Source organism: Leifsonia sp. Y862, assembly GCF_057669585.1.
In genome coordinates this window covers 453,718-511,388 of the sequence record NZ_JBYHFR010000002.1, presented here as the reverse complement: position 1 = coordinate 511,388, position 57,671 = coordinate 453,718, and the positions used below count along the sequence as shown (strand labels likewise).

Below are 57,671 nucleotides of genomic sequence, written 5' to 3'. Positions count from 1 at the left end.
GTCGAGCCACGCGCTCGGCCCGGCGAGCACGCCCTTCACGATACGGGTCGGCGTGGTCGCGCCGCGCGGGTACCAGCGTTGGTCAGGCACCAGGTAGCTGAACGTCGGGTCGTAGAAGTACAGCTCCTGGGCGCTGAACACGTCGGAGAAGGTGTTGAAGTCGATGATCGTGCCGTTCGGTGCCTGGCTGATGCGCCACTGCCCGTCGACCTGCTCGAACTGGTAGCGCAGCGGCACCGGGGTGACCGTGTCGCCCTCGGTGAACTCACCGCTGGCGTCGACATCCGCTAGGGGGATGATCGACAGCATGATCGATTGCGCGTCGATGGCGACGGCCTCGCGGTCGCCCTCGTCGACGGTGACGCCGGCGTCCGGTTCCCAGGCCTCGTTGAAGGCTGGCGTGAGGAATTCGCGCGCGATCGCGTACTTGTTCTCAGGGCTGGAGGCCGCGTCGATGAAGCCGCGCAGGATCTCCTCCTGCGTGGCGTCCTTCTGCGGTCGCTGCGGCAGGAAGACGGGGGCTGGGCTGTCGCCGGCCTCGATCACCTGGCCCTGGTGCACGCCACCATCGCGCGGAATGCCCGTGCAGGCGGTGAGCAGCACCGCGATCATGCCGATGCCGGCGATAACGGCAGCGGATGCCGATTTTCTAGACAATGGGATTACCTCCGAGCCGCGTGTCGGCGTCCTCAGGTGGAAGCGGTAGTGGGGATTTCGCGATGATTCCGTGGGCCACCCTGGGCACCGTGAGCCGGAAACAGGAGCCGACGCCCGGCTTCGACCAGACGTCCAGTCGGCCGGAGTGGGCTATCGCGTCGCCGCGTGAAATGGCCAGGCCGAGACCTGTGCCGCCGATGGTGCGCTGCCTGGAGGGGTCTGCGCGCCAGAACCTGTCGAAGACGTGAGAGACGTCGGACTCGTCCATGCCGAGCCCGTAGTCACGCACCGACAGCGCGACAGCACTCTGGTTGCTGTCGACAGACACCACGATCGGCCGTCCTTCCCCGTGCTCGATGGCGTTGCCGATCAGGTTCAGCAGGATGCGACGGATGCGACGCGGGTCGACTTCTGCGTTCAGGTGCCCGCCAGGAGCCACGAAGCGCAGGTCGCTGCCCTTCGACTCTGCCAGGGTGCGCATGCTGTCGATGGCGTCTTCCGCGAGGTGGACCAGGTTGGTCGGCTCTGTCTCCAGCTGCACAGATCCGGCGTCGTAGCGGCTGATCTCCAGTAGGTCACCGAGGAGCCCCTCGAAGCGTTGCACCTGGGTGTGCAGCAACTCTGTGGTTCTCCGGGTGGCCGGGGGGAACGTCATCCGCTGGTCGTACAACACGTCACCGGCCAGACGAATCGTGGTCAGCGGCGTGCGCAGCTCGTGTGACACGTCGGAGACGAAGCGTTGTTGCACCTCGGAGAGTTCTGCAAGCTCCTTGATCTGGCTTTGCAGGCTGTCGGCCATCCCGTTGAACGAGCGCGCCAGCGTGGCGATGACGTCTTCGCCCTTTTCAGGGATCCGCACCTCCAGGTCACCGGAGGCCAGTTTCTGGCTGGTCTCCGCCGCAACCCTGATCGGTGTGACGACGAACCTGACCACGATCCAGGTGACGGCGCCGATGAGGAGGATGAGCACGATGTCGGCGATCACGAGCGTGCGCTGCACGAACGCCAGGGTGTTCTCCGCGTCGGCCATGCTGTACCCGATGTACAGCTCGTAGCTGCCGGCGACGGGCACCGTGAGCTGGGAGCCGACCACGATGCCGGGGATCGTCGTCCCGTCGGCTGTCGTCAGCGTCACCGACTGCCAGAACTGCTCGCCAGGGTTCTCCTGAACGGATGTCCGCAGCTCCTCCGAAATCACGCTGCGGGATTCCCCGAAGGTGGAGAAGTCCTGCGGGGTTGCCACTGACGGCTCCTGGCCTGGCACGCGGAACACCGCCATCAGGCTCGACGACGACGCGGCGGTGATGGTGGTTTGCGTGGTGCGGAGCAGCGACTGCACCTGCACCTTGTCGGCGGCATCCGATGAATCGAGCAGGCCCTGTGCCGCGGTGGTCGCCCGGTGTGAATCGGCGAGCACCTGGTTGAGGCGCGACTGGAACAGGTCGTTGCCGATACTGATCGACATGTAGACGCCAACCAGCACGATGGCAACGCCAGACAGCACGAGGGTGACGGAGACGGTACGGAAGTGCAGCGACGACCGCCAGGTCGCCCTGAACATGGCCGGCCAGGAGCGCCACGAACGCCAGAAGGTCGACCGGGTAAAGGGGAATCCGCTCGATTCGTGCTGCAGAGTCACAAGGTCCTAGACGACAGCGCCGGCCCGATAGCCAACGCCGCGCACCGTCATCACGATTCGGGGACTGTCCGGATCGTCTTCGACCTTCGCCCTGAGGCGCTGTACGTGCACGTTGACCAGTCTGGTGTCGGCTTTGTAGTGGTAGCCCCAGACCTGCTCGAGGAGCATTTCCCTGGTGAAAACCTGTTGCGGCTTCGACGCCAGCGCGAGCAGCAGGTCGAACTCGAGCGGCGTCAGGTTGATGCGCTGGTCACCACGCGTCACCTCGTGGCCGGCAGGGTCGACGACGAGGTCGCCGATCTGCAGGTTGACGGATGTCTCGACAGCGGCCGGTCGCAGCCTGGTCCTGATCCTGGCGACGAGTTCTTTGGGGTTGAACGGCTTGACAATGTAGTCGTCTGCACCCGATTCGAGGCCTTTGACGACGTCTGTGGTGTCTGACCTTGCCGTCAGCATGATGATGGGAGTGCCGGACTCTGCGCGGATCAGGCGGCACACTTCGATGCCGTCGAGGCCGGGGAGCATCAGGTCAAGCAGCACGAGATCGGGCTTGGCCGCACGGAATGCCTCGAGGGCGCTGCCGCCGTCTGCGCAGAAGAGCGTGTCGAAACCTTCACTCTGCAGGACGATGCCAATCATCTCTGCCAGAGCGGTGTCGTCATCGACTACCAAAATACGAGCGTTCATAGATCCGTTTCCCTGAGCCGCACGCGACAAGCGCGTGGTCGGCGACCATTCTTGGCATAAGAGTAGTCGAGTAGGCAGAGCCTAGCCGCGTCCACCGGATTCTGCGCCACGAATATGCCAGCATGAGTACGTGACAGACGCACAGAACTGGCAACCACCGACGGATGGCCAGCCCGCAGATGCTGCGGGCGTTCCCCCCGTCGTTCCACCGACCGTGCCGGCAGCCCCCCAGTACGGGGAGTATCTGCCGCCTGCGGGCGCGCCGCAGCCCGCGTCGTATCCCCCGGCGTCGCCATACGTCCCGCAATATGGGCAGCAGTACGGCCAGCAGCAGCCAGGGTGGACCCCGCCGCCGAAGCCAGGACTGATTCCGCTGCGCCCACTCGGGTTCGGCACGCTGCTGTGGGCGCCATTCCAGGTGCTGAAGCGCAACCCGAAGGCCACCTTCGGTAGCGCACTGCTCGTGCAGGGCATCATCACCCTGGTGTCGCTCATCGTGATCGGGCTGGCCACCTTCTTTGCCGTCAGTCGCATTGACGCCGCTCCACTCGACGAGCGTGACGCCGTCGAAGCCGGATCCATGGCCATGATCGTGGTGTCGGCCATCATTCCCGTCCTCCTCTCTGTCATTGCCTCCGCCCTGCTCCAGGGCGTCATCGTGATGGAGGTCGCCAGGGCGACGCTTGGGGAGAAGCTGAAGCTCGGTCCCCTGTGGCGGGCCGCTGGCAAGCGGCTGTGGCCGTTGGTCGGCTGGACGCTGATCCTGTCATTCGCGCTGTTGATCGCCATCGGCATCCTGGCTGGCGGCATCGCGCTGCTCGCCATGGCCGGCGGCATCGGTGTTGCCATTGCCGTGGTCGTCGGCATCCTCGGCGGGCTCGGACTCATCGCCCTGGCGGCCTGGCTCTACACCCGCACTTCCCTGGTGCCGAGCCTCATTGTGTTGGAGCGTCTCAGCATCCGCTCGGCGATTCGCCGGTCGTGGGCGCTGACGATCGGCTATTTCTGGCGCACGCTCGGCGTGCAGTTTCTGGTGGCGGCGATCGTCAACGTCGTCAGCCAGGTCGTGAGCACGCCGCTGTCGCTGTTGTTCTCTGTCGCGATGTCGCTCGTCGACCCCAATGCCTCGTTCGACGCGTACATCCCGTCCATCGTTCTCTACGTGCTGATCCTGTTCGTGGCGCTCGTGCTGGGGGCCGTCGCCGCCGTGGTGCAGTCGGCGACGACCGCGCTCATTTATATTGACCTTCGGATGCGCAAGGAGGGCCTCGACCTCGACCTGCAGCGGTTCGTCGAGCAGCGGGCAGCCGGGGCCAATCCGGCCGACCCGTACACGTCGCCGGCCGGCTACGTCTCGCCCACCGCTGTTGCCCCTGGTTCGCCCTGGGCATGATTGGTGTCCTGGCAATACCCGTCGACCCGAACGCCCCTGACGCCAGGGAGCTTCTGCGGGAAGAGCTGGCCAAACCCGAGTATGCGGCGGCGAGGCCGACCTGGTTCGACACGCTCTCCCAGGGCTTCTTCGACTGGTTGCAGTCGCTGACGCTGCCGAGCGGGGAGGGTCTCGGCGCCTGGATCCCCGTGATCCTCACGGTGCTGTTCGCCAGCATCCTGGTCGTGGCCTTTCTGATCTTCGGCCTGCCGCGCCTTCGCCGACGCAGCCAGCTCGCCGCTGAACTGTTCGGCGACGACGATCGGCGCTCTGCCGCAGACATGCGTCGCGCCGCGCAGGCCGCGGCGGCCGCCGGCGACTGGAGCCTGGCGTGCGCAGAGATGTTCCGCGCCATCGCGCGCGGACTGCAGGCGCGCACCATCGTTGTCGTCTCCCCCGGCACGACGGCGCACGATTTCGCCCTGACCGCCGCCGCTGCCTTCCCCGCAGAGCATCACGAGTTGCAGGGCGCTGCCGCGGTCTTCGACGGCGTTCGCTACCTCGGGCGTGATGGCACGGAACCCGAGTTCCGATCGCTGGTTGCCCTGGACGAGCGCCTGCGTGCGGCCCAGCCGACGTTTGTGGACGCCACGGCATCCGCTGCATCGTCCGCATCCACCGCATCCACCGCATCCACCGCATCCTCCGCATCCTCCGCATCCTCCGACGAGCGTTCCTCCACGGATTCGGCGGCGCACTCGTGACGGCGGGCCCTCTCGTGACGACCGCGCCGTCGGCGACTGCCGCCCCGTCGACCACGCTCACCGTGCGTGCGTTCAGCCGCAAAGCCGGCTTCTGGGTACTCGCCGGCATCGTGGCCATCGTGGTCTCCATCGTCGCCGCGCTCATTGCCGGCGGGAGCGGGTCCACCGGCGTGCCGCTCGGCGCCACAAATCCGGCACCGGCTGGCAGCAAGGCGCTGGTCGAGGTGCTGCGAAACCAGGGCGTCACGGTCACGGTCGTCGACACCCTCGAGCAGGCGACGGATGCCGTCTCCTCCGAATCGAGCACCATTTTCTTCTCCGACCCGGCCGCCTACCTCACGGCGGAGCAGCTCACAGAGCTCGGCACCCTGGCGCCCCGGCTGGTCATCGCCGCGCCGGATTTCACCATGCTGCAGACCCTGGCGTCCGGCGTCGGCTTCGGCGGGGTATCCGACGCAGACACGCTGGCGGCAGAGTGCGACGTGCCTGCGGCCGAGCGGGCAGGCAGCATCACCCCCGGCGGCAGCACGTTGTCGCTAGCCGGCGTTGAGGCCGGCGCAACGGCGAACGGGGCCGCCGACGCGGCATCCGCTTTCGTCGGCTGTTTCCCGAGCTCCGCTGATCGCTACTCGGTGGTGCAGGGGCCCGTCGTGCTGGCCGGCGTCGCACAGGATGGCAATGCCGCCCCGGAGCGCTCCCTCACCCTGGTCGCAACGACAGAGGTCTTCGACAACGAACACATCGTCGAGTACGGGAACGCCGCCCTCGCCCTCGGCCTGCTCGGCGAGAGCGATTCGCTGGTCTGGTACCTCCCGACTCTGGCCGATGTGCCCGCGACCGGCCCGCCATCGCTCGGCGAGCTCACCCCTGGCTGGGTCACCCCCGTGCTGGTGCTCCTGGTGGTCACCGCTCTCGCTGCCTTCATCTGGCGTGGGCGCCGCTTCGGTGCGCTCGTGGCGGAGAACCTGCCCGTCATCGTCACCGCGAGCGAAACGATGGAAGGTCGCGCGCGGTTGTACGCCCGCAACTCTGCGCGGCTGCGGGCCGCCGACTCCCTGCGCGTTGGCACGGTGCGACGGCTGGCCTCCCTCGTCGGGCTGCCCAGAACGGCCACGCTCGACAACGTGATCGGGGCCGTTTCCGCCCTCACGGGCCGCGCTCCTGCCGACGTCGGCACCATTCTCGTTGGAGCCACACCGGCCTCCGACCGCGAGCTCGTCAGCCTGTCTGACCAGCTGGAGGAACTCGAACGCCTCACCAGACGACTGACCGACCCCGGCCAGATATCCGACCCCGGCCAGGCATCCGTCACGCCGCAGCAACCAACAGACCGATGACCGCCTAGACCTACGACAGACAGACCCGCGACCAACCAGACCAGCGCATCCGCTCGCCCAACCGGAAGAATGGACACATGACCTCTCCAGCACCGACCTCCGCAGCATCTCACGCCGCACCGTCCAACGCCGCGGCGAGCTCCGACGATCTGCGCCAGGCCCTCGCCCAGGTGCGTACAGAAGTGGGGAAAGCCGTCGTCGGCCAGGATGGCGCCGTCACCGGCCTGATCATCGCGCTGCTGGCTCGCGGGCACGTGCTGCTTGAGGGCGTGCCTGGGGTGGCCAAGACACTGCTGGTGCGCTCGCTCAGCCACGCGCTCAGCCTCGACACCAAGCGTGTGCAGTTCACGCCTGACCTGATGCCGGGCGACGTCACCGGCTCGCTCGTCTACGACGCCAAGGTCGGCGAGTTTGAGTTTCGCCGCGGGCCGGTGTTCACCAACATCCTGCTGGCCGACGAGATCAACCGCACTCCCCCGAAGACGCAGTCCGCGCTGCTCGAAGCGATGGAGGAGCGCCAGGTGAGCGTCGACGGGCTATCGCTGCCGCTGCCCGATCCGTTCATCGTTGCCGCGACGATGAACCCCATCGAGTACGAGGGCACGTATACGCTGCCGGAGGCCCAGCTCGACCGCTTCCTGCTGAAGCTCGTACTCGACGTGCCGGAGCGTGACCTCGAAGTCGAGGTGCTGCGCCGGCATGCTGCCGGGTTCAACCCGCGCGATCTCTCGGCGGCCGGCGTCACGCCGGTGCTCGGTGCCGCGCAACTGACCGCGGCCCAGGCGGCCGTGGCATCCGTTGCCGCCAGCGCCGATGTGCTCGCCTACCTCGTCGACCTGGCTCGGGCGACCAGGCGCAGCCCGTCGGTCAAGCTCGGCGTGAGTCCCCGCGGCACGACGGCGCTGTTGGCCGCGGCCAAGGCGTGGGCCTGGCTCGGTGGCTACGACGCCATCACGCCCGACCACATCCAGGCCATGGTGCTGCCGGTCTGGCGGCACCGCATCCAGCTGCGCCCTGAGGCTGAGCTGGAGGGCGTGGCCAGCGACACGATCCTGCGCTCGATTATGCAGCAGGTCCAGGTTCCGCTCTAGTGCCGGTGCGCCGCCTCTCATGACCGTAACCGGCCGTTTCGCCCTGCTCCTCGCCCTCGGCGTGGTGCCGATCGTGCTGCTCGGGGGCACGAGCGCGCAGGCATTCACGGTGCTCTGGCTATGGCTGCTGCTGGTGGTCGCCGCCGGCTGCATCGACCTCGCCCTCGCCGCCTCACCCCGTGCGCTTGCGCTTGCGCGTCGGCTTCCGGCCCGCGTCAGGCTCGGCGAGAGCGTCACCAGTGAGCTGTACATCACGAACAACGGCAAGCGGATGCTGCACGCCAGCATCCGCGACGCCTGGCAGCCCTCGGCCGGCGCCGGCAACAACCGCACCCGGCTGGACATCCCCGCCGGCGAACGCCGCCTCGTCTCGCTCACGCTCACGCCCTTCCGGCGGGGTGAGCGGCGGGTGGGCCAGGTCACCGTCCGCTCGTTCGGCCCGCTCGGCCTCTGGGCAAGGCAGGCGACCCTGGTGGCGCCAGGGCGCATCCGCGTGCTGCCGCCGTTCAACGCGCGCAAGCACCTGCCGTCCCGCCTGGCCAGGCTGCGCGAGCTCGACGGGCGCACGAGCGTGATGATCCGTGGCCAGGGCACCGAGTTCGATTCGCTGCGCGAGTACGTGCGGGGCGACGATGTGCGCTCCATCGACTGGCGTGCAACCGCGCGGCGGGGCGACGTCGTGGTGCGCACCTGGCGCCCGGAGCGCGATCGCCGGGTCGTCATCGTCGTCGACACCGGACGCGTCTCCGCCGCCAGGGTCGGCGACGAACCGCGGCTCGACACGGCATTCGAGGCTGCGCTGCTGCTCGCTGCCCTCGCCACGCGCGCCGGCGACCGGGTTGATTTCGTGGCCTATGACCGCCGCGTGCGGGCGCGGGTCCAGGGCGCGCAGGGTGCAGAGCTGCTCTCACGCATGGTGGATGCCATGGCGCTCGTCGAACCGGAGCTGATCGAGATGGACTGGTCAGCGGTGCCTGGCCAGGTGCGCAGCATCACCAACCAGCACGCCTTCGTGGTGCTGGTCACCCCCGTCGACGCTGCGGGCGCGTCGACGAGCCTGCTTGCCGTGCTCCCCCAGTTGACGCGCTCGCACACCGTTGTGGTGGCATCCGTCACCGATCCCCTCATTGTGCAGGCCAGTCGCGAACGCGGCAACCGCGAAGAGGTGTACCGGGCGGCGGCGGCCGAACGCTCGATGCTGGACATCACGCGGGTGTCGGCGGCGATCAGGCAACAGGGCGCAGAGGTGGTCTCCGGAACACCGGATGCCTTGCCGCCCGCGCTGGCCGACCACTACATCGCGTTGAAGGCGGCTGGCCGGCTGTAGCCGCTCTGCCGGTCGAGGAGCGAGCGCTAGCGAGCGTCTCGAGACCCGCCGCCGGTCGAGGAGCTCGCGCCGCGACCCCGCCGGTCGAGGAGCGAGCGCTAGCGAGCGTCTCGAGACCTCGCCTGCCGTCCCCAGAACTCGCCCACGCGCATCCGTTCGGTCGGCCATCTGAGGCGGCAGTCCGGCATGTAGCGAAAACAGGATGAATCGGCCATGTGTCATCGAAAACAGGACGGATCGGCCTGTTTCAGGTCGCGCATCCTGTTTTCGCGACACCCGCCGTCGCCCGAAATCCGGTGCGGGTTCGGCCCATCGTGTGGCGGCTACGCCTCTACGTCGCCGAACAGTTCGCCCATCACTTTGTGGCGGATGACCTGCCACCCCTTCGGCGCCGACGTGCGCTCGCTGTGCCTGGCGCACAGGTCGTACCCGTGCGGCTCTGGCATGGCGGAGAGCGGGCCGAGCACGGCCATCGAATCTGCGTAGACGAACGTCATCGTCGCCACTGCGGGGGCAGCGCAGGCGATACGGGAACATGGCCGGGTAGACATCGTCATTCAGAGTACTCCGGCAGGGCACCGAAGTAGGATGGCGACATGCAAAGGTCGAGCGGTTCTGTCTTTCCTGAGCCGCAGCCTCGGGCTCGCGGGCTCGACAGGCACGGGCGTGGTTTGCGCAGTTCAGCGACGGGCCCGTACCTTCCACCGCTCCGCACACGCACCGATTTGTTCGATCTGACGGTGGCATCAACGGTCGACTACCTGCGTGGTGTGTGGCCGGCTGAACTCTCCACCGCACGCTTCGAGGTGGCTGCCGGACCGGCATCCGTCGTTCCCGGCGTCGGCGTTGAGCGCTGGGCGGTGTTCCCCTCTGAACGCCGCGTCGTGTTCTACCGGCTGCCGATCCAGCGCCTGAGCCACCTGCACCGCAACGACGAACTCCACCAGCGGATGGCCATCGAGAGTTGCGTCTTCCGCGGTATCGCCGAGTTGCTCGGCAAGGATCCGTGGGACCTGGCGCCGGAGCGGTTCCGCCACTTCTAGGTCGCGCGCGGCATCCGCTCACTTCATTTGTCTCGGCTCGCATTTCACACAGCGGATGCCACTCCAAGCGGAGATTTTGCGACTCGCCGAGGCGCGGCGCCACTTTCACGCGGCGTGTCGCATTTTCTCCGCCTGAACGCGCGGAATTCGTGACGCGTGCTCCTGAACGCTGAACGCTAACGCGCAGATTTCGAGACGCGTGCTCCTGCGTCGCGCGCTCCTCAATCAGCGGGGAGGGACAGCGGGAGCGCCAGCGCAGACGGCTAGTGGGCGAAGACGCGGATCTCCGAGGCGAGCGAGCCGGGCGGACGAAGGCTGAACGCCGAGATCTGCCCATCGCCGAGGTAGCTCACCGAGGCGGAGATTCCCTCGCCGCCCGTCACCGCATAGGTGCCGGATGCCTGCACGGCGGCCACCGCAGAGCCGCTGGCGGGAACCGTGACCGTGGTCGCATCCCCACCGGCGTTCGGGGTGATCGTGATGGCGGCATCCGCTGTGTCTGAATTGAAGAGGTGCAGCGTCGGCGATGGGCCGGGGGCGACGGCGACCAGGAAGTCAGCGGCCAGCGCCTCTGAAGCGACGAACCAGGCGAAGTCCTGCGCGGTGGTACCGGCCGCCTGCGTCTGGGCCGCGGCAACGATGGGCTCGTCGGAGTCGATGGTAACCGTGAAGCTGCCGGGCGACAGCGATTCAAGCGGAACCTCGGTGGCGACACCGGGCTGCAGGTCAACCTGCAGCGACGTGCCCGTGGCAGAACCGTCTTCGCTGGCGAGTCCGATCTGCACGGTGGAGCCCTCGTCACCCGGCACCAAAAGGCGGATGCTCGGGGCAGCCGTTCCCCCGCTGTCGGTCGAGCTGGCGCCGGCCGCTGCGGCAGACACCGTCATCCCGGTGATGACCTGGCTCGTCGCCGGTCCTGACGTCGCGCCGATCATCTCGACGCCGCGCGGCACGATGCCGTGAATGACGCTCTGCTCGAGCGTTGCGGTAACCTGGCCGCCACGTGAGGACACCTGCACGACGGGCGACTTGACGTTGGGGGCGAGACCGGCGAGCGAGATGATCCGCTGCGTTCCCGGCTGAACCAGGATGCCAGTCGCGCCCGGCGCACTCACGACGCCGGTCTCCGAGTACACGACGAGGTCGACGGTGGCGGCGACTTCCGTTGGGTTACTGAGCAGCAGCAGGCTAGTGTTTCCGATGTCGGTGGAGCCGCCGACCAGCCACGCGTCAGCCGACGCCTCTGTGCATGCGGCAGCAGCGAAGCCGCCGATCGTCTCGCTGGCTGCGGTCTGCGACTGGCTGCCAGCGACGAGCGGCACCGTCATGTCGCCGTCCTCCGCAGGCACGGTGACCAGCACGGGCGCGCCATTCTCGGCGCCCTTGGCGTTGTCGACCGCGTCGATATCAGCAGCGGATGCCTCGATCACCTCACCGAGATCGGCGCTGTCGGTCACGGCTCGCGCGGCGTACACGCTGGTGGCGGCGCCAACGGAGGTGGCAGCATCCGCTTGGCTGGAATCCTCAGCCAGGGTCAGCAGGGGACCTGGACACACCCGCTGCAGCTCAGCGGGTTGCGGCACCACGAGAGCGGATGGCGGCGAGGCCGCGACGCTTGGCCAGGTGATGAGGGTCGATGCGCTCACGGCAACGACGGCGATACCAATACCGATGACTCCGGCGACCGCTCGAGCGCCCGCCAGGGCAACTCCGCGCTTACTTGGCATCGTGGTTCTCCTCGTGCTGAATATGCGGGTAGGCGCCGGTGGGTGGCGCCGAATCGGCTGCACCTGGGTCGGCAGCGTCTGAATAGGCAGAATCTGAATAGGCAGCGTCTGAATGGGCAGAGTCTGAATAGGCAGAGGCAGGCGCAGTGCCAGCAGCATCGACGGATGCCACCTCGACCGAACGCGTATCAACGTCGCCCTGGTCGCGACTTCCGGTCTCAATCGCCCCGGTGTCGATTTCTCCGGTGTCGACGGGCCCTGTGTCGATTGGCCCAGTGCCGTTCGCACCGTTCCGCGCGCCCCTGCCGGTGCCGGTGCCAACGCCACGCGAGCGCTCGGCGCGCTTCAGCTTGGCCGTCGCCCGCGCGTTCTGGCGGATGGCATCGCGGTTGGCCTGGCGAACAGCCTCGCGGCCTGCCCCGGTGGGAATGGAGAGCAAGATGGTCGCACCGATGACCACGAGAGCAATGATCGTGAAGATGAGGCCGATGACGCCGCCGGCATTCACCGGGATCGCTCCGGCGTCCGGGTCGACTGCACCGTCGTTCCGCCACAGCTGGCCGAATGCGGTCTCGCCGACCTGGGCAAGGGCTGCGTTGGCGTTCAGCGCGGTGTTCGCCCTGAGCTCGGTCGCTGCAGCATTGCTCGTGGGCTTCACCGTGGTGCCCAGCACGCCGGGCTCGACCGCCGGCGGCCGAAGCAGCACGAAGCGGATCCCGAACTCGGCAAGCCCCTCAGAGGCATCCAGACCGCTGCGTGAGACGAGGTTGCCGGCCAGCACAGCCAGCTCCTCCTGCTCGATACTCAGCGCTGATTCCGTGCTGGCGAGCGTTGACTGGGCATCGAGGGTGTCACCATTGCCGCGGATGACATTGGCCAGGATGCCGCCGTCGGGCTGCGGCACGATTTCGAGCGTGCCGAGGCGTGGGTCGGTCTGCGCCTCAGCGCTGACGAAGGCGGGGAGGGTGCGCTCAGACCCTGCGCTGACCACCGAGGTGCCGAGCTGGAGGGAAGCGGCCAGCGGCGCGGCGACGACGGCGACCGTGAGCGCGACGACGAGCGCGGGCACCAGGGCGAACCGCCTGATGTTGCGGAGCGTGTAGATGACGGCACCGATGATGCCGAGCCAGTAGAGGCTGAGGCCTGAGCCCGTCCAGACGCCGACCGACTCTGAGCCCGCGGTGGCGACCGCGATGTGGCTGGCGGCAACGGCCGTGCCGAAGCCCAGCAGCGCGGCGACGAGCGAGAACGTTGCGGCCCGGGAGCCGGGGAGGAAGAGCGCGGCCAGGGCGAGCAGTGCCAGCGGGGCCAGCAGCGCTGGGATCACGATCTGGGCTGTCGCCAGGGGCACGCCGGCCGCAACCAGCAGCGTCGCCCAGCCCCCCAGGTCGCCGGTCGGGAAGCCCATCAGCAGTTGCCACACCGAGACATCCGCTGAGGGAATCGGCACGCCGGGGTCTGCGATGAGGGCGAGCCAGTTGCCGCGGAGCGTCTGGTCCCAGATGAGGGGCAGCGCCAGGGCCAGGGCCGGCAGCGGGATGCCGATGAAGCGCATGATGGAGCGGCCGCTCGTCACGACGCAGATGAGCCAGCCGATGAGCAGTGCGGGGGCGAGCGACGGCGCACAGGCCACGATCACGGCGAAGAGCAGTGCGGCAGAGGCAGAGGCCGACCAGGAACGGGCGGCGGCCAGCCCGGCGAAGAACAGCCACGGCAGCACGAGGTGCACGATGATGTCGGCGGGGCGCCCGGTGGCCAGCGCTGTCAGGAACGGCGGTGACAACACCCACAGCGCTGCGGCGATGGCGCGGAGGCTGCCGCGCTGGGTGAGCCGGGTGGCGGCCATCCAGGCACCGAAGGCCGCGAGCGGAAGGGCCAGCAGGTACAGCAGCACGAGGGCGAACGACGTGTCCCAGAAGGTCAGTGAGCCGAGAATGGCCACGACGGCCGCGAACGGGTCGGCCGCGCCGACGAATCCGAGCCCAATGTCGCGCCAGCCATAGAGCGCGTTCTGCCACAGCGTGGTGAGCTCAGCACTGAGAGGCAGCAGTCCGCCGCCGGTCAGTGAGCCTGCGCCGAGCAGCGGTGCGAGCAGGATGACGCCGGCAAGTGCGGCGACGATGATGGTCCAGGCCCCGCCGGTGGCGAAGAAGTGGATTTCTGGACGCAGGCCCCGAAGCGTGGTGGCGCTGGCCTCGCGGCGCAGGGCGTTGCGGCGGCGCACCTCGGCAGACGGCACCCGCAGTGGCGCGAGCGCTGCCCAGCCGACCTTCTTCGTTGCCGCGAGCTTCTTGCGTGCGTTGCGCACCCGCATCCCGTTGAATGCGGCCCCGAACGCGGCAGCGAACTCACCGAGAATGGCGCCTGGCTCCTTGCGCAGCAGCTGCCACACCGAGCGGATGATGGCGAGCGGCACCAGGGACAGCCAGTGGAAGATGAGCGCTCCGACGGGCGCGTAGACGAGCCTGCGGTGCAGTTGGGCCGAGCGTTCTGCCCGAATGCGCTTGCGACGTTGACGGCCGCTCGATGAGCCGTTCGGACCCGCGACACCGTCGCCGGCTGAGGCGACCCTGGCGGCGGGAACAACCGAGACACGGTGGCCTGCGAGGCGAACGCGGATGCAGAAATCAAGGGAATCGTCGACAACGGGCAGTCCGGGGTCGAAGCCACCGAGCTGGTCCCAGACGATGTGGCGCACGAGCATTCCGCCGGCGGCCACGGCCATCACGTCGCTCAGTCCGTCGTGCTGCGCCTGGTCGAGTTCGTTCTCCACCAGGGTGACAGTCGCACCGAGTGGCGTGACGGATTCGCCGAATTCGTGGATGTAGTCTGCCGCATCCCATTCCATGACCTTCGGACCGGCCACGGCAACGGATGGCGCAATCTCGAGTCCGCCGAGAAGCTGCGCGAGGGCATCCGCTTCTGGGGCGCTGTCCTGGGCCAGCAGCCACAACATCTCGTGATCTGACTCTGGGTGCCCGGTCATCCGCACGGCGACGGCGATGGCCTGCCCGAACGTGAGGTCGGCATCCGCGCTCAGGAAATGCGTGGGACCGAAATCAGCGAGCAGCGTGCTGGTGGAGTCGGTCGACCCGCAGTCGACGACGATGACCGTGTCTGGCTGGCGCGTTTGAATGCTGAGCGCCTCGAGAGTTCGCTCAAGGTGCTTCGCGCCATTTCGCGCGACAAGGATGGCGGTGACTCTCGGTTGCATAACGGGGACAGCCTAGATCGGAGAGTGCCTGGCATCGATGATGCGGGTGGGCGCGCCACAAATCGACCCGCGAATGGGTGTGAAAAGTGGGCTAAACAGCGCGCTTCCGCAGTTTGCGACGCTCGCGCTCCGACAGGCCGCCCCAAATTCCGAAGCGCTCGTCGTTGGCGAGGGCGTACTGCAGGCACTGGTTGCGAACCTCGCACGAGGCACAGATCTTCTTGGCGTCCCTGGTCGAGCCACCCTTTTCAGGGAAGAAGGCTTCAGGGTCGGTCTGCGCGCAGAGCGAATCAGACTGCCAAGCGAGGGAGTTGTCATCCCCAGTGTTCGGTCGTACCCCGGGTACTCCCAGACGAACAGGATCGATGAACCAGTCATCGGGTACCCCGGGACGATATTCTGATGCCGACATATCGTCTCCCCCCTCATGCCATCGTCCACGAATTGAACGACACGACTAATTACACCCGTGTAGTTCATGTTTCGTCAAGTCGCAGATGCTAAACCCTCAATAATGAATAGAAGGTTTAGGCGCGCCGGGAATGGTCGGGGAGTTTAGTTTCAGACGGCGGCACCAGCGGATGCGGCCTGCCGGGATTCCCACGCGCTCTGCACCATCTCTTCCAGGGTGTGCCGCATGGCCCAATCCAGGTCGCGGGCGGCCAGCTCCCCAGATGCCACGATGCGGTCGGGGTCGCCGGCGCGACGCGGTGCGATCTCCGGCGTGAAGTCGATGCCGGTGACCGCTGCAACGGTGCTCATGATCTGGCCGACGGATACGCCGTCGCCGCTGCCGAGGTTGTAGACGGCCTCGATCGAGTCGCCGGCATCCAGTCGACGGGCGGCAGCCACGTGGGAGATGGCGAGGTCGGCGACGTGGATGTAGTCGCGCACGCACGTGCCATCCGCCGTGTTGTAGTCGTTGCCGTTGATGCGCGGGGTGCGGCCGGCCAGCAGCGCCTCGAAGACCAGCGGGAAGAGGTTGTGCGGGCTAGTGTCGCGGAGTTCACGGGCTCCGGAACCGACAACGTTGAAGTAGCGCAGCGAGGTGTGGGCGAGGCCGGCAGCGACGCCCTGGTCGCGCAACAGCCATTCGCCGATGAGCTTGGACTCGCCGTAGGGCGATTCGGGGCTCTTCGGGGTGGCCTCGGTGACGAGGTCGGTGTGCGGCGTGCCGTAGACGGCGGCGCTGGAGGAGAAGACGATGCGGGAGACATCCGCTTCAGCCATGGCGGCCAGCAGCACGGCTGTCGCGGTGACGTTCTGCTCGTACGTGTGCAGCGGGCGCTGCACTGACACTCCGGCGTACTTGTATCCGGCCACGTGCACAACGCCTGAGATGTCGTATTCGGCGAAGGTGCGGCGCAGGAGGTCGGCGTCGAGGATGGTGCCCTGCACGAAGGGAACACCGGCAGGTACGAACTCGGCGTGGCCGCTCGACAGGTCGTCTACGACAACGACATCGATTCCATCAGCGAGGAACGCACGAACCACGTGCGACCCGATGTAGCCTGCTCCGCCGGTGACCAACCATGCCATGTGTGCCTACTCGCATTCCGTCGGCGCCCAGTGCGATCGACGTCACCACCCTATCGGGGGGTGCAGCACTCTCCCGTGATTGAGGAACGAGCGCCAGAGAGTGTCTCGACATTTCGTTGATTGAGGAGCGCCCGAGGAACGAGGCCGCGAGTCGAAATCATCGTGGGCGTCGTTGGTTGAGGAGCGCCCGAGGAACGAGGCCGCGTCTCGAAACCATCGCCGGCCGACCTCTGAACTGTGGCCGGGTTTCGAAATCTGCTCACGAGGTTTCGAGGCGGCCGCGACCGGCCTTCCTCAACCAGCGGAGTGGTGCATGCCGCTGTTGCGTTCTCGCAGTTCCGGCGTGCCATAGCCATCGCCACGCAGCCGACGCACGCTCTCGATCACTCCCCACAACCCAATGGCCCCGAGGGCCAGCATCAGAATTATCATGGCAGAAACGCTACGCATTGCGATTAACTGCCGCGAGTGGCAGGATTGCCAGTAATCGACATATTCCTGCCATCTGCGTGACCGCTGACGGCATCCGTTCTCCCGGTCAGATTCGCCAATCAAGGAGCGAGACAATGCTCAACAAGATCGTCTGCGTTGCACTGCCAGGCATGGCGCCATTCGAGTTCGGTGTAATCTGCGAGGTCTTCGGCATCGACCGGAGCGACCAGGGCGGCCCCGTCTTCGATTTCCACGTCGGCGCCGCAGAGCCAGGCCCCATCCGCACCAAGCTCGGCTTCGACATCGTGGTGCATGAAGACCTCTCAGGGGCAGCGGATGCCGACCTCGTCGCCATCCCCGCGTACCAATACGGCACAGAGGTTCACCCAGAGATCCTGCGGGTCGTCCGCGAGGCAGAGGCACGCGGCGCCTGGGTGCTCAGCGTCTGCAGCGGGGCGTTCGTGCTGGGCGAAGCCGGCATCCTTGACGGGCGCCGCAGCACTACGCACTGGATGTACACCGACCAGCTTGCCCTCGAATACCCGCAGACGATCGTCGACCCCGACGTATTGTTCGTCGAGGACGGCAAAGTCGTCACCGGCGCTGGCACGGCAGCCGGCATCGACGCCGCGCTGCATATCGTGCGCAAAGACCTCGGCGCCGCAGCCGCCAACATCATCGCCAGGCGCATGGTGGTGCCTCCCCAGCGCGACGGCGGGCAGTCGCAATTCATCCAGACGCCGGTCGTCGAATGCCAGAGCGACTCGTTCGCGGCCATCACAGAGTGGATGCTCGGCAACCTCGACCAGGACCTGACGGTCGACCAGTTGGCGCGCAAGTCGCTGATGTCGTCGCGCACGTTCGCCCGTCGGTTCAGGGCCGAGCTCGGCACGACCCCGACGGCGTGGCTCAACCGACAGCGCCTGCTGCGCGCACAACAGCTGCTGGAGGAGACCACCAGAAGTCTGGAGTCCATCGCCGCCGACACCGGCTTCGGCGGGGCTGCGGTCATGCGCCATCACTTCGTGAAGGTGCTGCAGACCACACCGACGGCGTACCGCCGCACGTTCGGGGCGCGCGTTCTCGCCAGCTGACGGGTCTCGAGACGGCCATGGCGGACCTCCTCGACCACCGGCATCCGCTGATTGAGGAGCGACCGAGGAACGAGCACGCGTCTCGAAATCCGCTCCCGCCGCATCCTGGCGCGCGAAAACGCGCTGGGCGCGCGTTTAACCGCGCGCCCAGCGGAAAAGCGCGCGCCCAGATGAAATCAGCACGCGAGGCCGCGTCTCGACATCGGCGCGCCGAAGGGTCTCGAGACGGCCTGGCGGCCTCCTCGACCACCGGGGGCGCGTCCGCTACTGCGGCATCGCCAGGAAGACCTCGCCGACGCCGGCGAACGTCACGGTGCCCTCGTCGGGCGTGATGAAGACGGCCTCGCCGCGCTTCAGCGCCATCGACGACGACTCCCCCGCCACCAGGAACCCGCCCGTGAGGCACAGAGCGATCGCCGGGCCGGCCAGCTCCACCTGGCGCATGGGAGGGAGGGCGCCGGCGGCAGCCGCATCCGCTTCAATGTGCACGAGCTGGAATTCGGGCACAGGGGGCGTGAAGACGCTCACGCCGGGCGAAACCTCACGCGGCGCCAGGTACGGAACCGGCAGCGGTGCGAAGTCGAGCACGTCGAGCAGTTCGTCGACGTCGATGTGCTTGGCGGTGAGGCCGCCGCGCAGCACGTTGTCGGAGGCCGCCATCAGCTCAACGCCGAACCCGAACAGGTAGGCGTGGATGTTGCCGGCTGGCAGGTACAGCGCCTCGCCGCGCTTGAGGGACACGCGGTTGAGCAGCAGCGAGAGCACGATCCCCGGGTCGCCGGGGTACGCGACAGAGAGCGAGCGTACGGTCTCAAGCTCGCGGAGGAAGCTGATGTGGGCGCCGCCGTCGGCCAGGAACAGTGCCTGCTCGGCGAGCGCCACGACCCGTTCGACCAGCCAGACGACTTCACCGCTGTCTTCGCCGCGTCCGTCGCGCAGCAGCCACTCGACCACGTCGTGCAGGGCGTCGTCGCCCACCAGTCGGCGCTCGAGGGTATCGAGGGCTTCGGCCTGCGGGGCATCCGTTGTGGCGTCGATGGCGCGCAGTTCGTCGAAGATCCGGTGGATCTCTGCGATGGTGCGGAACCCGCAAAGCGCCTCGAAGGTCTCACTCAGCGCGTAGATGAGTTCTGGCTTGGGGAACGGATCCTTGTAGTTGCGGTCGAAGCCGTCGATCGGCATCCCGGCGGCGTTCTCCAGCGCGAAACCGAGGCGCGCCCGTTCTGCTGAGGGGTGCGCTTGCAGTGAGAGGGGCTTGGCCGCCGCCAGGAGCTTCAGCAGGAACGGCAGTTGCGGCGTCTCTCCGGTGGTCGTCGTTCCGTGCTTCTCGCCCAGGGTGTCAACGGGGGCCGCGGCGATCCACTCCTTGAGGTCGCGGGCGCCACCGACCTGCACCGGCTCAGCAATGATCGAGGGCGACCCGATGTGGGCGCCCAACCATAGTTCGGCTTCCGGGGCGCCCGACGGCGCGCGCCCCAGGGCTGCGGCGATGGCATCCGTCGCGCCCCACGCATACCCGCGCGGTGTATTGGTGATGCCCACAAACATGGTTGGCTCCTGACCTACTCCGTTTAGACCAAACTACCAATCGCTTTGAGCGGACATGCCCGGACTTCTAGGCTGACCTCGGACGGGGGTCACCCCTCGGCTACGACCGCACGAGGCGGCCGCATACTATGCAACGGAGCGCAGGCATGACATTTGAGCTACTCGACAGCGATTTCTACAGCTACGAAAGCCTCTTGACCGAACGGGAGCAGTCGGCGCTGGCCGACATCCGCGCCTACCTCGACACCGACGTCAGGCCCATCGTGAACGGATGCTGGGATCGTGCCGAGTTCCCCTCCCAGATCATCAAGCCCCTCGCCAACCTCGGAATCTTCAGCTTCGCGTGGCCGGAGACCGCCCCGTTTGAGTCGTCGGCTGTGTTCCGTGGTTTCGTGGCCATGGAACTGGCGCGCGTTGACGCATCCGTTGCCACCTTCGTCGGCGTGCAGAACGGCCTGGCCATGGGCTCGATCTCGGTGACCGGGTCGCAGGAACAGCGCGACGAGTGGCTGCCGAAGATGGCGTCCGGCGAGATTGTCGGAGCGTTCGCACTGACCGAACCACTGTCGGGCTCCGACTCGGCACAGGGGCTCACCACCATCGCCACGCGCGACGGCGACAGCTGGATCCTCAACGGCCAAAAGCGCTGGATCGGCAACGCCACGTTCTCCGACATCACCATCATTTGGGCGAAGAATGCCGAAGACGGGCGGGTGTTGGGGTTCATCGTCCCGACCGACACCGAGGGCTATTCCGCCACGAAGATCGAGGGCAAGATCAGCCTGCGCAGCGTGCAGAACGCTGACATCACGCTTGAGAACGTGATCGTGCCTGAGCACAACCGCCTGCAGAACGCGAACTCGTTCAAGGACACCGCCAAGGTGCTGCGCCTCACCCGCGCCGAGGTTTCCTGGGCCGCTGTGGGCAATGCCATCGGAGCATATGAGGCGGCCGTTGCATATTCCAAGGAGCGCATCCAGTTCGGCAAGGCCATCGGCGGGCATCAGCTGGTGCAGGACCTGCTGGTCAAGAGCCTCGGCAACATCACCGCGAGCCTTGGCATGGTGGTGCGCGTCTCGGAGATGCTCGACGCCGGCACCCAGCGCGATGAGCACTCCGCGCTGGCCAAGGCATATACGACGTCACGCATGCGCGAGACGGTGGCCTGGTGCCGCGAGCTGTTCGGCGGCAACGGCATCACGCTCGACTACGACGTGGCACGCCACTTCGCCGACGCAGAAGCGATCTATTCCTACGAGGGCACCCAGGAGATGAACACCCTGATTGTGGGCCGCACCATCACGGGCAAGGCCGCGTTCGTCTAACCCGTCGTAGCCATCTCCCCCGCTGATTGAGGAGCGACCGAGGAACGAGGCCGCGTCTCGAAATCGGATCACGGTGGTCTCGAGACGGCCGCGAGCGGCCTCCTCGACCAACGAAGGAGGGCCCGGTTCCACTGGAACCGGGCCCTCATCGTGTCTGCTGCTCTATCGAGCGGATCGTGCCGAACGCCAGCGGACGATGAACCAGGCAGCCGTGCCTGCCAGCAGCAGGGCGAGCACCAGCACGATGGCGGGTGCGGCGCGTCCGGCGGTCACGCTTTCTGCACCGTCCTTGAGCTGAACGGTGCCGGCAGCAACCTGGCTATTGCCATCCTGGAGCTTCACGGTGCCGACGGCGAGTTCTGATGCGCCTGCCGAGAGTTCACCGGCCCCGGCGGAGAGCTTGCCGGTACCAGCGGCCAGTGTCGAAGAGCCGACCGCCAGTGCCTTCGTGCCGTCCGCGAGGGTGGTTGCACCGGCGGAGAGCGTCTGCGCCCCGCTCTGCAGGGTGCCTGCACCCGTTGCGAGCTTGTCTGCCCCTGTGGAGAGTGCACTGGCTCCGACAGCAACGGTGTCGATGCCGGTTGCCAACGAGGAGGCGCCGACGGCGAGTTTGCTTGTTCCCTCGTTGAGCGACTGCGCCCCGGCGGAGACAGACCCGGTCCCTGTTGCGAGAGTTGCAGCTCCCGCGGACAGTGAGCCGGTACCTGCGGCCAGGTCTGTGAGACCAGAATTGAGGTTCTGGGAGCCGGTGGTGACCAGTCCTGCACCTGCACTGAGCTGCTGGAGTGCGCCGTTCAGGTCGCTGGCACCCGTGCTGACCTTGGCCGCGCCGGCGTTGACCTGCTTCGCTCCCCCTGACAGCTCTGCAGACTTGACCGCGAGCGCCTGCAAGTTGGCGGTGACGGTCGCGGCGTCGATTACGCCTGCTTGTGCACCTGCGGCCAGATTGGCGATCGCGGTGGCGAGACCTTCCGCACCGACAGCTACGACGTTCGCACCGGCAGCCACGTTGGCCGCACCGACGGCGAGGCCCAAATTAGGGTGCGCTGTGGCACCGGTTGCCTGGGCGAGACCTGACGAAACTTGGCTCGCACCAGCAACGAGGCTGGCCGAACCGTCACGCAGTTGTACCGCGCCCGCGTCGACAGCGCCAGCACCGGCAGCGAGTGCGGCAGCACCGGCAGCGGCCTGACCGGCGCCCGCAGCCAGCGCGGCAGCGCCGTTCGCTGCCGACGATGCGCCTGAGGCGACAGACTGCGCTCCTGCGTTGGCGGTTCCTGCGCCGATGGCGAGCCGGTTGGCGCCGTCGAGGCTGGTGAGCGAGCCGTTGAGCAGGTCATCGGCGCCGGCGGCTGCCTTCGCAGCCCCGGCAGCAACGCTTTGGGCGCCGACATCGGCCCGGGTTGCGCCCGCTGCCAATTCAGCCGCGCCGCTCTCGGCCGTGGCGGCTCCGTCACTCAGGGTCGACGCTCCGGCCGCGAGCTCTGTCGCACCGTCAGCGACCTGGGTAGACCCGTCCTGGGCCTTGCTGGCGCCCGAGGTGAGTTCGGCGGCGCCGCTGGCCAGCTTCCCCGTTGTGAGGAAGAAGAACACCAGCATGGCGACCAATAAGAGGCTCACCGCGATGGCGGCGATGCGAAGGCCGACGCCGCTGCGGCTGGCGGTGGGAAATGCTGCAGAACTCATCATTGAGTACTCCTGATAGTGGGTTCGCGAAGCGCGCACGAAGGCGCGCGCACGCTCTTATGCGGAGAGGGTGCAGGAAACGAAAATCAGCGCTGGTCGGGTGAAAAAGTGGTCCGGGTCGAGGGTCAGGCACTGAAGTGTGATGACCGTAGCAGCACACATCACACCCCGTCTGGCAGTAGCAAATTTTCTGCGATCCGCTCCAACGCAAGCGGATGCCGGTGCGTTCACGTTGTCGAGTTCCTACAAGGAAAAAGTCAAACTGTGATCTTTGCCCACCGGACACTGCGAGCGGTCGCCCAAGGGAGCGGCTCGACCGCACTACCCTAGGAACATGCCAGCCGTCCGCAGCCGCTTCGCCGTTCGTATGCTTGCGACGCTGACGTTCTTCACGCTGCTGGCCGGCCAGTTCTGGCGCAATCTGCTCGGGTGGTGGGGTTTCGGCGCCGTGGGTGTGCTCGTCCTTGTCTGGTGCATCGTGGCGCTGGTGCAGCTGAAGCCCGACTGGATGTGGCGCAGCTTTCCCAAATCACTCGTTGCCTTCGTCGCATTGTCTGCGCTGTCGATTGCCTGGTCGTTCTACCCTGGGGCAAGCGCGATCGGGGTGCTGCTGCAGCTGGTCACCACAATCGTCGCCCTGTTCCTCGCCCTGGCTCTGACCTGGGCAGAACTGCTCCGCACCCTGTCAGCGGCACTGCGCTGGATTCTCGGACTCTCCTTGTTATTCGAATTCGTCGTTGCCGTGTTCGTGCGTCACGCCGTGCTGCCGTTCTGGGTGGACTACGGCACGGAGAAGATCCCGATGGCGTTCTACTGGTCTCGCGGACTGCTGCTCAGTGGCGGACCGATCGAAGGAATCGTTGCCAACCGCAACCTGCTCGGATTTGTGGCGCTGCTGGCTGTGATCGTTTTCGCCATTCAGCTGCGGGCCCGAACGGTGAAACGCAGCTGGGGCATCGTCTGGCTGGTTCTTGCCGTCGCCATGCTGGCGCTCACCCGGTCGGCCACGGTGACGATTGCCGGTGTTGCCGTTGTCGTCGTGCTGCTCTTTGCACTGTGGACGCGTGCCGCCGGTCCGAACCATCGTCGACCTGTCTATGCGACGGCCACCGCGCTCATCGTCGTCGGTATCGCGGCCGTCGCAACGCTCAGCCCATTCGCGCTGAAGCTGCTCGGCAAGAGCGAGGACCTCACCGGACGCTTTGACATCTGGAACAGCGTGATCGCCCTGGCGAGCCAGCGCCCCGTCTTCGGCTGGGGCTGGGTGAGCTACTGGGCGCCATGGGTCGAGCCATTCAACGGTCTCGCCGTGCGGAAGGGCGTCACCTACCTGCAGGCGCACAACGCCTGGCTGGACGTGTGGTTGCAGCTCGGCATTGTCGGGTTGATCGTGTTCGCCGCTCTCGTGCTCTCGACGCTCTGGCGCTCCTGGTTCCTCGCCGTGGATGCTCCGCTGGTCGAAACCCCCTCGCTGGTCGAGGAGGCCGTCCACGGCCGTCTCGAGACCGGCTCACGCGATTTCGAGACGCTCGCTGGCACTCGCTCCTCAATCACCGGGGAGGCTCCCTCCCCAATCAACGAGGGTCGATACGTACCGGGGCCTGTCCCGGCATCCGCTCTCTTGCCGCTGCTGATCATGGCCGCGCTGGTCGCCCAGAGCGTGGCGGAGAGTCGCATTTTGATTGAGTCCGGTTGGGTGCTGCTCGTGGTGCTGGCCGTGACGACGAAACGGCAGCAGCGCACCAATGCGCCGATGCCGTAGCGGTAGCGTAGATCCCCTATGACCACGCGCCGCAAGTTCCCCGCAGTGGAGCCATTGTGGCTCTTGCTGGCTTCGCCGCGGTTTGCGTCGTCGCTCACCCAGGTCATCATTGGCGTCGCGTTCTCCACGCACCTCATTCGCAGCACGATGGGCTGGCCAGGCCTGATCGGCATTCTGGTCGCCACCGTCGTGCTGGCCGCGCTGTCGATGGTCGCTCGCCGCGACACCATTGAATGGCATGGCTTGCTCCCGGTCTCGATCCTGCTGTTCCTCGGCTGGGCGGTGGTGTCTCTCGCCTGGAGCAACTACCCCAGGTCCACTGCGGTCGGCGTCGCCTACCTGCTGGCGGTGGCCTTCCTCGGCATCTACGTCGCGCTCGTGCGCGACACCATTCAGATCACGCGTGCCGTTGGCAACGTGCTTCGCGTGCTGCTCGGCCTGTCCATCGTCCTTGAGGTGCTCTCGGGGCTGCTGCTTGATGTGCCGATCGCGTTCCTCGACATCCGCGGCAACATCTCGCACCTCGGACCCATTGAAGGCATCTTCGGTTCGCGCAACATGCTGGCACTCGTCGCCCTCATCGCCGGCGTGACCTTCGTCATCGAGTGGCGCGCCAGGTCGGTGCCGCGCAGCGTGGGGATCGGTTCCATCTGGCTGGCAGCCATCTGTCTCGTGCTCACCCGCTCCCCCGTGATGATCCTGGCTGCGCTGGCGATGCTCGTTGCTGCTGCCGCGCTGTACTGGTTGCGACGCACCCCGGCCGAAAACCGATGGATGCTGCAACTCGGCTTGCTGACGACGGCCCTCGTCGTGCTCGTCGTGGCCTGGATCAGCCGTACACGCATCCTGCAGGCCATGAACGCCGGCAGTGAGTTCGACGTGCGATACACGCTGTGGCGCGAGATGTGGCGGATGACGAAGGTGCATCCAATTGAGGGCTGGGGCTGGGCCGGTATCTGGCCGCACGAGGTGACGCCCTACGGCTGGCTGGATTTCAGCACCAACCAGACGCACGCATCCGGTCTCAATGCATACCTTGATGTCTACCTGCAGCTGGGCTTCGTCGGTTTCCTGCTTTTCCTGGCTTTGGTGATTCTCGCGTTCGTGCGCTCGTGGCTGTTGGCCTCAGACAAACGACCCGTCGTTTTTGTCTGGCCGGCACTCGTGTTGGTGATCCTGCTCACGACGAGCCTGGCCGAGAGCAACATCCTCGGGGAGTTTGGTTGGCTGCTGCTCATCATCTGCGCGGTCAAGGCTGCGCAGGGCATGAGCTGGCGCACAGCGCTGATGCGCAAGTCACAGGTCACTCCCCCGCCGGTCGAGTAGCCCCACTGCTCCGCTGATTGAGGAGCGCCCGAGCCCGCGAGGCCGCGTCTCGAAATCCCGCAGCACTCCCCGCGCGAAATCCCCGATTGCTGGGCAAATGCCTCGATCTACCGACCCACAGCCTTCGTTCAGCGAGCTTCCCGCGCCAATGCACTACGGTTCATAAAGTGACCGATTCCACTACCGGCCGCGCACGACGCGCGCGCAAGAGCAGCGACGCGCGTTCGTCGACATCCGAACCCGCTACCGCGGCGCGCCACGCCCGCAAGCACCGCGGATCGCGGAAGAAGGTGATCATCCTCGCGACCAGCGGGCTGGTCATCGTGGGTGTGCTCGTGGCCGGCGGTTGGCTCGCTTCGCGCGTGCTCACCGCGAAGTCGGCTCTCGAAGAGGCTCAGGGTCTCGTTGGCACCGTGAAAGACCAGGCCACCAGCATGGACTTCTCCGGCATTGGCGACACTTCGAAGAAGCTCTCCGAACTCACGACCACCGCTGTCGAGCAGACCGAAGACCCCACCTGGCGAGCTGCTGAGCTCCTCCCCGTCGTCGGGTCCAACCTGACAGCCGTGCGCAAGCTCGCCGTCGTCGTCGACGATATCGCCCAAGACACCGTTGCGCCGCTGGCCAGCATTGCCTCCGGCCTCAGTATGAATCTGTTGAAGCCCGTTGACGGCAAGCTCAACATCGACCCGATCGTGCAGCTGAGCAGCGCGATGGGTCCGGCAGCGACCGCGTTCCATGCATCCACCGTCAAGGCGGCTGCGATCGACTTCGACGGCACGATCGGCCAGGTCGCGGCTGCCGGCGACAAAGTGAACGGGATGCTGGCCACGGCCGACCCGCTCATCGCAAAGGTCAACGAAATCATGGCCGTCGCCCCCGACATGCTCGGCGCAAACGGCCCCCGCACCTATCTCCTCATCTTCGAGAACCTCGCCGAGACCACGGCCCTCGGCGGGACCGCGGCAGCGCTGTCAGAAGTCACCGTCGACAACGGCGGCATCAGCATCAGCCGCCAGGCATCCAGCCAGGACTTCCCGTGGCGTACCGACAACCCCGTGATTCCGATCGACCCCGCAGTATCCGCGGTCTTCAACCCCAACATGTACCTGGCTCTCAACTTGGCGACGAGCCGGCCTGATTTCCCGACGGCCGCGAACATTGCATCCGCTTTCTGGCAGCAGGACATTGGCGGCACCCCGGATGGCGTCATTTCGATCGACCCCGTTGCTCTCTCCCACATTCTCGGCGCCACCGGCCCGGTTGCGATGAGCACCGGCGATCAGCTCAGCGCTGACAATGCGGTGGCGTTGCTACTCAACGAGATCTACTTCCGATACCAGGGGCCAGATGGATACAAGCAGACAGATGCGTTCTTCGAGGAAGCAGCGAAGAACATGTTCAGCGCGCTGATGAGCTCAAACGCGGAACCCAAGGTACTCCTCGGGTCGGTGATGCAGGGCGTCACCGAGCACCGCATCATGGCATGGAGCTCGCATCCTGAAGAACAGGCGATCCTGGCCAATTCTCCGATGTCCGGCATCCTGCCGACCACCAACGACGAGGCCAGCACCACCGGAGTTTTCTTCCGCGATATGTCTGTATCAAAGATGGACTTCTACCTGCAGACCGCGGCAACCCTCACAACGGATGCTTGCACCTCACCTACACCCACATTCACTACCTCGGTGGACCTGCACTCGAACATCACCGAAGAGCTGGCCGATGCGCTGCCGGCGTACGTGGCCAGCGGCTCCGTTGAATTATGGGACAGCAATAAGTTCAAGACTCAGGTGTTCGTGTACGGCCCGCCCGGAACCACGCTGTCGGGAAACTCTGTCACCGTGGGCGGAGATGCCGAGACATTCGTCGACTATGCCGGCACCGATCTCGGCCGACCTGTCGCTACCTTCTACGTGATGCTGGCGCCAGGAGAGACCAAAACGGTCAGCGCCACGTTCACCGGGCCCGAGGGAAACTATGCGGCCCCTGCAGTCTGGACGACGCCGATGCTCAATCCAACCACAGTGACGGTACAGGCCGAAGGCTGCGCCTCCCAGTAGCGATCGTTGGCTTGCCCTGCGGCGCTTCTGGACTCGATGGCGTAGACCTGCCGATGAGACTATGCGATCGACGGGGATCGGCGCGTGTCAGGCGGCACACAGGAAAAGTAGGTCTTGCCAGCATGGGGCTGTTGCGCCACTCTACGGGTCGGCCACAGCAGCCACTCCACATTGATTGTGACGGTTAACAAGGCCTAGTGAATGAAGCGCTCACTCCAAAGCGCACGCGCAATGATCTTCTGATCGCGCTCATAAACGATTGCCCGCAGTATGACGGCGATAAGGATGCCAATCACTGCTCCGAGCGAGTTTGACGCCACATCGATGACAGTGGCAAACCGGGCACTTAGCGCGAAAGCCTGGGTCACCTCAATCGCAATAGACATCGCAGGGCAGATAATCAGCGCCAACCACCAAACCCGCGCTGGCAGCAGCAAGGCGACGAGGAACCCGAGCGGGATGAACATCAGTACGTTGGCCGAGAATTCGAGTTTGTTGTACCCAAACCATAGAGGCACCCCGTTGCGGTACATCACCGAGAAGAGTTTGTTGATTGAAGCTTCGTAACCCTGATCAAGAGGCGTGGGCCACATCGTGGCCAAGAGAACGATCGTAGCGTAACCCGACAGCGTCAGTGCGCCGACCCATACTCGAGCCCTGCTCTTGGGCGGTTCAGCGGTAATCATGCAGGCCCTCCTTTTGCACAGCGTATTGCCGTTGTCCGGTGTCCCCATCACGTTCTTGCGGCAACCGCCAACTGTGCGGGGTGCGCCAAGCTACTCGGCGGTTTTCGATCCCTGGCGCGCCCATTCAAGGAGTCCGATGACTCCATCCTGGAACGGCACCTGCGGGTCGTAGCCGAGCAGTTCCCTCGCCGGGGTGATATCGGCGAACGCGGCTCGGACATCACCCAGTCGGAAGCGATCGCTAGTCTCCGGTGCCGGGCTGCCAGCAGCAGCAGCCAGAATTGAGGCATAGTCGAGAAGGCTGCCTGCGGCTCCCGAGCCAATGTCAACGAGTCCGAACCCAATCTCCCCTGGCAGCGCGATTGCGGCCGAGAGTGCGCTAACGACGTCGTCCACGTGGACAAAGTCACGAATAATTCCCCCACCCTCGTACACGTTGATAGCCTCACCGGAGATTGCCTGGCGAGCGAAATACGTAAGCACTCCCGTGTAACTGTTTTCTAGGGCCTGGCCAGCGCCGTAGACGTTTTGTAGCCGCAAAATGCGCAGGGGAACGTTCATCGAAGCGCACCAGGACGACAACATGTGTTCTTGGGCGAGTTTGGTAGCTGCATATACATTGGTCGGGCGAGCTTCGACCGTAGTGGCGTTGTGAGCGACAGCCGTCCCCTCTTCACCACTGGGTCCGATTGGATCCCACTTGGCATCGCTCAGCTGTCGCTCGCCGCGCGGTGTCGCGTAGTAAGGCTCGCCCTGACCGGTCGTCCACTGCCCCTCACCGTAGACGGCACGAGATGAGGCAAGGACAATCGATTCCGGTCGGTGGCCACCATTTGACAGCGCATCGAGCATACGTGCGGTTCCGGTGACATTAACCGATGCATGTCGGTAGGACTCGGTGAGCGACTGCCCAGTACCCGTCTCTGCAGCAAGGTGCACGATGATATCGGGCGCATGATCTGCGATTACCGAGTCCCAGCTCGACGCCTGTGTCACGTCGCCGATTCGCTGCTCCGCCTCGACAGGGCTGTCTACAGGCCAAGAGTTTGTTGCGTGAACCTGCGGGTGCAGGTTGTCGAGCAGAATCACCTTGTACTCACCAACAAGGCGCTTAGCGAGCCTTGTGCCGATGAAGCCGGCTCCGCCTGAGATCAGTACGGTCTTGACGCGTGTCATCTGTATTTTTTTCCCCGCTGCTATCTGATTTTTTAGTGACTATCGGCCTAATTCAGACCATTGGCTGGCTACCGATGCCACACTGCCAATTCGTCTTTGACACTATCGAAAATATGGCCAGACCTATCGCGCACTCGCTGCTAGGAAAAGAGCCCGGGCTTCCTCAGCGCTGGACCGTTGGCGCACCATCGGCAGCGATTGCTGCTGCCAGATCCGCATAGGACTCTTGTATTCCCTGAGCGGTGCCACGCGCCGATAGCTGCGTGGATTTCGCGAAGACCAGCATTTTGTAGGTCATCATGAGCCAGGTCAGCGCAAATCCTTCGAATCCATCTCGATACCCGCGTTTCCATACGAAACGACGCAAGAACTCGCGGGTCACCCCTCGAACAAGCCACATTGCGCCGGGGCGTTCTCCACGCTTCAGGAGTTGTTCGGCCTCAATGGTGGTGTACCGATCCATCTTCGAAATGAAGTTGGACCAATCCGTGTAGTTGAAGTGGTAGATGCTCAAAGCGTCCGTCGGCTCAAGGTACTCGATCTTCGAGCCGGGCTGAACATTGGAAAAATTGTGGATTGTTCCGGTCAGTACCATCGCCCGTTTCCGGAAAAAGCGCAATTGTCGATCATCCGAAGGACTCCAACCCGTGTGACGTATGGCCTTGCCCACCATGTAGTTGAGCCGCGGAATCGAGACAACGTCACACTCGCCCTGAACAGCGAGGTATTTGATTCTTGACCCGAGACTCGGCGGAGCGATCTCGTCCGCATCAAGGAGGAAGACCCACTCGTGCGTTGCTGCATCAACCGCCTGTTGGCGGGCAGGGTCTGCAAATCCGTACTCCGGTACCTGAATTACTCGTGCGCCAAGCCTCTTCGCGATTTCGACTGTGTCATCGGTGCTCGCCATGTCGGCCACGAGGACTTCGTCTACGAAACCGAGGAGTGACTTGATCGCCTGCGCAATGTAAGCGCTCTCATTTCTCGTATGGATGATTCCGGTGATCTTCGAACTGGACATATCGGGCCTTCAACGTGAGTACGGACAAATGAACCATGACATGTGCCCGACGAGTCTCATCGGAACACATTCTTAAGGAGATAGCGCAGGTTCTCACGGCTGAACAGCCAAATCAAACCAATGAAAACGATAGTTGCGACGGCGCCAGCGCCGATAATAGCTACGAGGTTGGGGTCCGAAACAATCATGCGCATGGGGAAAACAACAACCGCGAAAGCAATAGTCGCATACAGCCATGGCTGCAACACCGGGCGAACCCAGGAGAAATGGACGTGCCTACGTGCTACAAAAACGAGCATTACAGAAACAACTTGCACAAGCGCGTTGGCATAGCCGTAGCCTATGACCCCAAAGCTCGAGACCATCCACGGAACCAGGGCCCATGTGGCAGCAAACCACGCGATCGCGAACCAAAGCGGGATGAGCGGCCTCCCTAGGGCGTTCAAGAGCGCCATAAGCACACTCGATGTGGGCGCAACAAGGTTGGCCAAAAGGAGGAAGTACAGCATTGGCACGGCTGGCAGCCATTGCGCGCCATATATGACTTTCGTCACGTCCGTTGCAAAGAAGGCCAGGAACATAGTTATGGGTGCGACCATTGCGTTGGCCCAGAAAAGAACCTTGGTAATCGCTCCCCCGAGTGCATCTGGGTTGTCCTTGACTCGCGACAATACGGGGAAGAGAAGCCGTGAGACGATCACCAGCGTGTAAGTTCCGACAACGGCCACCTGCTGGGCCCAGTTGACGTAGCCTGCTGCCGTCGCGCCGATAACGATGCCTATGAACATCGGGTTTACGGAATCTTTCACCGTCGAAATGACGCTGACCCCGATGTAGGGCAGACCGAAACTGAAACGGCCCGTCAGCTCCCCCTTTCCAAAGACAACGGAGGGAAACGCGCGACTCGCCTTGACTGCGGCAGGTACCACCAGAATGTTGGAAACTGCCAAAGCAACCCCAAGGGCGACCACGCCGAAATTCGAGAAAGCGAGCCACACTGCGATGAGGTTGAACGTAATGGGCTGGATGAGGAGGAGTAGCCCCAACTTGCTGAAATCGAGATTTCGTTCAAGCACCACAACTGAAATCGACGTCAGCGGCGCGGCGAGAACAGCAAGCGCCGCAAACCAGAGAGACCACATCGTGCCGGGGACGTCGAGGAGAGACTCAAAGTATGGAGCCATTAGCACGATACAAATCGCCAGGACCACGGCCATCACCATTTGCGCGGTGAACACCGCCGAACGTTCACGGTGTGTCGGTTCGTGCTTCTGCTGGATGAGACTCGCCGCCAACCCGCCATCTGTGAGGAGTTTGGTCAAGCCTGCGACAAAAACGATTAGCGCATACGCCCCAAACTCCGAAGGGGTGAGTAGACGCGCCAGAAATATGCCGCCAAAGAAAGTGACAACAAGGGTCACGATTTGCCGGCCGATCAGCGCGATGCTGCCTCGGGCCGCGCGCTTCGCAATGGACATGGAATCGATCGAGCTCATTCGCCGTCTTCCTTCTCGCTCACGAATTGAGCTCCTGCGCTGAACTGACCTCGCTGCACGGGAACACGACGCCAAATTGCACTGGATCCCCTCAAACAGTGAACCGCCACGAAGGCTTCGTCTCCCCAATGGCCACGAATACCATAATCTCAATCCGTTGTAGGCCCAGGTCCGGAAGCGCGCTCCGAGATTTACACCATTTCACGGGACTTGGCCGCCCTATCGAACCACATAAACCCACGAAAGCGTCCGGCTGCGCGGCTTCCAACAAGAATAATCCCAAGCATCAGGACGGTTTGAATGAGGGAAACATAACTGAGGGCGAAGAAGTCAGTGGAGAACTTAAAGACAGTTGCGTAAACCAGAAACGCCAATATCATCGATTCTCTTCGGATCGTCGGCGTGCCAACCGCCTTAGGAAAGCCAGATTGCACCATGGCGAAACTACGCGTTAGATATCCGACGATCAAACCGTAGGCCAATCCGACTAGGACTGCGCCAATCCAACCAAAGTTCACGAACCCCCACAGCGGCCCCGGCAGCCGGAACCCTCCGGAGTCTATGGTAGAGATGTCTACACCAGGGTAGGTAACCGACAAGCTCCACACTGATGGGTTCCACTGGAAATGACCCGGTATAAGGCCACCGATGAACGTCAACCCATGCGGGTAGTACGGGTTTGCCAGCCAGGCTTGCAAGAATTGGAACTGGTCATGGACATCCGGCGCACCAGCAGCCACGCTCGCAAGGAATCCAACTGGGGCCACATCCATTGCATCGCCAAAATTGCCGATGCCTAGGGCCGCGAAGACGAAGTAGGACGCGCTTCCAGCGAAGTAAACCGCGAGCAAGGCAAGAAAATAGAGAACCATTCCTCGCTTTCGCGCGGCGACAAGTATCCCGATGAGGAGCAAAACCCCGCTGATAGCCGGCCCGCGCTGCAGAGTCAGGATAAGGATCGCAACTGACCCCAGGAACACCACGATCCACGCTGGCTTGCGACGCAAGATCGCGTACATCGTCAACAATGGGACCAACACGGCTAGCGCAGATGTGCATGCGCGGTACAGGACGGCGACCTTCGCATAGCTTTCGGCGTAGCTGCCCTTCATGAACTTGGCAGCGAATGGGTCCGCAGCAAGTGCTGGCACAAATCCCATTACTGCGAAGGACACCACCACACCAACACAGGCGATGAGAGTCACGATCATGACTCTCCGCGGGATCGTTGAAACAATCCGATCCTTAGGGATGGTGAACTTGGAGATGCGATCTGCGTTGCTGCGGCGTAAGGCCAGCCACGAGCCGCCGACAGTTCCGACCACAGCGGCGACGTACCCGATCGCCATGATTGCAGTGTACTGGCCAAGCACATCGCTTGATACCCGGCGCCCGCCGCCCAGGAGAAGGAGAGGAATGATGTATGCAACGATCCCAAACACAAGCTGAGTGTGCGCCAGTATGTTCCAGCGATTTGGCCACACCACGTAAGAAATTACGGCAAACCCGAGCAGGCTGACGCAGAGAATAGCCGGACGGAGGTCAAATGAAACAGAGGAGCTCTGTCCGCTCGCGATATTTTCGATGAACACGAAAGCAATCGCTAGTACGAGCGACACGCCAAAAGTGAGCAAAAGCTGCACCCGCACGACGCCAACCCGTTCTACCAACCGAACAGAAGCATCCGAAAGCCAACTATTCAATGCGAGCACCTTCGGCACCTACGCTCCTTCTTCCAGCCCAAGTGAAACTAATCTAAGTGAAACTAGCGGTGAGTGTTGATGCGCGCGTTTCGCGGCGGCACGGCCCCGTGTATCCGGGTGGCATAGGCGCCTTCAGGCACTGGCTTCTTGAATTTCGCAGGGGCACCCGCGTACAGTGCATGCGTACGCTGAAGGCCCTTAACTACAACAGATCCCATTGCAACGACTGAGTACGCTGGTACAGCGGCGCCCATCACCAAGTTGCATCCCCCACCAACCATTGCGTAGTCACCAACAGTGATCGGCGCAATGTCCAAGACATTGTCGGCGACGTCAATGCCATGCGACATGAAGACTGTGCGGACGCCCGCGATCGTTACGAATTCGCCAATAATGACGCCGCCAGACGCATCGACATAGTGACGACTCGTGAACGAGGAGTGCTCACCTAAGTGAAACGTCCCCGAGTGAGCTGATTCAGTTTCGTTAGTCAGAAAGGGCGCCGAAGAGACCCAATTCAGCTGCCCGATTTCAGAGTGCTTCTCCAGGACAACCTTCGGAACGGAACGAAAGGCATTCAACGGTCCCACTCTGGCGAAGTCACCGACGGTGAGGATGGTATTCCCAGCGATGAGGATCGGGGCGATGGACGCTGACATCGACACATCGTGGCCAAGGAGATTCAACACTCTGTTCTTCAACTTGCTACTCGGCCACAGACCGACAAGCGACGATAGCGCTCGCTTCATGGTTCCCCTCTTTCATGAATCCGACCAACCCCAAGAGCCTACCGCGAGAGATAGTCGCCACTGGCCGATGCCGGCGGCGCGGCAGGTTGAGGAGACGCCGTTCTACTCGATGAAGTCCCGCACCCAGTTCTCGATGGCGTACTTCTCGAATCCTTCAGGCATTCCGACGGGCTTTGGAAGCTTCGAGAGTGCTGCAGAGAGTCGCTCGCTAGCTCCAGGGCTGTCGTAGTCCTCCATCACAATAATCCGAGAGTCGTCGTAGAATTCCGCGTCGAGAATCGACTTGTTACCTGTCACGAGGATCGCCCCGCTAGCGAGCACCTCAAAGGTCCTCATGGTGAGTCCCGTTTGCTGGCTGCGCTGGATGTCAAGCACTGCCTCCGAGGCATGGAAAATGCCCGCGACCTGAGTCTTAGATAGCTTCTCGAAGGAAACTTCCGACCACTTCACCCCCCGAGAGTCTCCGGAGATGTACTTCTTCAGGAAGAAATACCACCGCGCAGGCACATAGAAGAAACTAAACGTGCGCTCAAAATTCCCGAAAAGGCGGGAGACGAATAGGTGCCTATCCGAATGAAGGGTACCCACAAAAGCGATTTGGTTTTGCCGTTGCCCATCGATTCGGGGAGCACCGAATTCGCGTGCAAAGAATAGGGGCTTCAAGGTAAGCCGATCGTTCGCCGCAACGTCCTTGGGATCGAAGCTGTACAAATCGTCCATCGCAGGGAACAACAAAGTGCAGTTCGAGCCCGCCGGAATTGCATCAAAAGAGTAGTAGATGAACTTCGCGTTTGGTTGGCGTTTACGCAACTCGTGGACAAACCACAACGGGACGACTTCACCCTTGACAACAAGGAGGTAGTCGTAGTGACGGTCAAACACGTTGGCCAGAATCTGGCGATAGTAACGGCGCACCAGCGGCTCGGCCCGAGCACCCGCCACTCTGAAGAAAGCACGCGCCATTGTGGAGTTACTCGGACGCTCGTCGAAAAAGTCGACCTCGACCTCTTGCGCTTCAAGCGCGTCCCGGATGTCATTCTCATAGCCAAAGAAAGCGGGGCTCAGGAGGAGCATTCTCTTCTGGGTGCTCATCGCGTTGATCAAATTCCTTGGTCTCGAGCGGACGGTCACCCCGGGTCCGGAACGATTTGCCGCTGTTCCTATCGTATGTGGGCTGTCTACGTTGACTGGCCCAATGCAACGGGGGCAATCCTGGGTGTTGCCTAGTCACTAAGATCGTGAGAGGCCTGGCCGACGCGCGCTATTCGAGACCTTCGTCCAATGCCCTTCTTGCGGGTCCAGCATGAGTCCACAGTGTTTCTTCTTCCCCTGGCTTGCAGAATCGGTCCCAAGCCGCGGCGTCGTTGCACGACCCTTCTCCTGGCTGTCCCCAAGCAACGAAATGGAAAAAATGCCCGATCTGGCTCAAGTGTGTGTTGTCATCGTGAACTTCAACTCTGCTCACCACGTCGAAGCATGCGTGGCATCGCTGAGCGATCCGGAAATCGTCTCTATTACGATCGTCGACAACGGATCCCGCGCATCCGACAGACCCGTCCTTGAAGCAATTCAGTCCAGGGATCTTCGCGTCCAGATTGTCTGGAGCGATCTAAATCTCGGCTTCGCCGGCGGCGTCAACTTGGGCGTGGCGAATTCTCCGGCATCCGCGTCGAATCCATTGTGGATTCTAAATCCAGACACGGTCGTCATGGCCGAGGCCGCTGGCCGCCTAGCCCGTTTTCTCTCTGCTGACGCCGGAGACATCGTTTCGCCTCTGATTATGACTGGGCACGGCCCTGACGCTGAAGTGTGGTTCGCAGGCGGGGAGCTCGACACAAAGCGGGGTGTGTCATGGCATTGGGGTACGGGCAAACTCAGTTCCAAGATACCGAGTGAACCAACTGCGTCACCCTTTATTACAGGTGCCGCACCAATGCTACTGAAGTCGACTTGGGACCGGCTAGGTGGGATCAGCAATGACTTCTTCTTGTACTGGGAAGATGCAGACTTGTCTGTGCGCGCAGTCAAACTTGGCATGAAACTCTTCGTAGTTCCTGAGGCTGTAATTTGGCATGAGCAAGGTGGTTCCACTGGTCAGGCAGGGGGCGGGAACAGCCCGGGATACTATTACTATGGGCAGCGGAATCGCATCTTGATTTGCGCGCCGGAGACGGGAATCATCAACCTACTTTTCGGCTCTGGCATCCGCGAGACCGCCCGACTACTCGTACAGCCACTCATCGACACCCGCCCGCGCTGGGCGAAGTTCTCAGCGTCGTTCGCGGGCATAGTTGACGGTAGCCGCGGAAAGACTGGGCGAGGTCGCTACTAACTACCCGTTCTGTCCTTGAACGCAAGCGGAGTCAGCACCGATGCCATGCCGACCGGTCTACGGGAAAGCATCGATCACCAAATCCGGGCGGCTAAATTTGGCGCGGCCTATTGCTGCGACTGGTCAAGTGCCGCGGCGAGTACCGGCCAGCCGCCAGTACCAGTCCCGCGCTGGACCCTCTCCACGATCACACGATCGAATTCGCCCACTTGTGCAGTTTCGGCAAGCCCCGCGAACGTTACATCCTCAAAGAAACCGGAAAGTTGCGTTTGCATCTGAGTCATCAGAAATGAGTCGCCCAAGATAAGCGTCCTGCCGGGAACTAAGGGGTGGCCGTCTGATACTGACGAAAAGTGCATCTGCTTTGCGCCGGATGGCGCAATCGTTTCGCGACCGGTCGTCACGACACCATGGCGCTTGTACGATGCCGTCGAAACTTCGTCGAGGTCGGCCAGTCCCATCATCCGATTCAGGTCGGCAACGGCCATGCGCGGAACGCTAGAGACGGGGCCATCAAGGTCTTCAAGGACTGGCGCCGGTGCCTGACCGTCAGCGACCAGCCTCCGCAACAGGGCGACCGTCATCGACGTAGCTCCTTGCGCGTTCCAGTGAGTGTCGTTGGTGAAATATGCGTTTGCAGTGGCTTCGTCTATTGCTTTGACTTGGTCCCACAGTGCCAGCACCGGAAAGCCACCTTCAGCCGCCCATGACTCGAAGTGGGCGCGCACGAAGTTGCTGCAGCGCAAAAGATCGGGCGATATCTGATTAACGATGTCGTGTCGGATCGAGGACTTGTCTGGGGCGACTACGAAGAGCGCATACTTTCCGGCTGCGGCCATGGCCGCATCGCCGTCAGCGATGTTCTTTTTGACTTCGGCCAAGGTGCCTTCAGTTTCACCGCACGGCAACAGGAAGTCATCCGCCAGAAACGGCTGGCCGTCCGCCCCAAGTACTACCCGCGGGGTTGGGCTGCGTCCAAGCACATGGACCGATAAGTTCCCGATTGCCTCGGCAACTCCCACCTGCGCACCAATTCGATCCCTCAACGCCGCATCGATGCCACGATACGTTGACGTGTGGGCGATCGTTGAGTTTGTGATGACGGGGAACGCGACTGATTCTCGATTTTGTGCACCTGCCGGGTCTCCAGGAATCGCCCACACTGCCAAGAGCGCCACACTGAACAGCCCGACGATCAGCTGCGGGCCGATCCCACCCCATCTGCGGGTCGGCTTGCTTGCGTCGATGTCGCGCGATTGCACCATTCGTGTCACCTTAGAACTGGAAGTAGAGGAACGGGCTGAAGTCGGACTGCAGCACCAGGGACAGCGTGACGAAGAGCGCAATTGGCACGAGGACAATTGCAGCTTTCCAACGGAACGCGCTTAGTGTTCCGGGCACAGACTGGCCGAAGACCAATTCAAAGCCCGTCTTCTTCGACGACATGAAGAAGCTCAGCGCGCCAACGATCATGGCTGTGACAGTGAGGGGCGTCAGCGACACCCAAAGTACCGGAGAGGTGAAGTCCCAAGGACCGCCGATCATTGCCTGCCAGATATCCACGCTTGTATGGAGTTCGAGCGCACGGAATGGCACCCATGCGATGATCACGAACAGCAGAGTCAATATCCGGCGGAGCGCCACAAACGTCTTCATCTTCCGGATCCCGGTGATGCGTTCGAAGAGCATGGCCCCCGAGTGCATTGCGCCCCAGATGAGGAAGCCGGCCAATGCCCCATGCCAGAGGGACGTCAGAAGGAAGATGAGCAACAGCGCCCCGTACTCCACCCAGACCCCGCGGCGGTTGCCTCCCAGCGGGATGTAAATGTAGTCCTGGAACCACTTCGTGAGCGTGATGTGCCAGCGCTTCCAAAAATCTGACACGCTCACCGAGGTGTAAGGGGACCGGAAGTTCTGGGGGAATTTGAAACCAAACATCGCAGCCAGGCCGATCGCCATGTCCGAATAGCCGCTGAAGTCGAAATAGATTTGCAGAGCATACGCGAGCGCCCCGAGCCAAGCGCCCGGACCAGACATGAGGCTCGCATTCGCGGCGTTGTCGAACATCGCATTGGCGATGATGCCGCAGTTGTCCGCGATAAGGACCTTCTTTGACAGCCCCCACGTGAAGCGTGTGATGCCGTAGCCCATCTCTCTCGAGGAGACGCGACGGACAGCATCAATCTGTGGGCCGATTTCCGCGTACCGAACAATCGGGCCGGCGATCTGGTGAGGGAATACGAACAGGTAGAGCAGGTACGACGGAAATGACTTCGTCAGCAGTTGCCCTGCGCGTGCGGAGTCGATGACAAACGAGACTGCGTGGAAGGTGAAGAATGAGACGCCGAGCGGAAGAACCCAGCTTGCCGCGCCGACATTACTCAGGGCAGAGGACACCCCGGGGATCTGCAATGTTGCCAGTTGCGGGATGTACTTGAACGAGATCAGGGGTACCAAAATGATCAGGATCGTCACCAACGACGGGATGGCAACCTTCTGCACTTCTGCAGGCGGCCTTCCCCTTGCCTGACGGCGCGCGATTAGCCAGGCGATGTAGGCGCCGCCGAAGCTTGAACAGCCGACAAAAATGATGGCGAGGATCGCGCTTCCCGCACCCCAGAAGTAAAACGCAATGCTGGCGAGGAGTAACCAGGTGTTCCGGGATCGTGATCGTGCGGGGATCACATGGTAGACGAGAAGCGTGATCGGGAGAAATAAGAACAGGAAGGTGGGGCTAGAGAAAACCACGAATCAAAAATCTCACCGTCAAGATGGCCTACGCGTGCCGGAGGCAGCGGTTGCGCAGGGATGCTGAAAGGGGTGGGGTTCAGAGCGAACACCCAAGTTCATACTATGGAACCGTTGCGCCATTCAAGCGCATTGAACGGCACTAAATGGAGATGGACCTCCGCGAGAAGCGAGTCGCATCCGTAGCTCCCATCGGTCGAAAACGGGTGCCAGCCCTCCGGCAACAAATCATTCGCTACTGATTTAGCCATCTCGCAGTCGCGGACAAAACTCGGAACAAGACTGCTCATATTCCGAGCTAGTGGCCAACGTCGATGAAGAGCTGCTGCCAGCCTTCGAGGATCGTCGCGACACGTGGCGACATCGTAACGGATGGGTGTCAGGAGAGGCATGCGTTGAGGTAAGTCGGGGCCGGGGACATGCTGGCGGGCATGCAACGGTGGTGCGGGCATCGCGCCCAATAGAATCTATAGGTTGTGGGGCGCCGTCCTGCTGGAGGGACGTAACACGTGGGGTCTTTTTGGTCATTGGACGCGGACCAAAGGAAGAGCCATCGGAGGCAAGACATCCAGGGCCTACGGGCCATCTCCGTTCTCATGGTGTTGGCATACCACGCTGGACTTTATGTGCCGGGCGGATTCATTGGCGTCGACGTATTCTTCGTTATTTCCGGCTTTGTGATCACCTCGATGCTGCGCCGCGAATGGGTGACAACCCAGCGGATCCGATTCCGTGACTTCTACATGAAACGATTCCTGCGCCTGACTCCTGCACTCGCGGTGATGGTTGCGTTCACTGTGCTCGTTTCTACGCTGCTGCTCTCACCGTTCGGGCCGCAGCAGAGTATGGCTTTGACAGCAGCCGGGTCCCTTCTGCTCTCCGCTAACTTCGCCATAGCGTCTACCACTGGCGGATATTTCGACGGCCCAGCTTCAGGGAATCCCCTGCTCAACACGTGGTCACTTTCCGTGGAAGAACAGTTCTATGTCCTCTTCCCGGCCCTACTCGCCGGCGGATGGTTTCTCTCCCGAAAGTATCCGTCCCTCCGCAACCCCACCTTCGTGTTCGTTGCGGCTCTCACCGGGGCATCCTTCCTTCTCGCGATGCGCGGTCCTGAGATCTTTGGCGACAACGCCTGGCTGGCTGGCTTCTATAACCCGTTGACACGCGCATGGGAGTTCGGCGTAGGTGCGCTTCTCGCCCTAGCCACCACCCGGTTCTCGATCACGTCAAAGGGGCTCGCATCAGCGCTCGGGGTCGGCGGTACGGCGATGCTGCTCGCTTCACTTTGGCTCATCACCGAGACCACCACATTCCCCGGCAAGGCCACGATTCTTCCTGTTGTTGGCGCGCTACTGCTGCTATTTTCAGGCACGCACCGGTCAAACCTCATGACGCGGCTTTTGTCGACCAAACCGATGGTCAAGGTCGGCGACTGGTCCTATTCAATCTACCTGTGGCATTGGCCGTTCATCGTTTTCTCAACGGTGCTATGGCCCGGGAGCCGGACGGCCATGATCCTGGCGTGCTTGGCTTCCGTCGTCCCCGCACTCGCCTCGTATCGATGGATTGAAACCCCCTTACGTAGCGCGCGAGGCCACGCGCGCCGCAGGTTCCTGCCGTTGGCTGCGATGACGCTTGCCGTTCCATTGGCGCTGACCGGGGGGATGTCGGTCGCTGCTGACCACGGCTATTGGAACGAGCGCATCACCAACTTCCAAACCGGGCAAGAGATCGATCCGACGATCCCCGACTGTTTCACCGACAACTTCTCCACGATGGCTAGCCCACAAGATTGCCTGATGGACAAGGTATCAACCGGCGCGCCAGTGTATCTCGTTGGCGATTCCAACGCGCACATGTTCACCGCTGGATTGCTTGCCGCAAGCGAGTCTTCCAACCGGCCATTGACGTCTTACACCTTTGGCGGCTGCCCCTTGGTGGGCGGAACAGCGATTTGGAGAGTCAACGGCAAACTATTTCGCCCTGGTTGCGACGAGTATCAGACGTCAGCGATTTCGTGGCTTTACGACTCGAAGCCCGGAACTGTCTTCCTCGGCAGCGCCGACTTCTATATGCGGGACCCTTCGCTGGGGCTTCTCTTCGGCTCCGATCAGGCGATTGGAGCCGCGCAGAAGATCGCAGCATACTCACAAGGCCTCAGGGATACTGTGGCAACACTTCAGACATCCGGGCATCGGGTAGTGGTTATCGTTCCGATTCCAAACTTCCATCTGGGAGATACTGACGAGAGCGTCGCTCACTGGGACGGCGCCCAATCATGCACGACCCTGTCGTTGCTGGCTGACGATTGCACTAGCGATATGGAGTCGTCTCTTGCCGCAATCGCAAACCGCCAAAGTATCATTTGGTCTGCAGTCAAGCAGGCCGCTACTGACTCGGGCGCAGAAGTGCTCGACCTTAGCAATGCGATTTGCCCGGACGGGACGTGTTCAATCGCCAGGGGCGGGATACCTGTCTATGCCGATTACAACCACATTTCAGCGCTTGAGTCCGGCCTTCTCGCACCAGATTTCGAGAACATTCTGGACCGCGAGCAGTAGCTAAAGCTGCGGTCGATGAACAGCTGCTTTCAACCTTCGGGGATCTTCCCTTCCGCCCATACTTCACTCTCGCGTAGTCGTGGTCGTCGCCGGTCACCTCGTAGACGTCGTGAGTCTCGAGGTTGCGGATAGTCAATGGCTAGAGGCTAGAAATCGCTCTGCCCATGTGCGGCCAGCGGAAATGGCCGCTGGTGATGGGCCTCGAGGAAGAACGTCTTCCCTTTGCCAGAAGGCTCGCAGACCACGACGTTCGCTTTCGGCCGACTGATTCCAGAGTTCGTAAGGCTTGCTGTGTTGGGGCGGGGATCGAGATCGAATCCCGAGTCGACAACATAAAAGTGCTGAGCTTCGCCCAACCGAAAAGAGCCACCAGTCACCAGTCACCAGTCACCAGTCACCAGTCACCAGTCACCAGTATGGAGCGGAGCACATTGGCTAGACAGAACCTTCACCTACATTCAACGGGCAATTGTGGCTCACTCATCGAGCTCACCCGATAGCAGAGGCTTGGATCATAGAACTTCGCGCTGGAACGCGCCCAACGCTGCAGCCCTGATCCCACGCGCCGTATCGCTCCATGTAGTCAGGCTCTCCCTCGTCGGAGTTTCTACGTCACCATTGAGCGCGGATTGCAATGCACGCGAGACGCTTGAAGCATCGGGTTCCGCAACTACGATTCCATGCTCATGGATTGAGTCGAGTCCGCTATCTGACGTCACGACCGCTGGTACTCCCAAATAGTTGGCTTCAGCAACAGGCAGTCCGAATCCCTCGTCGCTGGATGCCAGCACGATTACGTCGGATCTCCGAATCAGCGCTCGGTACTCACCCTCATCGACAAAACCTGGGAACGTACAGTTTTGAGCAACTCCCGATGATTCAGCAATCACCTGCAATTGGTCCCTATAGGATCCGCGAGCCCCAAGAATCACGAGTTCCACCTGCTCCCGAAGTACCAATGGAAGACCAGCGAGCCCTCCGATCACGAGCTCTGGGCGTTTGTTTGAGTGGTGCCCAAAGGTCACGACAACGCGCCGAGAATCGGAGCTCGGGTCATCCGTCGCTGATTCCCAATACCGGATGTAATCGCGCCCAGTCTCTACGACGAGGCTCCGCGCGCGCGGCACCAACTCCTCTGTCTCTTCCTGGGTCTTTACAGACATCGTGACAACGGATCCGGCGCTCGCTACCGAGCGTTTCCAGAGCCTGCGATAGAGCATCTGTGCTCGCCCAAATTCGTGCGGGTTCTTGATGTGCCGCCAGTCCTGCACCGTACAGGTGCGCTTTCGGCGAGGCACTAGCGGCGAGACCACTGGGCTCAAAGAAATGAGACACTCGCTCCTCGACCGCGCGAATAGCACTGCGGCTAGAACCAACTGCCCAAAAATCCGCTTCGCTGCGCCCTCGTTTGCCCACTCAACGACCGTGACGTTGGGTAGATGGCCAAATTCCTCGGTGATCCACGAACCACCCAGAATGGTCAGCTCGTCGTGCGGATAGGCTTCCAGCCATCCTCGGAGGACCCCGTCTACGTATAGGCGCATGCCGCCAGACTGTCTCGGCGCGCCAAGCGCATCAATCAGAATTCTCAATTTCCACTCTCCACGCAATTGTCCCGCTCGTTCTTGTACGCCGATGCATCGAGTGGGCGACGAGCGAAGTGCCACTCCTTGGGCCCGGCGGCGCTTAGTAGCCGCTAGACATCAGTGAGCATCATCCCCTGGCGCGACTACGGCTCGAACTGTTCGCCAAAGGATTACGAGGTCACCCGTCATTGACCAGTTCTCGACGTAGTACAGGTCCAATCGAATGGCGTCTTCCCACGAAAGCTTTGACCTGCCGCTGACCTGCCACAGCCCACTCATCCCTGGCTTCATGAACAGTCTGCGATGGGCCGTGTCGTCGTAGAGGGCAACCTCTGCTTCGCGCTGCGGCCTCGGACCTACCAGGCTCATCTGGCCGAGGAGAACGTTGATCAGCTGCGGAATCTCATCGATCGAGTACTTGCGGATGAACCGCCCGACAGGCGTGATTCGAGGGTCGTTCATAACCTTGAACAGCGGGGTGTCTGACGTGCCTTGCGCATCGAGCAGGCTTGCCAGCTGGTCATCTGCACCCTGGACCATGGACCTGAACTTCAACATGCCGAAGGGGTTGCCTCGGAGGCCGATCCGCTCCTGTGTATAAAGAATTGCGCCGGGGCTCGTTGATCTGACAGCAATTGCAACGCCGATGAGGAGCGGCGAACTGACCAATAGGATTGCGCCGGCCCCGATCACATCGAAAATTCTCTTTGCTACCTGTTTGCGGCCAGAGAATTCGGGAAAGTCGACGTGGATGAGGGGAAGGCCCGCCACCGGGCGCGCATGAATACGTGGACCGGCAACGTCGGTGAGTGCCGGGGTCACGATGAGGTTCACGTCGCGCGCCTTCAGACTCCACCCCAGCTCTCGCATGTGTTGCGGGCTCAAGTCGTCGGCCGAGGTCACGATTACGGTGTCTATCTGGAGTTCATCGATGACAAGGAGAGCGTCTGCAAATGCTCCCAATACAGGAACGCCTGGAATCAAATCACTGTGTACCGCACCAGTTCTTGTCAACGCGCCGATCGCATGGAGGCCGGTTGAGCCATCGCGCTCGATATTCGTAGCCACGTGAAGGGACTTGCTTCGTTGACCAATAAGGAGAGTCCGCGATACGTAGTCCCCGTTTTTCTGCTGTCTTCTCAGCCACTGTCGCCAAATCCAACGGCTCAGCAGGAGAAGGAGGACGCCAAAAGGCAGGGCGGTAAGGAAATAGCCGCGCCCCAGGTCGGCCTTCATGAGGAATACCACGATCGCAAAGATTCCGAACAACCGAATCGTTGCGTCGGTTATGCGCTTGTATTCGGTCGTCCCCGCACCAATGTTCTTGTGGTCGCGCGTGGCGAAAAGGTCGAGAAAAACCATCCACAGGATCACCAGGATGATCGATACAGCGGTGTACGTAAGACTGAAATCACGCGGTACCGGTTTGGTCATCGACAGGTCAGCGCTTCGGTCGCCGATCCAGACCAGCTGCGACAGGAAAACGGCTGCTGCGACTACAACTAAATCACTGACGAAGAGCCGCTTTGCGTAGGCCTGCTGCCACGTGCTGCGAACCGCTGTGTTCGCGACAGCCTGTGTCGTCATTGGTAGATGCCTGCGAGAACCGGGCGGAGAAGCAGGGTCGGTTGCCCGCCGTCGATACCTCTTTGTTTATCGATCGCTTCATTCATGAATTTTGCACAGCCGCCCCACAGACAATTCCAGAACTTCATTGTGGCATAGGGCGCCGTTGTGGCTGTTACAAAACGCTATTCCTTGGTGAAGCGTTGCCTAAGTGAAATGAAATGCACGATCAGGCCTGCAATCGGTCCGATGGACAGCGCCAGCGCTGCACGGTATTCAACGCCAACGGGCACGAAGAGCACGGCCAGCGATACGACGGATGCCACGATCCAGCCGAGGGTATAGGCACGGTGATTGTTCTGTGCAAGCAGTGCCGGCCCCGTGACACACAGGGCGCCGATGAAGCCCGATGAGACAACCAAGGGAACCAGCACTCCGGCCGTCAGCACATACTTCGAGCCCATGAAGGTGAGCAGCGCCCAGGGTCCCCACAGCGCCGTGACCGCGGCACCCACGACCATCACTGCAGCGATCAACGTCATGGCTTGCCCGATGAGCTTGCCGATCTGGTCGGGGTGACTGGTGAATCGGGTAATCAGGTAACTCTGCAACGCCATCATGGGCACCAAAATAGGCGCCCTGGTCAAGGTGATGGCGAAGATCAACTTCCCGAGCATTACCGCTTCGTTATCGCTGGCATAAAACGCCAGCACCAGCGGGAAACCATTGATGAGGACTGCCGTCGCGGATGCCGCCACCAGCGTATGGCCGGAGTTGATCGCCAGTTGGCGGTACGTCATCCGCGACCGGGCGACCACGCGGAGCGTGCGCGGAGCGCAGAGAAAAACGATCAGGATCGACAACGGGAACGGCAGGATGACGACCCAGGCGAGCGCTACCGGGTCTCCCCCAGCGGCGAGCACGATGAGCACACCCGCGAGTCGGAGAACTCCGTCGAGGACGATGGTGCCGGCGAGCAGTCGCCACCGCTCTGACCCGGCAAGTGCACCACACATCGTCGCAACGACCGCGTTGCAGGCAGAGCCAATGGCAATCTGCAACGACAGGCCGGAATAGCCCTCGCTGAGGGTTGCCGGCGCCCACCAAAAACTTGAGGCGAAGACGACAACGCCGACGATGAGGCCGGCCACGGCGCCGAACACCCAGAGAGAACTGCGGGGAGGAGCCACATCCGCTATCGCCAGTGATTCAGCGGTGGCGCGGGTGGATTCCTGCTGCAGCCCAAACAGGATCCCCACCACCAGGTAGAGACCAGACCAGAAGACGCCGAAGTATGAGTAGAGCTCGGGGCCGAGCCCGCGCGCTGCCGTGAACGTCACCAGGAAACCGGCGACGCCCGTGATGCCCGTCGCCACCAGAACCCACAGCACGTTCTGCGCGCGCGCAGGTCGCTGTGGCGTTGAGATCTCGGCGGTCATCATGATGCCGAGTCTACGATCCGACGCGGGTAACTCGCCGTGCACTCGCTGTAACCCGCTTGGCCGCGAACTGTGACGCCCATCGGATCGGGAGCACCCAGAGCGGTGAGATAGGTCGGAGCGCGGCCGGGAGATGGCGACGTTTGATCAGCTCAGACTCCGCGCCGGATGCGTCCCGGTTGGCCACGGTCAGCGACTCCGGATGCCAGCGGAACGCTGAGACGGATGTGCGAGTCCACACAAAACGGCCGACTTTGCGCAACTTGAGGAAGACATCCAGATCCATCGCGTATTTGTATTCGACGTTGAAGTTGCCGACGTTCGCGAGGGCATCCAGCCGAATCATGGTGCCGGGGTGCGGAATGAGGTCTGGGCCCCAGGCCAGCAGAAGCGGGGCCAGCGGCCCGGCATTGCTCACCGCGATGGTGCGTCCCTGAGGATCGATGTAGTCGCAACCGCCGAACGACAAGACGGCGTCTGGGTTGGCATTGAGCAGGGCGCGGAGGGTTGCGAGGCCGTGGGGCCTGAACAGGTCGTCGTCGCCGATCCAGGCGTAGAACTCTTCGTCGGTTCTGGCCGCAATGCCAGAGTTGATCGCGCCGGTCAGTCCCTGCCTGGGATCGTCGATGAGCACGGCGCCGAACGACTCAGCGAGGGCGCGCGCTTCGGTGGCTTTCGGTGGAATGACAACCGCGAGGGTGAGGTCGACACTGGCGCGCTGCGCCTCAATCGTCTTCAGCGTGATGGCCAGAAGATCGAGTCGATCCCCGAGTGTGGGAAGGACAACGAGGACCTTGCCGCTGCTAGTGACACCGATTGCCAAGTTTGACGTTCCTTCGCTTGATAGGCTGCGAGTTGAATTCGCCGAAAGACGGAGCTGCTGGCCGCCTGCCAGAGAGAACCGATGACAACCCATGAGAGTCTACCGACAATGAACTTCCACCAGCCGCTCAACCGTGCCAGCCGAGTCTATGTTGCCGGGCACAGAGGCCTCGTCGGCGGCGCCATCTGGCGCCACCTGGAGAACTCCGGCTTCACCAACCTCATTGGGGCCACCTCGGCCGAGCTCGACCTCCGCAACCGTCAGGCCGTGTTCGACTTCTTCGCCGACGCCAAGCCGGATGTCGTCATTGACGCCGCAGCCCGCGTCGGAGGCATCCAGGCCAACAACACGTATCCGGCTGAGTTCCTGAGTGACAACCTGCAAATCCAGGTGAATGTGATGGATGCCGCCAACAGCGTCGACGTCGATCGCCTGTTGTTCCTCGGCTCCAGCTGCATCTATCCGAAGTTCGCCGAGCAGCCCATTCGTGAAGATTCCCTGCTGACCGGCGCCCTCGAGCCCACGAACGACGCATACGCGATCGCGAAGATCGCCGGCATCATGCAGGTGCAGGCCACCCGGCGTCAGTACGGCCGAAACTGGATCTCGGCGATGCCGACAAACCTCTATGGCCCTGGCGACAACTTCCACCCCGAGCACTCACACGTACTGCCGGCGATGATGCGCCGCTTCCACGAAGCAGTAGACACCGGCGCTGACGACGTCGTGATCTGGGGCTCTGGAACGCCGCTTCGCGAGTTCCTCTTCGTTGAAGACCTCGCCGCTGCCAGCTTGTTCCTGCTGGAGAATTACGACTCCCCAGAGACCATCAACGTTGGCGTCGGTCACGACCTCTCCATCGCAGAGCTCGCACGACGCGTGGCAGACACCGTCGGCTACACCGGCAGCATCAGCCAGGACCCCACAAAGCCAGATGGCACGCCGCGAAAGCTGCTGGACGTCTCCCGCATCAACGACCTGGGCTGGACGGCGAAGGTCGACCTCGATGAGGGCCTGGCCCGCACCTACGCCTGGTTCCTCGAGAACGCCGCGTCACTGCGATCCAAATGACAGGCATGAGGCCGTGGATGAGAGCGGCATGAGCAGGGACGACGCGCCGACGCCAGGCATCCTGGACATCATGATGCCGTTCTACGGCGACCCGGCACTGTTTCGGGCTGCCGTCGAGAGCGTTCTGGCCCAGACTGATCCGCACTGGAGACTTGTCGTCATCGACGACCTGTATCCGAGTGCGGAACCCGGTGAATGGCTGCAGGCACTCGGCGACAGTCGCATCGAATACCACCGCAACGAGACAAACCTCGGCGTCGCCGGCAATTTCGCCCGTTGCGTTGAACTAGCGGATGCCTCCCACGCCGTGATCATCGGCTGCGACGACCTGCTCCTGCCCGGCTACGTCGGCCGAGTGCGCGTGCTCATCACGCAGTTCCCTGACGCGTCGTACATTCAGCCCGGCGTCCACGTCATCGATTCGGCGGGGAAGCTTGGCCTCCCCCTCACCGACCGGGTGAAGGCGTACTATCGCCCCCGCCTATCGCACCCCACAGAGCTCCGCGGTGAGCGACTGGCCACCAGCCTGCTGCGCGGCAATTGGACGTACTTTCCCTCCATCTGCTGGCGCACAGACACGTTGGCGAAGCACGGCTTCCGCGCCGACCTCGACGTGGTGCTCGATCTGGCCCTGCAGCTGGAGATCATCAGCGCCGGCGGCTCCATGGTCGTCGACACCGAGCCGTCCTTCCTCTACCGCAGGCACAGCGCCAGCGTCTCATCGTGGAAAGCGAACGATGGCTCTCGATTCACCGAGGAACGCCGCTTCTTCCTGGCGACGTCCATCGGTCTGCAGGTGCTCGGCTGGAACACGGCGGCACGTGCCGCCTCCCGGCACTTCTCGTCACGGTTGAACGCCTTCACGCGGCTACCGGCGGCTGTCGCTGCCGGCAGCGGGAGCGGCATCCGCTCACTGCTCGGGCATGCATTCGGACGTGGGCAGCTGCGCCCGTCCGCCAACCGTTCAGCCACGGATTGTTAGGATGGACGCCATGCCGTCCCCGTTCGAACGCACCCTCATCGTCATGCCCGCGTTTAACGAGGAAGAGTCCGTCGGGGATGTAGTTCGCGAGGTGTACGCCAAACTGCCCGGCGTTCGCTGCCTCGTAGTAAACGACGGATCATCGGACAACACCACTGCCGTCGCACTGGCAGCAGGGGCGTCTGTGGCCGACCTGCCGTTCAACCTCGGTGTCGGCGGAGCTATGCGCCTCGGGTTCAAATACGCCCTCGACAACGGCTTCGACAACGTCGTGCAGATCGACTCTGACGGCCAGCACGATCCAAGCAACGTTCCGGCCCTGCTTGCGGCCCTGGATCGCGCCGACCTCGTGATCGGCGCACGCTTCGCCGGTGAGGGTAACTACGAGGTGAGCGGCCCGCGCAAGTGGGCGATGATCGTGCTCTCTGGCATCCTGAGCCGCACTGCCCGCACGAAACTCACCGACACCACCTCCGGTTTCAAGGCGTGCGGACCGCGTGCGGTACGCCTCTTCGCGACTCACTTCCCAGCCGAGTATCTCGGCGACACCATTGAGGCGTTGGTAATCGCATCCCGCGCCGGCTGCGTCGTCGCTCAGATCCCCGTGGCCATGCGGCCCCGCGCTGGCGGGACACCCTCACACAACCCATTCAAAGCAGCAACGTATCTGGGGCGCGCATTCCTCGCACTCGGTTTCGCACTGATGCGGCCAGCTACGACCATCGCAACGAAAGCCTGACGCCCATGAGCGTAACGTCCTACATTTTTGGAATCCTTGCCGCGCTCATGACGCTCGGCGTCGTGATCGAGATGCTCCGTCGTCGTCGCCTGCGCGAGCGCCACGCGATCTGGTGGCTGATCGCTGGCACGCTGGCGCTCATCGTCGGCGTGTTCCCCGCCGTACTCGACTGGGCCGCTGCGCTCGTCGGCGTCGGGGCACCGACCAACCTCGTGTTCTTCGTGAGCATCGCAGTGCTGTTCCTGGTCTGCATCCAGCACAGCGCTGAGCTCACCGACCTGGAGAGCAAAACCCGCACGCTGGCTGAGGAGTCGGCGCTGCAGGAGATGCGCATCCGCAACCTGGAGCAGAAGAGCGGCGTCTCGCAGTAACCACCGCTGATTGAGGAGGCCAACAGGCCGACTCGAAATCAGTGTGGGAGGTCTCGAGACGGCCCTGGCGGGCCTCCTCGACCAACGGAAACCGCTGATTGAGGAGCGATCGAGGAACGAGCCCGCGTCTCGAAATCCTTACCCAGCACCCTCAGCTCAGTTCTCTGGGTCTCGAGACGCCCCTGTCGGGCCTCCTCGACCACCGGGACCGCCCCGCACGCTCAGCTGTGGAAGGGCATCCGCTTGATAGCCAATCAATGCCTCTCGCTTGGCTCGCGACCAACCCTGTACTTGTTTCTCGCGCGTGTACGCCTCTTCGATGCGGGAAAACTCTTCGATGTAGACGACCTCCACCGGCAGGCGTCGGCGCGTGTATGCAGCACCTTCTCCGTGCCGGTGCTGGTTGAGGCGATTCTCAAGGTTCCACGTGCTACCGACGTAGTAGGTGCCATCGGCGCACCGCAAGATGTACATTGTGGGGATCGCTGGCATGGGCAACAGTGTGGTGCTCGCGTGGTGGTCGTGAGTGCAGCAGGCAATTTCGCTCTGGCGTGGCGCGCTGTGGGCATCCTGTTGAGGAGGGTTCGAAGTCCTCCCGCGGGATCGGCTCACGAGGTCTCGAGACGGCCCTGGCGGGCCTCCTCGACCAACGGATAACCGGCGATTGAGGAGCGAGCGAGGAACGAGCCCGCGTCTCGAAATCAGCTCACGAGGTCTCGAGATAGCCGCGAGCGGCCTCCTCGACCGACGGAGGCGTCTAGCGGAGGTCGACCGCGACGGCCGGGCAGGCGTCCTGCAGCGCTGCCTCGAACGCGGGGTCGCGGGTGACTATGACGGTATCGGAACCCCAGACGGCGGCGGCCTCGCAGACATCCGCTGGATTCGTCGAATCGAGAGTGTACGCGAACATGCGGATGGGATCGTTGCTCGTCGTCGCAGGGAGCTGCAGCGACCAGTAGTTGATGAAGGCGTCGTCCTCTGGTGCTGCGGAGTACTTCGCGAAGAGGGTCTTCTCGCCAGCGTCGGTGGCGGTGGCCGCGAACAGCGCGTCTTCGCGCGCGGTTTCCGCCGCGGTCTCCGGCGTCAGCCCAATGCCGATCAGCGGTACAATGCCTGCCAGATCCCGGTTGATGGGCGGGACCTTGGCCATTGCAAGGCCGACCACCGCGGCAGCCGCCAGCAGCACGGCCAGGGTGTTCACGCCGCGTGCGCTTCCGTGCCCGAGCCAGCGCATCAGCGAGGCCGCCAGCAGCACGATCAGGAGCACCGTCACCAACCAGCCGAGCTTGGCCGGGTAGTAGCCCCAGAGCGTGTCCATGCCGCGGCGCTGCAGCGCCAGGTAGGCCACGCCAACGCTCGCGGCGAGCAAGACGACCACGATGCCGAGCAGTTCATGCCGCTGGCCCAGGCCAACGGATGCCACGGCCCCGAACGCGAAGATCAGCACGCCGACGAGCACAACATCGAGCGGAGTGATCTCGGGCACGCCACCATTGGCCGACAGCGCTCCACCGTCACGGGTGAGGTCTGGCAACGTCGCCAGCAGCACGTAGAGCACCAGCTGCACAGCCGACAGCACGAAGAGCACGAGCGACCAGCCACGCAAGGTGGATTTCGAGACACTCGCTGGCGCTCGCTCCTCAATCAGCGGGAGATTGGATTTCGAGACACTCGCTGGCGCTCGCTCCTCAATCACCGGTTGCCGCCCGAGCAGAGTGCGCCAGTTCATCAAAGCCGCCACCCCTGCGAGCCCGAGCGACAGCGCGGCCAGCGGCGCCCACGCCGCCAGGAGCACCGTCGTGGCGATCAGCAGCAGCCCGATCGACGCAATGCTGTGCCGCGGCAGGTCTGACCAGATCAGCCACACGCACAACAGCACGGCCACGGCGACGGCCACGTTGAAGAACCCGAAGCGGATGACAAAACCAGCCATGTACCAGGTCAGCGGCAGGAGGCTGCCGAAGATGCCGGCCACCCAGCGGAGCACCGGACGCTGCGCGGAGACCACGCGGGCCACGACGATGCCAGCCAACACGCTGCACAGCAGGAACAGCAGCACCAGCAGCTCACTCTGCCGGGTCACGTCATGGCGCAGCAGTTCCTCTGCCGCTCCACGGCCGGGCGCGTACCAGGTGGCCATCAGGCCGTTCACGAGTGGTGACGGGTTGGGGTTCAGCCACGGCGCGATCCCGTTGTCGTTCAGGATGTAACGGGAGGCGACGGTGTTCCACACCGTGTCTGTGCCGGTGCCCATCATCCAGCCGACCCGCATCCGCTCTCCGACGCCGAGCGTGACGAGTGCGACGATCCCGGTGACGGCAGGCACGACAGCCGCTGCTCCGGCGATGGTGAGCGCGCCGCGATTCGGCAAGCGGATGCTCGCCCCCTGCCGCACAAGCCAGGCCAGCAGCGCGAGGCCGGCGACCAGCAGGCCGAGGCCGTTCGCCAGCCCGAGGTCGATGCCGGTGAGCGGGACCAGGCGCAGCAACACAGTGTTGCCGAACAGCAGCATGAGCACGGAGGCGGCAACGCTGGTGGCCCAGCCAAACCGCTGGCCGAAGAAGAGCGTGGCAGTACCAAGCACAGCGATCACGCCAACGGCTGGTGAGAACCCAAGCAGCATCAGCACGCCGCCAAGGACCACGGCAACGGCCAGAATGATGGTTGCTACGCGCACGCGACGCGGTGCTCTCTCGACGAATCGCATGGCACTGACTCCCTCTTGGCTGCGACCGCCAATACTACAGCCCTGCCGCTGCAGGGTTTTCTGAGTCTCGCTCGGTACAGTGGACTTCAGCGTGGCCATCGTCTCGCAGTAGCAACCCGTCACGCGAAGGCACCTTCTCCTATGACTGCGTCAGCCCACTTAGACCTCGATCCGGCAGATACCGATCGGGCACAGGCGGCACCCGTTCGACCCCACCGCTGGAAAGTCTTCGGCGCCAGCTGGGCGATCCTGTCGTTGCTGTCGATCATCTGGGCAATGTCCACCCCGATTTCCGCGTCTCCGGATGAACCGGCGCACATCATCAAGGCCGCATCGGTGGCCCGCGGACAGTTCATCGGCGAGACCACATCCTTCGGCCAGGAGGTGCAGGTGCCGCGTTACGTCGCCTCCACCCACTACGAGACCTGCTACGCCTTCCACTCAGACATTTCGGCGGCGTGCTCCGCCCCGATGCCAGGCGACCCTGCGGACGTCGTCGACGCACCGACATCCGCTGGCCTCTACAATCCCGTCTTCTACATGCTCGTAGGCTGGCCGACGCTGTTCTTCGGAGACGACACCGGCATCTTCGTGATGCGGGCGCTGAGCGCGGTACTCACCTCGCTGTTCCTGGCCTTCACCGTGATGATCGCGTACGGCTTGCGCCGGAATGCGATTCCGCTCGCTGGCGTCGCCGTTGCCCTGCCACCCATGCTGATATTCCTGGGCGGGTCGGTGAACCCGAACGCCGTGGAGATCACCGGCACCCTCGCGGTGTTCGCTGCGATGCTCGCCATCGTGACCCAGCCGAATTCCCGGTTGCTCACCGAGCGGGCTGTCATCGTTGGCGCCGGGGCCGCCATTGCGGTCAACACCAGGGGCCTCTCGCCGCTCTGGGTGCTCATCGCGATCCTGGTGCCGCTGCTGCTGACCAGCTGGAGCCGCATCTGGACGCTCGTGAAGAAGCCCCCGGTGCTCTGGGCCATCGGGGTCACCGCCGTCTCGACGCTCTTCGCGCTGGGCTGGCTCATGAGCACCAACAACCTCACGGCGACGCAGAACGACCCCGATTACTTCCAGTCTTTCCCCGGCGTCGGTCTCAGCCCGATCCACGGGTTCGTTATCACCGTGCGTGACACCCTCGGCTACGCCCAGGCCATGATCGCCAACTTCGGCTGGCTCGACACCCCGCCGCCCATGGTCGTGTACTTCGTGTGGGCAGCACTCGTCGGCACGCTGCTGCTCGCCGCCTTCAGCATCCTGCGCGGTCGCGCCCTCGTCTTCGCCGCAGTACTCGCCGCCGCTTTCGTGTTCATTCCTGCCATCATCCAGGGTGCGTTCATCACGAACGGCGGAATCATCTGGCAGGGCCGCTACGGGCTGCCGCTATTCGTCATGCTCGTCTTCGGCCTTGCCGTGCTGGTGTCGGAGCGGATCACGCTCCCCTCCCCCAGCACGCTCAACCGGCTGACGTTCCTCGTCTGGGGCATGTGGGCCATCGGCCAGTACGTGTCATTCGCCAGCGCACTGAAGCGCTATGCCGTCGGGTCTGATGGCATCTGGAAGAACATCATCGCCGCACCGGAGTGGAGCGCGCCCGGCGGCAACCTGCTCTGGCTGATCGTGTTCGGGCTCGTGCTGGCGGCAGCCACCGTCGCCGGGTGGCGGCTGACGTACGCGCGGGTGTCGCGGCTACAGGCGGCTCAGCCGGCAGCGCTACCCGCCGAGCTCACCGTCTAGCGAGATGTCGAGGAGCGGCCGACTCCGTCGGGCGCTCCTCAATCGGCGGGCTAATTGCTGTCGGTGATCAGTGCCACGTCTGAGTCGACCATCAAGGTGACCAGCTGAGTGAAATCGACGCTCGGCTCCCAGCCGAGCTGGCGAAGCCGTGCCGGATCGCCCACGAGGGACTTCGGATCAGCCGGGCGATAGAAAGCCGGGTCAATGAACAGGTACGGTTCGTAGTCGTCGATACCAATGTGCTGGAAGGCCGCCTGCACGAAGTCGCGCACCGTGTGTGAGACACCGGTCGCAACAACGTAGTCGTTTGGATGATCTGCGCGCCCAATGCGAAGCATCGCGTCGACATAGTCAGGCGCGTAACCCCAGTCGCGGTGCACATCGATGTTGCCGAGTACCAGGCGTTCCGACAGGCCGAGCGAGATCCGGGCGACCTCGCGAGAGATCTTGCGAGCCACGAAAGACTCAGGTCGATGTGGCGACTCATGGTTGAACAGGATTGCCGAGCTGGCAAACATGCCGCGCTGGCGATAGACGCCAACCATTTCCTGCGCGAAAGATTTTGCGACGCCGTAGGGTGTCACCGGAGCGCGTGGCGTCGATTCGTCCTGCGGCACGATCGTCGCGTCACCAAATACTTCGGCACTGGATGCCTGCACGAAGCGCACCGGAGACCCGGTGCGTTCCCCTAGCTTCCAGGCTGCCTCAATGAGGCGGACAGGCCCAACACCGAGCACGTCGGCGGTCTCCGCCGGGTACTCCCAGGAGCGGGCGACCGACGTGTTGCCCGCCAGATTGTAGATGTGGGTCGGCTCAACGCCGGCGACGAGCGCGGCGATGCTCTCGCCGTCTCCCAAGTCTGCGACATGTGCCACGACGTCGGGGAACGCGGCCGAGAGTCGTGCTGCACCCTCTTCTGAATGACACATGCCGTGAACGTCATGTCCTTCATGCGCAAGTCGACGTATGAAATAGGTGCCATCTTGGCCGTTCGCACCGGTGACCAGCACCCGTTCGCGAGGCGCGCTCATCCGTGGACCTCAACCGCAGCAGCATATGCGGCGAGGTGCACATCAAGGCAGCTCTCCCAGGTGAACTTCTGCACCTGTTCGAGGCCGGCAGCAGTCAACTCAGAAGCACGGTTCAGTGTCTGGTCAATACCTGCGGCAATAGCGTCAGCATTACTCGGATCGAACAACACAGCAGCATCACCGACCACCTCTGGGAGGGAGCCGGCGTTGGAAACAGCCACGGGGCATCCGGATGCCATCGCTTCAAGCGGCGGCAGGCCGAAACCCTCGTAGAGGCTCGGGAACGCGAGCGCGCTAGCCGTGCGGTACAGGTTCAACAACTCCTCCTCAGAGACGAGCCCTTTGCGATCGACCCAGTCAGGGAGATCGCCCAGCGTGTCAAGACCACCCCCGGTGAGAACGAGTCGCAGGTCGGGGCGTGTTCGCCGCACGATCTCCATGGCAGCGATGAGCTTAGCGTGGTTCTTGTGCGGCCAACCCCTCGCCGGGTACAGCACGAAGTTCTTGCGCTCGCCCAGATTTGGCGTGTACTTGGCGGTGTCGACACCGAGGTGCGCCACGTGAATGCGGTCTGCGTCCATGCCCAGCAACTCCACCATGCGACGCTTGGCGAAGTGGCTGATGGTGATGACGGCATCCGCTTTCTTGGCGAAACCCTCGTAGTAACGCTTGCGGTACAGCAGCTCAGCCTTGCTGAACATGTGCGGCAGTTCGAGGTGCTGCACATCGAGCAGGGACTGAACGGATGCCTGCGAGCGGCCCGGCCTCGGCACCGGCACCGTAAACGGGTAGTGCACGACGTCGGCACCCGACATGAGCTTCCGCAGCTGCGGTGCACGCAGCGCAAGGCTGCCGACGGCGCGCAGGCGGTCCTTGGTCGACCCACCGTCAGGCAAGCCTGTGACGAGATGCTCCGGCAGCCCGTCGCCGAAGCCACGTGCCATCTCGGGGATAAAGGCGGTCACCTGTACGGCGTCCGTGGACGCCAACTGCGAAGTCAAAGCACGCGCGTACGTCTCGCTCCCACCCATTCCACCTGGAACGAGTGTGAGCATCGACAACGCTACGCTCAGCTTCGGTTTGCCATCAACCGAGCTGGGCGTCACGCGAACTGGACGCGATCGATCCACGGTTCGCCGCTGGCGTTGAGCGACGCAATGTCGGCGTCGACCATGAGACGAGCGAGATCGGGCGTGAGGGTCTTCGGAACCCAGCCGAGCTGGTCCTGGGCCTTCTGGGCGCTGCCGACGAGAGCGTCAACCTCTGTGGGACGCAGGTAGCGCTCGTCGAAGCGCACGTACTTCTCCCAGTCGAGCCCAACGTGCTCGAACGAGAGCTGCAGGAAGTCGCGAACGGTGTAGTTGGTACCGGTCGCCACGACGTAGTCGGTGGGGGTGTCGTGCTGAAGCATGCGCCACATGGCTTCAACGTACTCCGGCGCGTAACCCCAGTCACGAACCGAGTCAAGATTTCCCATGAAGAGTTCGGTCTGCGACCCGGCAGCAATC

47 protein-coding genes (2 of these 47 only partly in view) are annotated in these 57,671 nt (G+C 63.2%); 18 read left to right on the top strand and 29 right to left on the bottom strand.

Annotated features, from left to right (window positions below; all coding sequences use genetic code 11):
• The 3 genes from AC25Z0_RS12435 to mtrA form a co-directional block, all read right to left on the bottom strand.
• On the bottom strand, positions 1-657 hold the beginning of the coding sequence (locus tag AC25Z0_RS12435; protein ID WP_488119972.1) for an LpqB family beta-propeller domain-containing protein. Its footprint begins 1,032 nt before the window's first position; the window shows 657 of its 1,689 coding nt (coding positions 1-657); the start codon lies at positions 655-657; its stop codon lies beyond the left edge, outside the window.
• Positions 650-2,218, bottom strand: coding sequence for an MtrAB system histidine kinase MtrB (gene mtrB, locus AC25Z0_RS12430; protein ID WP_488120455.1), 1,569 nt, complete (start codon positions 2,216-2,218; stop codon positions 650-652). The genes AC25Z0_RS12435 and mtrB overlap by 8 nt, the downstream gene beginning before the upstream one ends.
• A gap of 84 nt (positions 2,219-2,302) precedes the next feature.
• Positions 2,303-2,983 carry an MtrAB system response regulator MtrA gene (mtrA, locus tag AC25Z0_RS12425; protein WP_488133406.1) on the bottom strand — a complete coding sequence of 227 codons (681 nt, stop codon included), beginning with the start codon at positions 2,981-2,983 and terminating at the stop codon, positions 2,303-2,305.
• A gap of 130 nt (positions 2,984-3,113) precedes the next feature.
• Here mtrA and AC25Z0_RS12420 point away from each other — a divergent pair, with 130 nt between their 5' ends.
• From AC25Z0_RS12420 to AC25Z0_RS12400, 5 genes are all read left to right on the top strand, one after another.
• A complete protein-coding gene (locus tag AC25Z0_RS12420; RefSeq protein WP_488133405.1) occupies positions 3,114-4,376 on the top strand; it encodes a DUF7847 domain-containing protein in 1,263 nt (420 codons plus the stop codon).
• Positions 4,373-5,119, top strand: a complete 747-nt coding sequence (locus AC25Z0_RS12415) for a DUF4129 domain-containing protein (RefSeq protein WP_488133404.1) — start codon at positions 4,373-4,375, stop codon at positions 5,117-5,119. Before AC25Z0_RS12420 ends, AC25Z0_RS12415 begins: the two co-directional genes overlap by 4 nt.
• Entirely contained in the window at positions 5,116-6,456 is a 1,341-nt protein-coding gene (locus tag AC25Z0_RS12410; RefSeq protein ID WP_488133403.1) for a DUF4350 domain-containing protein, read from the top strand. Before AC25Z0_RS12415 ends, AC25Z0_RS12410 begins: the two co-directional genes overlap by 4 nt.
• A gap of 77 nt (positions 6,457-6,533) precedes the next feature.
• Positions 6,534-7,547, top strand: coding sequence for an AAA family ATPase (locus AC25Z0_RS12405; protein WP_488133402.1), 1,014 nt, complete (start codon positions 6,534-6,536; stop codon positions 7,545-7,547).
• 19 nt (positions 7,548-7,566) lie between these two features.
• Positions 7,567-8,874, top strand: a complete 1,308-nt coding sequence (locus AC25Z0_RS12400; protein WP_488133401.1) for a DUF58 domain-containing protein — start codon at positions 7,567-7,569, stop codon at positions 8,872-8,874.
• A 323-nt stretch (positions 8,875-9,197) separates the two neighbouring features.
• Here the strand turns inward: AC25Z0_RS12400 and AC25Z0_RS12395 are convergent, their stop codons facing one another.
• The gene (locus tag AC25Z0_RS12395) at positions 9,198-9,425 is read right to left on the bottom strand and encodes a DUF3499 family protein (protein WP_488133400.1); all 228 of its coding nucleotides are present in this window, start codon (positions 9,423-9,425) and stop codon (positions 9,198-9,200) included.
• Positions 9,426-9,614: 189 nt separating this feature from the next.
• Between AC25Z0_RS12395 and AC25Z0_RS12390 the strand changes: the two genes are divergently transcribed.
• Positions 9,615-9,917: a hypothetical protein gene (locus AC25Z0_RS12390; RefSeq protein WP_488133399.1), complete on the top strand. Its 303-nt coding sequence runs from the start codon at positions 9,615-9,617 to the stop codon at positions 9,915-9,917.
• Positions 9,918-10,180: 263 nt separating this feature from the next.
• Here AC25Z0_RS12390 and AC25Z0_RS12385 read toward each other — a convergent pair whose 3' ends face one another.
• From AC25Z0_RS12385 to AC25Z0_RS12365, 5 genes are all read right to left on the bottom strand, one after another.
• Positions 10,181-11,644 (bottom strand): DUF5719 family protein, encoded by a 1,464-nt coding sequence (locus tag AC25Z0_RS12385; protein ID WP_488133398.1) that lies wholly within the window; start codon positions 11,642-11,644, stop codon positions 10,181-10,183.
• On the bottom strand, positions 11,634-14,858 hold the full coding sequence (locus tag AC25Z0_RS12380) for a glycosyltransferase family 2 protein (protein WP_488133397.1): 3,225 nt from the start codon (positions 14,856-14,858) through the stop codon (positions 11,634-11,636). Before AC25Z0_RS12380 ends, AC25Z0_RS12385 begins: the two co-directional genes overlap by 11 nt.
• Positions 14,859-14,949: 91 nt before the next feature.
• Positions 14,950-15,270: a WhiB family transcriptional regulator gene (locus AC25Z0_RS12375; RefSeq protein ID WP_488119961.1), complete on the bottom strand. Its 321-nt coding sequence runs from the start codon at positions 15,268-15,270 to the stop codon at positions 14,950-14,952.
• Between the two features lie 149 nt (positions 15,271-15,419).
• A complete protein-coding gene (galE, locus tag AC25Z0_RS12370; RefSeq protein WP_488119960.1) occupies positions 15,420-16,397 on the bottom strand; it encodes a UDP-glucose 4-epimerase GalE in 978 nt (325 codons plus the stop codon).
• A 294-nt stretch (positions 16,398-16,691) separates the two neighbouring features.
• A complete protein-coding gene (locus AC25Z0_RS12365) occupies positions 16,692-16,829 on the bottom strand; it encodes a hypothetical protein (protein WP_488133396.1) in 138 nt (45 codons plus the stop codon).
• Positions 16,830-16,963: 134 nt separating this feature from the next.
• Here AC25Z0_RS12365 and AC25Z0_RS12360 point away from each other — a divergent pair, with 134 nt between their 5' ends.
• Complete coding sequence (locus AC25Z0_RS12360) at positions 16,964-17,923, top strand: GlxA family transcriptional regulator (RefSeq protein ID WP_488133395.1); 960 nt, start codon at positions 16,964-16,966, stop codon at positions 17,921-17,923.
• A 264-nt stretch (positions 17,924-18,187) separates the two neighbouring features.
• On the opposite strand, the gene manA is transcribed toward AC25Z0_RS12360, so the two are convergent.
• The gene (gene manA / locus AC25Z0_RS12355) at positions 18,188-19,471 is read right to left on the bottom strand and encodes a mannose-6-phosphate isomerase, class I (protein WP_488133394.1); all 1,284 of its coding nucleotides are present in this window, start codon (positions 19,469-19,471) and stop codon (positions 18,188-18,190) included.
• A gap of 146 nt (positions 19,472-19,617) precedes the next feature.
• Between manA and AC25Z0_RS12350 the strand changes: the two genes are divergently transcribed.
• Complete coding sequence (locus AC25Z0_RS12350; protein WP_488133393.1) at positions 19,618-20,796, top strand: acyl-CoA dehydrogenase family protein; 1,179 nt, start codon at positions 19,618-19,620, stop codon at positions 20,794-20,796.
• Between the two features lie 162 nt (positions 20,797-20,958).
• Here the strand turns inward: AC25Z0_RS12350 and AC25Z0_RS12345 are convergent, their stop codons facing one another.
• Positions 20,959-22,485, bottom strand: a complete 1,527-nt coding sequence (locus tag AC25Z0_RS12345; protein WP_488133392.1) for a hypothetical protein — start codon at positions 22,483-22,485, stop codon at positions 20,959-20,961.
• Between the two features lie 331 nt (positions 22,486-22,816).
• On the opposite strand from AC25Z0_RS12345, the gene AC25Z0_RS12340 reads away from it, so the two are divergent.
• The 3 genes from AC25Z0_RS12340 to AC25Z0_RS12330 all read left to right on the top strand — a co-directional run bounded on the left by AC25Z0_RS12340 (position 22,817) and on the right by AC25Z0_RS12330 (position 27,633).
• Positions 22,817-24,244: an O-antigen ligase family protein gene (locus AC25Z0_RS12340; protein ID WP_488133391.1), complete on the top strand. Its 1,428-nt coding sequence runs from the start codon at positions 22,817-22,819 to the stop codon at positions 24,242-24,244.
• A gap of 18 nt (positions 24,245-24,262) precedes the next feature.
• Positions 24,263-25,570, top strand: coding sequence for an O-antigen ligase family protein (locus tag AC25Z0_RS12335; RefSeq protein WP_488119953.1), 1,308 nt, complete (start codon positions 24,263-24,265; stop codon positions 25,568-25,570).
• Between the two features lie 167 nt (positions 25,571-25,737).
• Positions 25,738-27,633 (top strand): DUF4012 domain-containing protein, encoded by a 1,896-nt coding sequence (locus tag AC25Z0_RS12330; protein ID WP_488133390.1) that lies wholly within the window; start codon positions 25,738-25,740, stop codon positions 27,631-27,633.
• A 194-nt stretch (positions 27,634-27,827) separates the two neighbouring features.
• On the opposite strand, the gene AC25Z0_RS12325 is transcribed toward AC25Z0_RS12330, so the two are convergent.
• From AC25Z0_RS12325 to AC25Z0_RS12295, 7 genes are all read right to left on the bottom strand, one after another.
• A complete protein-coding gene (locus tag AC25Z0_RS12325; protein WP_488133389.1) occupies positions 27,828-28,319 on the bottom strand; it encodes a VanZ family protein in 492 nt (163 codons plus the stop codon).
• A gap of 90 nt (positions 28,320-28,409) precedes the next feature.
• Positions 28,410-29,495, bottom strand: a complete 1,086-nt coding sequence (locus AC25Z0_RS12320) for an NAD-dependent epimerase/dehydratase family protein (protein ID WP_488133388.1) — start codon at positions 29,493-29,495, stop codon at positions 28,410-28,412.
• Between the two features lie 163 nt (positions 29,496-29,658).
• Entirely contained in the window at positions 29,659-30,516 is an 858-nt protein-coding gene (locus tag AC25Z0_RS12315; protein WP_488133387.1) for a glycosyltransferase family 2 protein, read from the bottom strand.
• 56 nt (positions 30,517-30,572) lie between these two features.
• Complete coding sequence (locus AC25Z0_RS12310) at positions 30,573-32,012, bottom strand: oligosaccharide flippase family protein (RefSeq protein ID WP_488133386.1); 1,440 nt, start codon at positions 32,010-32,012, stop codon at positions 30,573-30,575.
• 191 nt (positions 32,013-32,203) lie between these two features.
• The gene (locus AC25Z0_RS12305; protein WP_488133385.1) at positions 32,204-33,733 is read right to left on the bottom strand and encodes a hypothetical protein; all 1,530 of its coding nucleotides are present in this window, start codon (positions 33,731-33,733) and stop codon (positions 32,204-32,206) included.
• 44 nt (positions 33,734-33,777) lie between these two features.
• Positions 33,778-34,374, bottom strand: a complete 597-nt coding sequence (locus tag AC25Z0_RS12300; protein WP_488133384.1) for an acyltransferase — start codon at positions 34,372-34,374, stop codon at positions 33,778-33,780.
• 192 nt (positions 34,375-34,566) lie between these two features.
• Positions 34,567-35,556, bottom strand: a complete 990-nt coding sequence (locus tag AC25Z0_RS12295; RefSeq protein ID WP_488133383.1) for a WaaS/CpsH family glycosyltransferase — start codon at positions 35,554-35,556, stop codon at positions 34,567-34,569.
• Between the two features lie 310 nt (positions 35,557-35,866).
• On the opposite strand from AC25Z0_RS12295, the gene AC25Z0_RS12290 reads away from it, so the two are divergent.
• Positions 35,867-36,796: a glycosyltransferase family 2 protein gene (locus AC25Z0_RS12290; RefSeq protein ID WP_488133382.1), complete on the top strand. Its 930-nt coding sequence runs from the start codon at positions 35,867-35,869 to the stop codon at positions 36,794-36,796.
• Between the two features lie 107 nt (positions 36,797-36,903).
• Here AC25Z0_RS12290 and AC25Z0_RS12285 read toward each other — a convergent pair whose 3' ends face one another.
• Positions 36,904-38,061, bottom strand: a complete 1,158-nt coding sequence (locus AC25Z0_RS12285; RefSeq protein ID WP_488133381.1) for an alginate O-acetyltransferase AlgX-related protein — start codon at positions 38,059-38,061, stop codon at positions 36,904-36,906.
• Positions 38,062-38,071: 10 nt separating this feature from the next.
• Positions 38,072-39,544, bottom strand: coding sequence for an MBOAT family O-acyltransferase (locus tag AC25Z0_RS12280; protein WP_488133380.1), 1,473 nt, complete (start codon positions 39,542-39,544; stop codon positions 38,072-38,074).
• A 509-nt stretch (positions 39,545-40,053) separates the two neighbouring features.
• On the opposite strand from AC25Z0_RS12280, the gene AC25Z0_RS12275 reads away from it, so the two are divergent.
• Positions 40,054-42,108, top strand: a complete 2,055-nt coding sequence (locus AC25Z0_RS12275) for an acyltransferase family protein (protein ID WP_488133379.1) — start codon at positions 40,054-40,056, stop codon at positions 42,106-42,108.
• A gap of 512 nt (positions 42,109-42,620) precedes the next feature.
• Here the strand turns inward: AC25Z0_RS12275 and AC25Z0_RS12270 are convergent.
• The 4 genes from AC25Z0_RS12270 to AC25Z0_RS12255 form a co-directional block, all read right to left on the bottom strand.
• Positions 42,621-43,271: a glycosyltransferase gene (locus AC25Z0_RS12270; protein ID WP_488133635.1), complete on the bottom strand. Its 651-nt coding sequence runs from the start codon at positions 43,269-43,271 to the stop codon at positions 42,621-42,623.
• 540 nt (positions 43,272-43,811) lie between these two features.
• A complete protein-coding gene (locus AC25Z0_RS12265) occupies positions 43,812-45,281 on the bottom strand; it encodes a sugar transferase (RefSeq protein WP_488133378.1) in 1,470 nt (489 codons plus the stop codon).
• Between the two features lie 164 nt (positions 45,282-45,445).
• A complete protein-coding gene (locus AC25Z0_RS12260) occupies positions 45,446-46,702 on the bottom strand; it encodes a lipopolysaccharide biosynthesis protein (RefSeq protein WP_488133377.1) in 1,257 nt (418 codons plus the stop codon).
• A gap of 10 nt (positions 46,703-46,712) precedes the next feature.
• Complete coding sequence (locus AC25Z0_RS12255; RefSeq protein WP_488133376.1) at positions 46,713-47,522, bottom strand: glycosyltransferase family protein; 810 nt, start codon at positions 47,520-47,522, stop codon at positions 46,713-46,715.
• Between the two features lie 108 nt (positions 47,523-47,630).
• Between AC25Z0_RS12255 and AC25Z0_RS12250 the strand changes: the two genes are divergently transcribed.
• Genes AC25Z0_RS12250 through AC25Z0_RS12235 form a run of 4 tightly spaced genes read left to right on the top strand, consistent with a single transcriptional unit; the run spans position 47,631 to position 50,685 of the window.
• Positions 47,631-48,593: a GDP-L-fucose synthase family protein gene (locus AC25Z0_RS12250; RefSeq protein WP_488119933.1), complete on the top strand. Its 963-nt coding sequence runs from the start codon at positions 47,631-47,633 to the stop codon at positions 48,591-48,593.
• A gap of 28 nt (positions 48,594-48,621) precedes the next feature.
• On the top strand, positions 48,622-49,575 hold the full coding sequence (locus AC25Z0_RS12245) for a glycosyltransferase family 2 protein (protein ID WP_488133375.1): 954 nt from the start codon (positions 48,622-48,624) through the stop codon (positions 49,573-49,575).
• Positions 49,576-49,585: 10 nt separating this feature from the next.
• On the top strand, positions 49,586-50,314 hold the full coding sequence (locus AC25Z0_RS12240) for a glycosyltransferase family 2 protein (protein WP_488133374.1): 729 nt from the start codon (positions 49,586-49,588) through the stop codon (positions 50,312-50,314).
• A 5-nt stretch (positions 50,315-50,319) separates the two neighbouring features.
• Complete coding sequence (locus AC25Z0_RS12235) at positions 50,320-50,685, top strand: DUF2304 family protein (protein WP_488119930.1); 366 nt, start codon at positions 50,320-50,322, stop codon at positions 50,683-50,685.
• A gap of 156 nt (positions 50,686-50,841) precedes the next feature.
• Here AC25Z0_RS12235 and AC25Z0_RS12230 read toward each other — a convergent pair whose 3' ends face one another.
• Entirely contained in the window at positions 50,842-51,177 is a 336-nt protein-coding gene (locus AC25Z0_RS12230) for a GIY-YIG nuclease family protein (RefSeq protein WP_488133373.1), read from the bottom strand.
• Positions 51,178-51,442: 265 nt separating this feature from the next.
• Positions 51,443-53,392, bottom strand: coding sequence for a hypothetical protein (locus tag AC25Z0_RS12225; protein WP_488133372.1), 1,950 nt, complete (start codon positions 53,390-53,392; stop codon positions 51,443-51,445).
• A 141-nt stretch (positions 53,393-53,533) separates the two neighbouring features.
• On the opposite strand from AC25Z0_RS12225, the gene AC25Z0_RS12220 reads away from it, so the two are divergent.
• Positions 53,534-55,132, top strand: a complete 1,599-nt coding sequence (locus AC25Z0_RS12220; RefSeq protein ID WP_488133371.1) for a DUF2142 domain-containing protein — start codon at positions 53,534-53,536, stop codon at positions 55,130-55,132.
• Positions 55,133-55,182: 50 nt separating this feature from the next.
• Here the strand turns inward: AC25Z0_RS12220 and AC25Z0_RS12215 are convergent, their stop codons facing one another.
• The 3 genes from AC25Z0_RS12215 to gmd all read right to left on the bottom strand — a co-directional run.
• On the bottom strand, positions 55,183-56,163 hold the full coding sequence (locus tag AC25Z0_RS12215) for a GDP-mannose 4,6-dehydratase (RefSeq protein WP_488133370.1): 981 nt from the start codon (positions 56,161-56,163) through the stop codon (positions 55,183-55,185).
• Entirely contained in the window at positions 56,160-57,194 is a 1,035-nt protein-coding gene (locus AC25Z0_RS12210; RefSeq protein WP_488133634.1) for a glycosyltransferase family 4 protein, read from the bottom strand. The genes AC25Z0_RS12215 and AC25Z0_RS12210 overlap by 4 nt, the downstream gene beginning before the upstream one ends.
• 71 nt (positions 57,195-57,265) lie before the next feature.
• A protein-coding gene (gene gmd / locus AC25Z0_RS12205; RefSeq protein WP_488133369.1) for a GDP-mannose 4,6-dehydratase crosses the window boundary here: on the bottom strand, positions 57,266-57,671 show its final stretch. 623 nt of this gene lie beyond the right edge of the window; the window shows 406 of its 1,029 coding nt (coding positions 624-1,029); its start codon lies beyond the right edge, outside the window — the gene reads right to left on this strand; its stop codon occupies positions 57,266-57,268.

Excerpts from the sequence above, each read along its gene's own strand:
- mtrB (WP_488120455.1), bottom strand. The coding sequence starts at position 2,218 with ATGTTCAGGGCGACCTGGCGGTCGTCGCTGCACTTCCGTACCGTCTCC.
- mtrA (WP_488133406.1), bottom strand. The coding sequence starts at position 2,983 with ATGAACGCTCGTATTTTGGTAGTCGATGACGACACCGCTCTGGCAGAG.
- AC25Z0_RS12415 (WP_488133404.1), top strand. The coding sequence starts at position 4,373 with ATGATTGGTGTCCTGGCAATACCCGTCGACCCGAACGCCCCTGACGCC.
- AC25Z0_RS12405 (WP_488133402.1), top strand. The coding sequence starts at position 6,534 with ATGACCTCTCCAGCACCGACCTCCGCAGCATCTCACGCCGCACCGTCC.
- AC25Z0_RS12400 (WP_488133401.1), top strand. The coding sequence starts at position 7,567 with ATGACCGTAACCGGCCGTTTCGCCCTGCTCCTCGCCCTCGGCGTGGTG.
- AC25Z0_RS12395 (WP_488133400.1), bottom strand. The coding sequence starts at position 9,425 with ATGTCTACCCGGCCATGTTCCCGTATCGCCTGCGCTGCCCCCGCAGTG.
- AC25Z0_RS12385 (WP_488133398.1), bottom strand. The coding sequence starts at position 11,644 with ATGCCAAGTAAGCGCGGAGTTGCCCTGGCGGGCGCTCGAGCGGTCGCC.
- AC25Z0_RS12380 (WP_488133397.1), bottom strand. The coding sequence starts at position 14,858 with ATGCAACCGAGAGTCACCGCCATCCTTGTCGCGCGAAATGGCGCGAAG.
- AC25Z0_RS12375 (WP_488119961.1), bottom strand. The coding sequence starts at position 15,270 with ATGTCGGCATCAGAATATCGTCCCGGGGTACCCGATGACTGGTTCATC.
- galE (WP_488119960.1), bottom strand. The coding sequence starts at position 16,397 with ATGGCATGGTTGGTCACCGGCGGAGCAGGCTACATCGGGTCGCACGTG.
- AC25Z0_RS12365 (WP_488133396.1), bottom strand. The coding sequence starts at position 16,829 with ATGATAATTCTGATGCTGGCCCTCGGGGCCATTGGGTTGTGGGGAGTG.
- AC25Z0_RS12360 (WP_488133395.1), top strand. The coding sequence starts at position 16,964 with ATGCTCAACAAGATCGTCTGCGTTGCACTGCCAGGCATGGCGCCATTC.
- manA (WP_488133394.1), bottom strand. The coding sequence starts at position 19,471 with ATGTTTGTGGGCATCACCAATACACCGCGCGGGTATGCGTGGGGCGCG.
- AC25Z0_RS12350 (WP_488133393.1), top strand. The coding sequence starts at position 19,618 with ATGACATTTGAGCTACTCGACAGCGATTTCTACAGCTACGAAAGCCTC.
- AC25Z0_RS12345 (WP_488133392.1), bottom strand. The coding sequence starts at position 22,485 with ATGATGAGTTCTGCAGCATTTCCCACCGCCAGCCGCAGCGGCGTCGGC.
- AC25Z0_RS12340 (WP_488133391.1), top strand. The coding sequence starts at position 22,817 with ATGCCAGCCGTCCGCAGCCGCTTCGCCGTTCGTATGCTTGCGACGCTG.
- AC25Z0_RS12335 (WP_488119953.1), top strand. The coding sequence starts at position 24,263 with ATGACCACGCGCCGCAAGTTCCCCGCAGTGGAGCCATTGTGGCTCTTG.
- AC25Z0_RS12325 (WP_488133389.1), bottom strand. The coding sequence starts at position 28,319 with ATGATTACCGCTGAACCGCCCAAGAGCAGGGCTCGAGTATGGGTCGGC.
- AC25Z0_RS12320 (WP_488133388.1), bottom strand. The coding sequence starts at position 29,495 with ATGACACGCGTCAAGACCGTACTGATCTCAGGCGGAGCCGGCTTCATC.
- AC25Z0_RS12315 (WP_488133387.1), bottom strand. The coding sequence starts at position 30,516 with ATGTCCAGTTCGAAGATCACCGGAATCATCCATACGAGAAATGAGAGC.
- AC25Z0_RS12310 (WP_488133386.1), bottom strand. The coding sequence starts at position 32,012 with ATGAGCTCGATCGATTCCATGTCCATTGCGAAGCGCGCGGCCCGAGGC.
- AC25Z0_RS12300 (WP_488133384.1), bottom strand. The coding sequence starts at position 34,374 with ATGTCAGCGTCCATCGCCCCGATCCTCATCGCTGGGAATACCATCCTC.
- AC25Z0_RS12295 (WP_488133383.1), bottom strand. The coding sequence starts at position 35,556 with ATGAGCACCCAGAAGAGAATGCTCCTCCTGAGCCCCGCTTTCTTTGGC.
- AC25Z0_RS12290 (WP_488133382.1), top strand. The coding sequence starts at position 35,867 with ATGGAAAAAATGCCCGATCTGGCTCAAGTGTGTGTTGTCATCGTGAAC.
- AC25Z0_RS12285 (WP_488133381.1), bottom strand. The coding sequence starts at position 38,061 with ATGGTGCAATCGCGCGACATCGACGCAAGCAAGCCGACCCGCAGATGG.
- AC25Z0_RS12270 (WP_488133635.1), bottom strand. The coding sequence starts at position 43,271 with ATGTCTGTAAAGACCCAGGAAGAGACAGAGGAGTTGGTGCCGCGCGCG.
- AC25Z0_RS12265 (WP_488133378.1), bottom strand. The coding sequence starts at position 45,281 with ATGACGACACAGGCTGTCGCGAACACAGCGGTTCGCAGCACGTGGCAG.
- AC25Z0_RS12260 (WP_488133377.1), bottom strand. The coding sequence starts at position 46,702 with ATGATGACCGCCGAGATCTCAACGCCACAGCGACCTGCGCGCGCGCAG.
- AC25Z0_RS12250 (WP_488119933.1), top strand. The coding sequence starts at position 47,631 with ATGAACTTCCACCAGCCGCTCAACCGTGCCAGCCGAGTCTATGTTGCC.
- AC25Z0_RS12245 (WP_488133375.1), top strand. The coding sequence starts at position 48,622 with ATGAGCAGGGACGACGCGCCGACGCCAGGCATCCTGGACATCATGATG.
- AC25Z0_RS12240 (WP_488133374.1), top strand. The coding sequence starts at position 49,586 with ATGCCGTCCCCGTTCGAACGCACCCTCATCGTCATGCCCGCGTTTAAC.
- AC25Z0_RS12235 (WP_488119930.1), top strand. The coding sequence starts at position 50,320 with ATGAGCGTAACGTCCTACATTTTTGGAATCCTTGCCGCGCTCATGACG.
- AC25Z0_RS12230 (WP_488133373.1), bottom strand. The coding sequence starts at position 51,177 with ATGCCAGCGATCCCCACAATGTACATCTTGCGGTGCGCCGATGGCACC.
- AC25Z0_RS12225 (WP_488133372.1), bottom strand. The coding sequence starts at position 53,392 with ATGCGATTCGTCGAGAGAGCACCGCGTCGCGTGCGCGTAGCAACCATC.
- AC25Z0_RS12220 (WP_488133371.1), top strand. The coding sequence starts at position 53,534 with ATGACTGCGTCAGCCCACTTAGACCTCGATCCGGCAGATACCGATCGG.
- AC25Z0_RS12215 (WP_488133370.1), bottom strand. The coding sequence starts at position 56,163 with ATGAGCGCGCCTCGCGAACGGGTGCTGGTCACCGGTGCGAACGGCCAA.
- AC25Z0_RS12210 (WP_488133634.1), bottom strand. The coding sequence starts at position 57,194 with ATGGGTGGGAGCGAGACGTACGCGCGTGCTTTGACTTCGCAGTTGGCG.